A 54932-nucleotide genomic window follows, 5' to 3' on the forward strand; every position below is an offset into this window, starting at 1 on the left:
CTCGACCGCCGCGCCGGACTCGCCGGTGGCCTCCTGGACGATCCGCGATCCCCTGAACGTCAACGGCGCCCGGCCCGGGCACCCCCGGCTGCCGTCCCAGCGGGGGGCCGGTCGGCACCGCCGCAGCACGCCTCCGACACAATCGAGAGCGACCCACAACATCGAGAGCGACGGATCATGACCAACAGCGCGGAGCGCGACGACACCTCCCGCCGCTGGCCGCGCAGCGTCTACGGGGCCGGCAGCGAGCCCGATCCACGGTTCACGTTCGCCAACGAGCGGACGTTCCTGGCCTGGATCCGCACCGCCCTCGCGCTGCTGGCGGCCGGCATCGCGCTGGAGGCACTGGAGATCCCCGACCACACCGCGCTGCGGCTGGTCCTCGTCGTGGCGCTGTCGCTGCTCGGCGCCACCTGCAGCGTCCTGGCGTTCTTCCGGTGGGCCCGGGCGGAGCGGGCGCTGCGCGAGGCGCGGCCGCTGCCGTCGCCCGCGCTGGCGCCGGTGCTGGCGTTCGGGCTGGCCGTCGCGGCCATCGTCATCGTCGTCGTGCTGATCGCGCCCTGACCGATGACCGAGCGGACCTACGACCATGGTGCACAGAACGAACGGACGGCGCTGGCGTGGACCCGCACCGCGCTCGCGCTGCTGGTCGGCGTCGTCCTCGCCAGCCGGCTGGCGGCCGAGCCGCTCGGCCCGGCGGCGATGGTCTTCGGCCTGGCGGTGGCGCCGGTCGCCCTGCTGATCCTGGTGCTGGCCCGGCGGCGCTACCGGCGCTCGAACGAGGCGCTGCACGCTGACCGCGCGCTGCCCGACGGCAAGCTGCCGGCGCTGGTCGCGCTGGTCACGCTGCTACTGGCGGCTCTGGAGATCGCCTACGCCCTGGCCTGACCCGGTGTGAGGGCGGCCCGGACGTAGCCGCCGGCGGCGGCCAGCCGGCGGCGCGCCTCGCCCACGTCGACGCCGGCCAGCAGCATGACCGTCGCCGTCTTCGTCTCGTCCCCGCTGGCGGCCAGCGCCGCCTCGACCGCCGCGCCGGACTCGCCGGTGGCCTCCTGGACGATCCGCTGGGCCCGGCGGCGCAGCTTGTCGTTGGTGGCCCGCACGTCGATCATCAGGTCGCCGTGGGTGTGGCCGAGCTGCACCATGACCAGCGTCGAGATGGTGTTGAGCACCAGCTTGGCCGCGGTGCCGGCCTTGAGCCTGGTCGAGCCCGCCACCACCTCAGGTCCGGTGAGCGCCTCGACGGCGACGTCGGAGGCGGCGGCGATCGGCGAGCCGGCGTTGTTCACGACGGCGACGGTGTAGGCGCCGGCCTCGCGCGCGGCGGCCAGCGCGCCGAGCACGTACGGCGTCCGCCCCGAGGCGCTCACCGCGACCACGACGTCGTCGGGCCCCGGCTCCAGCTCCGAGAGGTCGGACCGGCCGCCGTCGTAGTCGTCCTCGTCGTGCTCGGCCGCCGAGCGCACCGCGCCGAATCCGCCGGCCATGACGGCGACGACCTGGCGTTCGTCGACGCCGAAGGTGGGCCCGCATTCGGCAGCGTCGAGGACGGCGAGCCGCCCGGGCGTGCCGGCGCCCAGCTCGATCAGCCGGCCGCCGCGGCGCAGCCGGGCCACCGTCGCGTCGATCGCCTCGACCAGGCGGTCGCGGGTCGCGGCGACGGCGTCGACGGCCACCCGGTCCTGCTCGGCCATCAGGTCGACCTGCTCACCGGTGGTGCGCAGGTCGAGGTCGGCGGCGGCCGGCAACCGGCCCTCGGTCGCGAGCAGGTCCAACTCGGAGTTCGTCACTCGGCCGTCCTCGCCGGCCTGCGGGCCGGCTGCAACTCGACACGGAACTGGTAGCGGTCGCCACGGTAGACGGAGCGGACGAACTCGACCACCCGGCCGGCGGTGTCGCGGGAGATGCGCTCGAACAGGAACGCCGGCGAGTGCAGCGGCACGCCGAGCAGCTCGGACTCCGTCTCGTCGGTGACGGTCGCCTCGATGGTCTGCACGCCGCCGGCCAGCTCCAGCCCGTACACCTCGTGCAGTAGCTCATAGAAGGAGCCGTCGGCGAGCATCGTGCCGTCCAGTCCCGGGGCGATGCTGCGCGGCACGTGCAGGGTCTCGACCGCCATCGGCGCGTCGTCGGCCAGCCGCAGCCGGGTCACGCGGACGACGTTCTCGCCCGGCGAGATCTCCAGCCGGCGGCCCAGGGGCGCGCCGGCCAGCACGTCGTCGACGGCCAGCGTGCGGCTGGACGGAACGGAGCCGCGCTGGCGCATGTCCTCGGAGAACGACGTGACCGCCAGGCCCTGCGCGATCTTCGGCCCCGCGACGAACGTGCCGGCGCCCTGACGGCGGACGAGGCGGCCCTCGCGGACCAGCTCCTCGACGGCCCGCCGCAGCGTCATCCGCGAGACGCCGAACCGCGGCGCGAGCGTCCGCTCGGCCGGCAGCGCGTCGCCGACGGTCAGCTCCGCGACCAGGTCGAGGATCTCGTCCCGGATCGAGTGGTACTTGGCCACGCCCGCACCCCCTGTAGACGTATCGGGCAAAGTCTTCCAGACTTGGCGCCCATATTGGTCTAGTCCATCGAGGAGGACCAGCGTGAGCCGACGTCGTCGCACGCTTCCCGTCATCGTCGCACTCGTCCTGGCCGTCGCCGCGGCGCCCCCGGCCGCGGCCGAGCCGGATCCCGTACCGGAGCAGTGGCGCAGCTACTGGGTCGACGCCTTCAACGAGGGCATTTACACCCCCGCGCAGGTCGAGGAGCTGGTCGGCGAGGCACTGGAGGTCAACGCGAACGCGCTGATCGTCCAGGTCGCCCGCCGCTACGACTGCTTCTGCAACCGGGCCGACTACCCGCGCACCGACGCCGCCATCGCGTCGGCACCGTACGACCCGCTGGACGAGGTGATCGAGCAGGCCCACGCGGCCGGGCTCGAGGTGCACGCGTGGGTCAACTTCGGCACGCTGTGGAACTCCGCGACGCCGCCGCGCTCCCCCGACCACGCCTTCAACGCGCACGGCCCGAGCGCCACCGGCGCCGACCGCTGGCTGAACAAGCGCGTCGACGGCACCGAGAGGGTCGGCAACAACAGCTTCATCGACCCCGCCAATCCGGCCGCCCGCGACTACGTCGTCGGCGCGATCCAGAGCATCGTCCGCGAGTACGACGTCGACGGCATCAACCTCGACTACATCCGCTACCCCGACCACAACTCCACCACCACGCACAGCGACTGGGGCTACAGCGAGACGTCGATCGCCCGGTTCCAGGCCACCACCGGCCGCACCGACGTGCCGGCGCCGTCGGACGCGGAGTTCACCGAGTGGCGGCGCGAGCAGATCACCAGCCTGGTACGCCGCATCTACCTCGGCATCTTCGAGGTGGACCCGACGGTGCGGCTGAGCAACGACGGCATCACGTACGGCTTCGGCCCGCAGAGCGTCGGCGGCTGGGAGAAGACCCGCACCTACGCCGAGGTCCTGCAGGACTGGAAGGGCTGGCTGGACGAGGGGATCATCGACACCGTCGTCGCGATGAACTACAAGCGCGAGTGGATGCCCGACCAGGCGCGGATGTTCGCCGAGTGGAACGAGGTACTGGCCGACTGGCAGGGCGACCGGCAGACGGTGTCCGGCCCGGCGCTGTACCTCAACGAGGTCGACGACAGCGTCCTGCAGGTCCGCGACCTCCTCACCCCGACGACGGCCGGCAACACCGTCGCCGGCTGGAGCGGCTACTCCTACGCGAACCCGTCGCTCACCGCGGCCGCCGGGTCACCGGCGGTGAAGGACGCCGAGCGGGCCGCGCTGGCCGCCGCGCTCACCATCGGACCGGACGCCCCGTTCGCCGAGGACGCCGCTGTCCCGTCGATGCCGTGGAAGGAGGACCCGACGACGGGCAACGTGGCGGGCACGCTGCGGCTGCGCACGGGGGCGCCGCTCGACGGCGTCACCGTCACCCTGCAGCCGGTGGCCGGCGACCGCGAGACCCGCACGCAGGTCAGCGACGGCTCCGGCTGGTTCGGCTTCGTCGACGTGCCGCCCGGCGTCTACCTCGCCCGCTACGACCTGCCCGACCGCGTCACCGGCGCGCCGTTCAGCGTGGTCCGGGTCCAGGCCGGTGAGTTGTCCGCCGCGCAGCCCCAGCCGTTCATCGAGCTGCCGTAGCCTCGGATTATGAGCGGCTTCGGCGCCGTCGGCGCGCGGCTTTACTCCTGGTTCAACCGCCACCCGGAGACGAACCGGGCGGTGGTCGACCTCGCGGAGCTGCGCGCCGGCGAGGCGGTGCTGGAGGTCGGCTGCGGGCCGGGTCTCGCGCTCGAGCTGGCCGCCCGGAAGGCCGGCGCGGAGCACGTCGCCGCTGTCGACCCGTCCGAGACGTTCGTCGCGATGGCCCGCAAGCGGGTGCCGGGGGCTGACGTCCGAGTGGCCGGCGCCGAGGACGTCCCGTTCGCCGACAGCTCGTTCGCGGCCATCTACACGCTCGCCTCGATGCACCACTGGGACGACCGCGACGCCGGTCTGGCCACGCTGACGGCGAAGCTGCTTCCAGGAGGGCGGCTGCTGCTGGCCGAGCGGCTGCTCGACCGGCCGGGCCACGGCATCACACCGACTCAGCTCGGCGAGGTCTCGGCCCGGCTGGCCGACTTCGGGCAGACCGGCGTGCGCACCGTCCAGCGGCAGGTCGGCCGCCGCACGCTGGCCGTCATCGTCTCGGAGCGACCACTCGCGGCTTGACATGGAATGCCGTTGCACGTTCCAGTCTGACCATGACGACCCCGGAATGGCCGGTCCTGCGCCGGTACGACGCGGACCACTCGCTGCGCATCGCCCTCCCGCTCGGTGGCATCGGTACGGGGACGGTGTCCCTCGGCGGCCGCGGCGACCTGCGCGACTGGGAGATCCGCAACCAGCCGGCGAAGGGCTTCGCACCGCGCGACAGCTTCTTCGCCGTCCGCGCGGGTGACGCCGTCCGTGCGCTGGAGGGGCCGATCGACCCAGTGCTGTACGAGGGCTGGGAGGGCGCCGCGGTGCCCAACCACAGCCTGCCGCGGTTCGCCCGCTCGGAGTTTCTGGGCGCCTACCCGCTCGGCCAGGTGCTGCTCGACGACCCGGACATGCCGGTGACGGTGCGGCTGCAGGCGTTCAACCCGCTGGTCCCGTCCGACGTCGAGGCCAGCTCGCTGCCGGTCGCGGTGCTGCGGTACGCCGTCACGAACACCGACGGCGAGCCGCTGGACGTCACCGTCGCCGGCAGCGTGCGCAACCCCGGCAAGCGGCCGCGCAACGAGCGCCGCGGCGACGGTGTCCTGCTCCGGTCCGGCGGCGACGAGCTCGTCGAGCGCTGGGGCTCGCTGGCCCTGGCCGTCCTGGACGAGGACGACGTCACCGTGCGCACCGCCTGGGCCGGGTCCAGCTGGGGCGGCCCGCTGCTGGACTTCTGGGACGACCTCTCCGCCGACGGGCGGCTGGACGAGCGGCCTGCGGACGGCGAGCCGGTGGCGTCCGTGGCCGCGCTGCGCACGCTGGAGCCGGGCGAGACGCACGCCTTCACGTTCCTACTGACCTGGCACTTCCCGAACCGGCGGGACTGGCGCGGTGAGAACGTCATCGGCAACCACTACGCGGTCGCGTACGGCGACGCCTGGGACGTCATCGACACCGTCGCCCCGAAGCTCGCCGAGCTCGAAGATCGCACCGTCGCCTTCGTCGGCGCCTTGACCGGCAGCGACCTGCCCGCCGCGATCGTCGAGGCGGCGCTGAGCAACGTCAGCACGCTGCGCTCGCCGACCTGCTTCCGCACCCCGGACGGCCGGTTCTACGGCTGGGAGGGCTGCCACGACGACAGCGGCAGCTGCTACGGCAACTGCACCCACGTGTGGAACTACGAGCACACGACGCCGTACCTGTTCGGCGAGCTGGCCCGGTCGATGCGCGAGCTGGAGTTCCGGTACGCCACGGCCGACGACGGGCACATGAGCTTCCGGCTCGAACTGCCGCTGGACCGCGCCCGTTCGCACGGCGTCGCCGCCGCGGACGGGCAGATGGGCTGCCTGGTGAAGCTGCACCGCGAGTGGCGGCTCAGCGGCGACGACGACCTGCTGCGCGAGCTGTGGCCGGCCGCCCGCCGGGCCCTGGAGTTCGCCTGGGTCCCCGGCGGCTGGGACGCCGACCGCGACGGCGTCATGGAGGGCTCCCAGCACAACACCATGGACGTCGAGTACTTCGGCCCGAACCCACAGGTCGGGACGTGGTACCTGGCGGCGCTGCGGGCCGCCGAGGAGATGGCCTGGCACCTCGGCGACGACGAATTCGCCGCCACCTGCGCCGACCTGTTCGCCCGCGGCAGCGCCTGGATCGACGCGAACCTGTTCAACGGCGAGTACTACCGGCACGAGATCCGCCCGCCGGGCAGCGAGGACGCCATCGCGCCCGGCCTGCGGCTGCCCGGCATCGGCGCCCGCGACCTCACCGAGCCGGAGCTGCAGATCGGCGACGGCTGCCTCACCGACCAGCTCGTCGGCCAGCACGTCGCCCGGCTCACGGGGCTCGGCGACCTGCTCGACACCGGCCATGTGCGCACCACGTTGCGCAGCATCCTGCGGCACAACGACCGCACCGCGCCCGGTGCCCCGTTCAACCCCAAGCGCAGCTACGCGCTGGCCGGCGAGCCGGGCCTGCAGGTCGCGTCGTACCCGCACGGCGACCGCCCGGCGCGGCCGTTCCCGTACTTCGCCGAGGTGTGGACCGGCCTCGAGTACACGGCGGCGATCGGCCTGCTCCAGGCCAGCCTGACCGACGAGGCGATCCAGGTCGTCGAGGCGGTCCGCAGCCGGTTCGACGGCCGCCGGCGCAACCCGTTCGACGAGGCCGAGTGCGGCCACCACTACGTGCGCGCGATGGCCGCCTGGGGCACCATCCCGGCGCTCACCGGCTTCGGGTACGACGGCGTGAACGGCGCGCTCCGCTTCGCGTCCGCCGACCTCACCGGTGGCCCCGTCACGTGGTTCTGGGCCGGCGGCGACGCCTGGGGCACGGTGACCCAGGCGCCGTGCGACGACGGCGTGCGGGTCGGCGTGGCGGTGCGCGGCGGCCGGCTCCGGCTGACAGTCCTCACCATCGACGGGATCGGCACGGCCGAGCTACCCGGCCGCGTCCTCTCGGCCGGTGCGACCGCGGATGCGACCGTCGGCTGAGGGGCCCGTCACTGGGCGGGACGCGGCTCCGGGTCGGCCGGGGCGGCCGCGGTCTCGGTAGCGGACTGGGCCGCGGTGGCCTGGGCGGTGGTCGCCTGCGGCTGCTCGGCCGGCGCCGGGGTGACGATGACGGCGTTGGATGCGTCGCTGTCGGCCGGCTTCCCCATCTCGGTCTTGAAGATCTTCAGCGACTGGCCGATGCCGCGGGCCATCTCCGGCATCCGCTTCGCACCGAAGAGCAGGAAGATGACGATGAGGCCGATGATCAGCTCAGGCGTACCGATGTTGGGCATAAGGTCACTTCTTCCCTGACAGGTACCGGTCCGCACCATCGTACGCCGCCGGGGTAGCGGGTATGGTTGGCGCGGTTCGAGGGACGGCGCGCGAGACGCCGTCGAGAGCCGAGTCAGGAGGTCGGACAGTGCCGGGTCGCCGCTCCGGGGACCACGCGGGCAGCCGCGTGCTCCGGAAGTTGTGGGCGCTTCCCGCCATCCTGCTCTCCGGCGCCCTGATGCTCATCTCGTCCGGGCCGCCCGCGGCCGCGGCGCCGTCCGGACAGCACCGCGGCTCGTCCGTGACCGCTGCGCCGGAGCTCGGGTCGTCGGCGCCGTCCATCGCCGACGCCGGCGACGTCCTCGACCTCGCCGTCGTCGCGGCCGCCGTCACCGTCAAGCTCGGCTACGCGCCGCCCGCGGCCGGGGGCACCGTCGTCGGGCCGCTCGACCGGTACCTCCTGGAGGCCGGTCCCGCACCGGCCGACCGCGTCCCGGCCGACGCCGCGTGGACGCCCACCGACCCACAGCGCGGGCCGCCCGCGATCCGGCAGTAGACGTCCCTCAGCTCTTCCGCCCGACGGTGCGCCGGCTCGTGCCCGCGCCGCTGGGCACGTCCCTTGGAGATCTCCTGTGGATCGCATGACCGCGCTCTACCTCGTCGGTGGCGCGACCGCCGTCATCCTGGCGACGTACGCCTTGTTCCGGCGGCGCGCCCGGAAACGCAGCACCGGCTCGTCCGACGGTGGCCGCGTGGCCCGGGCAGTCGCCGCCACGCTGGTGCTCGCCGGCTCCGCCTTCGTCACGCTCACGTCGAGCCCGAACCTCGGCCTCGACCTCGAGGGCGGTGCGCAGATCGTCCTGGAGACGCAGGACACCGACACTGTCCAAGCCAACGCCGAGTCGACCGACCGCGCCCTCGAGGTGCTCCGCCGCCGCGTCGACGCGCTCGGTGTCTCCGAGCCGTCGCTGAGCCGGTCCGGCGACCGCCGCATCATCGTGGAGCTGCCCGGGGTCTCCGACCCGCGCGAGGCCGCCGACGCGCTCGGCCGGACCGCGCAGCTGACGGTGCACCCCGTCCTCGGCTACGACACCTCCGGCCTGCCGACGGAGACGCCCACCGAGACCCCGCCGGCCACGCCGCCTGCCGAGACGCCGCCCGCCACGCCACCGGCCACCGAGGGCTCCGTCGGCGGCGCCATCGAACCCGAGGCACCCGCCGGCGACACCGGTATCGACGTCGTCGCCGGCTCGACGCCGGCGCCCACTCCCGCGCCCACCGAGACCCCAGCGCCGACGGAGACGCCGGCCCCGGACGCGGACGGCCAGCTGGTGCTGCCCGACGAGTCCGGCCAGCCGCTGATCCTCGCGCCCACCGCGATGACCGGTGAGGAGATCGACGGCGCCGACGCCATCTACGACGTGCAGCGCGGCGGCTGGCTCGTCACGCTCGACTTCAGCGGCAGCGGCGGCGGCACGTGGGCACAGCTCACCAGCGACGCCGCCTGCCAGCCGGACGGCGACCCACGCCGACGCATCGCCATCGTCCTCGACGACACCGTCATCTCCTCGCCGAACGTGACGACCAGCGTCCAGTGCGGCGTCGGCATCCGCGGCGGCCAGACCGAGATCACCGGCGACTTCAGCGAGGAGGAGGCCAAGGACCTCGCGGCGCTGGTCGAGGGCGGCGCCCTCCCGGTCGACGTCACCACCGTGGAGCAGCGGGTCGTCGGCCCGACGCTCGGCGACGAGGCCATCGAGGCCAGCGCCTGGGCGGCGATCATCGGTATGGCCGCCACCGCGATCTTCATCGGCATCGCGTACCGCCTGGTCGGCCTGATGGCGGTCCTGGCGCTGATCGGCTACGCCGGCATCGCCTACGCCGCTCTGAGCGCGTTGGGCGCCACGCTGACCCTGCCCGGTCTGGCCGGTTTCGTGCTGGCCATCGGCATGGCCGTCGACGCCAACGTGCTGATCTTCGAACGGGCCCGCGAGGAGTACGTCGACGGCACGACGAAGAGCCTGCGCGGCGCGGTCCAGAGCGGGTTCAAGAACGCACTGTCGGCGATCGCGGACTCCAACGTGACGACGCTGCTGGCCGCCGGGCTGCTGTTCTTCCTCGCCTCCGGCCCGGTCCGCGGCTTCGGCGTCACGCTGACCATCGGTGTACTCGCCTCGCTGCTGTCGGCGCTGGTGCTGAGCCGGGTGCTGGTCGAGTGGCTGGCCGACCGGCGCTGGCTGCGCAACCACCCCGACGCCAGCGGCCTGGCCCACCACGGCCGGGTCCGGCTCTGGCTGCGCCAGCGCAACCCGCAGCTCATGACCAGGCCGCTGCGCTGGCTGCTGATCTCGGCGGTCGCCGTCGTGCTGGCCCTGGGCGGCATCCTCGCGCGCGGCCTGGAGTTCGGCATCGAGTTCACCGGCGGCCGGCTGGTGGAGGTGTCCACCACCGAGCCCGTCGACGTCGACGACGCCCGCGCCGCGGTGGCCGACGCCGGCTTCCCGACGGCCATCGTCCAGGAGTCCGGCGACGACGACATCACCGTCCGGGCCAGCGACATGTCCGACGACCAGGCCGCCACTGTCATCGAGGCGATCGGCGACCTCGGCGGCGGGTCCGAACTGATCCGTGACGAGCTGATCGGCCCCAGCCTCGGCGACGAGCTCCAGCGCAACGCGCTCATCGCGCTGGGGGTCGCGCTTGCGGCGCAGCTGGCGTACCTCGCGATCCGGTTCCGATGGACGTTCGGCACCGGCGCCGTCGTGGCCCTGTTCCAGAACGTGATCGTCACCATCGGCATCTTCGCCTGGATCGGCAAACCGCTGGACGGCATATTCCTCGCCGCGCTGCTGACGATCATCGGTTACAGCGTCAACGACGCCGTCGTCGTGTTCGACCGCATCCGCGAGACGTGGACCCGCAGGGGCGAGGAGAGGTTCGCCGACGTGTCCAACACCGCCATCCTCAACACCCTGCCGCGGTCGGTGAACACCGGTGCGAGCACGCTGTTCATCCTCGTCGCCCTGCTCGTCCTCGGCGGTGACTCGCTGTCGGACTTCGCGCTCGCGCTGGTCCTGGGCATCCTGATCGGTACGTACTCGTCGAACTTCACGGCGGTGCCGCTCACGATCCTGCTCGAGGACAAGAAGCCGGCTCCTCCGCCGGCGCCGAAGAAGGTCGACAAGCGCAGCCGGGAAGACCCCAACTACGGCGCCGTCGTCTGACGGCCCGCGTCACCCGACGCAGTGGAGGGGACGGTGCCCGCTCGGGTACCGTTTCCTCTTCTGCCCGAATAGCTCAGCTGGTCAGAGCAACCGCCTTGTAAGCGGTAGGTCGTCGGTTCGAATCCGACTTCGGGCTCCGAGAAAGTGGCCCCTTGGAAGGCGTCCTCACACTTCACTAGGGCATGCATGCCCTGTAGAGCGGTAAGAGCCCTACTCAACGTGATCATTTGTGGCTCGTCGACCCGTTCCGTGCCGCGTTGGCCTGTGGTTGGGGCGTGGGCCGGCACGGGTGTCCACGTGGTGAGATTTCCCGGTGATTCGGAGGCCATCACGAGGTTTTCTGGAACGTCACTATGCCTGCAATCGTGTTGAGGCTCGGGTAATCCTGGTGATGTGAGCGATCCCGTCCCCCTGACAACTGCCCGTTCTTCGCCGCGGGCGTGCGGGTCGAGCGGTCGTCGCCGTCGGACGCCGGCGCCAGGTGGTGCTCGGCACTGGACACGTAGACGCGCGCGAGCCCGTCCGCGTCGTCGGGCAGTCGCGCTTCCCGGATCCGAATCTCCATGGCGCCATCCTGCCCACCCGTGGCAGCATCCCCGCCATGGCGGAGCGGCAGTTGCGCACGATCTTCGACGAGGACGCCGCGCTCTACGCCGAGGCCCGGCCGGGTTATCCCGACGCGATCTTCGCGAGCCTCGGTGAGCTGGCGGAGCTGGGCCCGGGCGCGCGGGTCGTGGAGATCGGGCCCGGGACCGGCCAGGCGACGCTGGCCCTGGTCGCCCGCGGTGCGCACGTCGTCGCCGTCGAGCTGGGGGCGAACCTCGCGGCGGTGCTGCGCGAGCGGACCGCCGGGCAGCCGGTCGAAGTGGTGGAGTCGGCGTTCGAGCACTGGGCCGCGCCGCCCGCCTCCGCCGACCTGGTGACGTCGTTCACCGCCTGGCACTGGCTCGACCCCGCGGTGCGGGCGGACCGGGTGGCCGCCGTGCTGCGACCCGGCGGCGCCCTCGCCACGGTGACGACCGAGCACGTGCTCGGTGGCACGGCGGATTTCTTCGCCGACGTGCAGGAGTGCTACGAGCGCTGGGACCCGGCCACCCCGCCCGGCCTGCGCCTCCAGCCGGCCGACGCGATCCCGCCGGTCACCGACGAGATCGATGACTCGCCGCTGTTCCAGCCCGCCGTCCGCCGCCGCTACCGCGCCGACGTCACGTACGACGCGCGCGGCTACCTCGACCTGCTGTCGACGTACTCCGGCCACCGGGCGCTCCGCCCCGACCTGCGCCGCGGTCTGTTCGACTGCATCGGCGGCCTGATCGAGAACCGGTACGGCGGCACCATCACCAAGGCCTATCTCTACGAACTCCGCGTCGCCCGCACCTGGCCGAAAAACACCCCGTGACCGGTGGCCGCCTTTCACGGCCGCTCGCGCCGGCGACGACGACGCTCGGCGATGACGTCGCGGATGGGTGGGACGACGACGCCGCTCTCGGCCATGCGACGGCGGGCCAGCCGCCGCGAGCGCAGGATGCCGGCCAGCCCGATCGCCCACATGACGTACTGCACGCACATCGCCACGCGGAAGTCGCCCAGGTCGTACTGCGACGACGACGCGCCGCCGCTGCGGGCGTCGAGGACCAGGCCGATGGCGAGGACGGTCAGCAGCGAGGCGAGGAAGCCGCCCACGTTGACGATGCCCGTCGCCGTGCCCAGGCGGTTCGGCGGGTTGAACGTGCGGGCGAAGTCGAAGCCGATCATCGAGCCGGGGCCGCTGAGGGCCATGGACAGCACCAGCAGCACCAGCAGCCAGCCGGGCGCCCGCCCAGGCATTAGCAGGACGGCGGTCCAGGCGGCCGCGTTCGCGAACACGATCCCCAGCACCAGCCAGGACCGCCGCAACGGGTGCCGCTGCACCATGACGCCGATGACCGGGCCGGCGACCACGCCCGCGATGACGGTGAGCGTCAGCAACGCGCCCGCCGCCGCCTGCGAGACGCCCTCGCCGGAGACCAGGAACGGGAACCCCCACATCAGCGCGAACACCGTGCCGGAGAACTGGGTCGTGAAGTGCGTCCACAGCCCCAACCGGGTGCCCGGGTGCCGCCACGCGGTGACGAGGTCGGCGCCGAGGTGGCGCATCGAGCCGTCCGCCAGCGGCTGCGCCCGCGCCGACGGGGTGTCGCGCAGCGCCGCGGCGGCCAGCACGCACACCAGCACGCCGGTCGCGGCCGCCGAGGCGAACGCCGGGCTCCAGCCGTAGGTATGCAGTACGGCGACGAACGGCACCGCGGACAGTACCTGGCCCGCCTGCCCAACCAGCCCGGTGAGCTGCGTCATCACCGGGACCCGGCCGGGCGGGAACCAGGCGGAGACGATGCGCAGCACGCTCACGAAAGTCAGCGCGTCGCCCATGCCGACGAGCACGCGGCCCGCCGCGGCCGGCGGCACCGACCCGGCGATCGCCAGGACAGCCTGCCCGGCGGCCATGAGCAGCGCGCCTGCGACGACCAGCCGCCGTCCGCCGACGCGGTCGAGCAGCAGCCCGATCGGGATCTGCAGGCCGGCGTAGACCACCAGCTGCAGCACGACGAACGAGGCCAGCACGCTGGCCGACACGTCGAAACGGCCGGCCGCGTCCAGCCCCGCCACCCCGAACGTGGTGCGGTGCATGACCGCCACGATGTACGCGGATACGCCGACCGCCCAGATGGTCCAGGCACGGCGGGGAGTCGACATCAGGGTTCCATTGTCCACGGCCGCGCTCCGGCGCGATCGCGAAGGACCCGGCACCCCAGGAGGGAGCACCGGGCCCTCCGACTTCGGTCACGAGGGCATGTGACCATTCCGACTGCGGGTTTGATTTCAGGCGGTCCCCACAATCGGAAGTGGCGGCTCGAAAACCACCACGTCCGAGAATGCGCGGCTGCTCACAACGCATGACAATCTCGCGCAAAATTCGACCGGGCAAAGACTTTCAGAGATCGACTTGGCGTGCAGGTCGACGCGCCCGGACCTGGGAACACGCTGACCGATTTGCCGGTAAACGTGAGGAAAGATCGGCCGATCGGTGGAGGGCCGCATGGGTCCGATGACGGCGACCCCGGCACAGCGCCGGAGTGCGCCGTCAGGTGGCGGCGGTGCGGATGTAGGACGAAAGGGAGTCGCGCTCGACCTCGAGCTCGGTGATGCGGATCTTCACGACGTCGCCGATGCTGACGATGCCGTCGAGCCCGCCGTCGTCGGTGACCACCGGCATGTGCCGGAACCGGCCCAGCGTCATGGCGGCGGCCAGCTCGTCGACGTGCTGGCGCGGATCGCACGTCTGGACCTCGGCCGTCATGATCGCGGAGACGGGCTCGGAGAGGACGGCGGCACCGCGGGCGGCGAGCGCCCGGACGATGTCGCGCTCGGAGACGATGCCCTCGATCGCCCTGCCGTCGGCGGACACCACCACCGCGCCGATGCGGTTCTCGGCCAGAACGGTGAGCAGGGAGCGGACGTCTGTGTCTGGGGGCACCGTCACGACGGCCTTGCCCTTGGTCCGGATGATGTCGGAGATGCGCATCGGGGGCCTCCTCGCCGGCTCGGAGTACTCCTGGTGCCATTGAACCGTACGGTGTTCGCGACGATCGGGAAAGGCTTCTGGACAGTCGGTCGTGGTTTACCCCGGATTGTCCGCCCCAAGCCAGGCCGCGCCGGTCGATCCGCGCACCACCAGCTCCGGCGTGAACAACAGTTCCGAGCGGTCCGCGGGCACACCGGCGATCTGCTCCAGCAGCGCCTGGACGGCGGCCGCCGCCATCGCGGGGACCGCCTGCCGGACGGTGGTCAGCGGCGGGTCGGTGAACGGGATGAGCGGGGAGTCGTCGTAGCCGATGACCGACACGTCGCCGGGCACCGTCAGCCCGCGCTGCCGGACCGCCCGGACGGCGCCGAGCGCCATCAGGTCCGAGCCGCAGACGATGGCCGTGCAGCCGGCGTCGAGCAGCTGCTCCGCACACGCCCGGCCGCCCTCGACGGTGAAGAACGACGTCGCGACCATGCCGTCCGGGTCGGGCGCGCCGGGAACAGTGCGCAGCGCCCTGGCGAACCCCTCGATCTTCCGGGCCGCCGGGACGAACCGGCGCGGTCCGATGGCCAGGCCGATGCGGCGGTGGCCGAGCGACGCCAGGTGCTGCACCGCCAGCTCGGCCGCGGCGACGTCGTCGGTCGACACGAACGGCACGCCCAGCCCTGGGACGAACCCGTTGACCAGGACGATCGGCAGCGCCAGCTCGCGCAGCCGGTGGTACCGCGCCGGGCTCGCCGTGCTGTCGGCGTGCAGCCCGGAGACGAACAGGATCCCGGCGACCCCGCGGTCGATCAGCATCTCGACGTACTCGTCCTCGGTGACCCCGCCGGGCGTCTGGGTGCACAGCAGTGGCGTGTACTCGCGCTGCGCCAGGATGGTCTCGATGACTTGCACGAACGCCGGGAAGACGGGGTTCTCCAGCTCGGGCACGATCAACCCGATGAGCCCGGCGCTGGTCGAGCGCAGGCGGCTAGGCCGCTCGTAGCCGAGGACGTCGAGCGCCGCCAGCACCGCCTGCCGGGTCTGCGCGGCCACGCCCGGCTTGGCGTTGAGCACCCGGCTGACCGTCGCCTCGCTGACCCCGGCATGCGAGGCGACGTCGCTGAGCCGCACCGTCATGGACGGACGGTACCGCGCGTGCCGCCCCGGCCAGTGACCACGAGCGCGCCGGCGTGACCTACGTCACCCCCGGGTGACGGATCGAGTGTCGCCATATAGTGTCTCGTAACACCCGCAACCTGGCAGTAACCCGCGGGACAACTTCATACCCCGTCCACTTCACTACGGATCGTCCGGCACGTACCTGCCGGTGAAGGGAAGCAACGATGGCTACGGTCACGTTCGACAAGGCCACCCGGATCTATCCGGGAACCGACAAGCCGGCGGTCGACGCTCTCGATCTCGCCATCGAGGACGGGGAGTTCCTCGTTCTCGTCGGCCCCTCCGGTTGCGGCAAGTCCACCAGCCTCCGCATGCTGGCCGGCCTCGAAGAGGTCGACGGCGGCGCCATCCGCATCGGCGACCGCGACGTCACCCACATGCCGCCCAAGGACCGCGACATCGCGATGGTCTTCCAGAACTACGCGCTGTACCCGCACATGTCCGTGGCCGACAACATGGGCTTCGCCCTGAAGATCGCCGGCACTCCGAAGGACGAGATCCGCCGCCGGGTCGCCGACGCCGCGAAGCTGCTCGACCTCTCCGAGTACCTCGACCGCAAGCCCAAGGCGCTCTCCGGTGGTCAGCGCCAGCGTGTCGCCATGGGCCGGGCCATCGTGCGTGAGCCGCAGGTGTTCCTCATGGACGAGCCGCTGTCGAACCTCGACGCCAAGCTGCGCGTCTCGACCCGCACGCAGATCGCCTCGCTGCAGCGCCGGCTGGGCATCACCACGGTCTACGTCACGCACGACCAGGTCGAGGCCATGACCATGGGCGACCGCGTCGCGGTGCTCAACGCGGGTCTGCTGCAGCAGGTCGACAGCCCGCTGGGCCTGTACGACAAGCCGGCCAACGTGTTCGTCGCCGGGTTCATCGGCTCGCCGGCCATGAACATCGCGACGTTCGACATCAAGGACGGCCGCGCCGTGCTGGGTGACGCCGACGTCGCCATTCCGGCCTCCATCTCCTCCAAGGTCGCGGCCGAGGGCTCCAACACCGTCGTCCTGGGCTTCCGGCCCGAGGCGCTCCTCCCCGCGTCCGCCGAGGAGCAGGGCGGCATCCCCGTGCTCGTCGACGTCGTCGAGGAGCTCGGCTCCGACGCGTACGTCTACGGACGTCCGGCCGGCCCGGCCGCAGAGGAGCAGGCCGACCGCCTGCGCAGCGACCAGGTCATCGCCCGGGTCGAGCCGCGCAACGCGCCGCAGAAGGGCGACAAGATCAACTTCGCCATCCGTCCGGGCAGCGAGCACTTCTTCTCGGTCAAGACCGGCGAGCGGCTCGAGCCCTGAGCCACCGCCTGATCACCAGCTGAACGCAACGGCGAGGATCCGGCGCTCCGTACGGGACAATGAGCCCATGGAGCTACGGATCCTCGCCGCACCGCGCGAGCAGCAGGCGCTCCTCGACCTGCCCTGGGACATGCCCTTGGAGCAGTGGCCGGAGTGGTACCTGGTCGCGCTCCCCCGTGGTATCTCGCGGCACGTCGTCCGCTTCACCCGGCTCGGCCGCAACGTCTACGCGCTGAAAGAGATCGTCAAGCCGTTCGCCGACCGCGAGTACCAGATGCTGCGCGACCTCGCCCGGCTGGACGTTCCGGCGGTCCAGGCCGTCGGCGTCGTCAGCGGCCGCGAGGCTCCCGACGGCAGCACGCTCGACTCCGTGCTCGTCACCCGGCATCTGCAGTTCTCCCTGCCGTACCGCGCGCTGTTCGCCCGCATGATGCGCCGCGACACCGTCGACCGCCTCATCGACGCGCTCGTCGTGCTCATCGCCCGGCTGCACCTCACCGGCTTCTACTGGGGCGACTGCTCGCTCTCCAACACGTTGTTCCGCCGCGACGCCGGCGCGTTCGCCGCGTACCTCGTCGACGCCGAGACCGGCGAGCTGCACAACGCGCTCAGCGACGGCCAGCGCGCGCACGACCTCGACACCGCCCGCACGAACATCGCCGGCGAGATGATGGACCTCCTCGCCGCCGGCCAGCTCGACGAGAGCGTCGACCCGATCGCCGTCAGCGACCAGGTGGTCGAGCGGTATGAGGCGCTGTGGATTGAGCTGACCGAGTGGGAGGCGTTCGACGTCAACGAGCGCTGGCGCATCGCCCGCCGGGTCGACCGCCTCAACGAGCTGGGCTTCGACGTCGACGAGCTGGACATCGTCACCGACATCGGCGGCCGCACCATCCGGGTCCAGCCCAAGGTCGTCGACCCCGGGCACCACTCGCGCCGGCTGCTGCGCCTCACCGGCATCGACGCGCAGGAGAACCAGGCCCGCCGGTTGCTCAACGACCTCGACACCTACGCCGCCGTCACCGAGCAGCAGGGCGAGGACGAGGAGATCGTGGCCAACGCCTGGGTGCTGGACAGCTACGAGCCGGTGCTGCGGGCGATCCCGCGCGACCTGCGTGGCAAGCTCGAGGGGCCGGAGATCTTCCACGAGGTGCTCGAGCACCGCTGGTACCTCTCCGAGAACCTCGGCCACGACGTCGGGCTCGAGGAGGCCGCGCGCGACTACGTCGACACCGTGCTGCGGCACAAGCCCGACGAGCTGGCCATCCTGGGCGGGACCAGCGCCGAGGCCGACACCACGCAGCCGTTCCGCATCACCTGGAACGACCTCCAGTAACCGTGATCCGGGGCACGTCACGAGGCCTTCTGCAGCATCACCAGGCCTGCGATCGTGTTGATGCTCCAGAAATCTTGATGATGCGGGCGATCGTCGAAGATCACGTCGCGCCGTTCCGGCCCAGTCAGATGCGGTACGGCGCGTCGCCGCGGACGGCGTCGGTGACCGCCTCGTTCACGGGGCGGATCTCGACCGCCCCGCCGACGCCGCACGGGATGCGCGCCGCGATGGCCGCCGCCTCCTCGGGCGTCTCGCAGTCGACCAGGTAGTAGCCGGCCAGCAGCTCCTTGGCCTCGAGGAACGGGCCGTCCGTGACGGCGGGCGCGCCGCCGCGCCCGTGCGTGCGCACCGTCTGCACGCCGGCGCCGCCGAGCGCGGCCGAGCTGAGCACCGTCCCGGCCTCGTTGAGCTCCTTGAACAACGTCACGTGGCCTTGCAAGCGCGCCTCGGGGTCGGGGTCGGCGGCCGAGTTGTTGTAGATGAGCAGCAGGTACTTCACGGGGTCTACCTTCTCACGAACTTGATGTGACCCAGGTCACACGAAGATGTTCACGGGCCGATGTCGAAATCCGTTCCGCGACCGCGACGTACCGGGTGACAGCGCGATCGAGAAGGACCTGAGAGAGGGATCACCGTGACGACCATCGACACCTCGGCTCCCGTGGAGCGAGCCAGCAAGCGCGAGTGGATCGGCCTGGCCGTGCTCGCCCTGCCCACCCTGCTGCTGGCACTCGACATGAGCGTGCTCTACCTGGCCCTGCCGCACCTGGCGGCCGACCTGCAGCCGAGCAGCACCCAGCTGCTGTGGATCACCGACATCTACGGCTTCATGGTGGCCGGCTTCCTCGTCACCATGGGGACGCTGGGCGACCGGATCGGCCGCCGGAAGCTGCTGATGACCGGCGCGGTGGCGTTCGCCGCGGCCTCGGTGCTGGCGGCCTACTCCACCAGTGCCGAGATGCTCATCGCGACCCGGACGGTGCTGGGCATCGCGGGCGCGACGCTGATGCCGTCGACGCTGGGCCTGATCAGCAACATGTTCAAGGACCCGAAGCAGCGCGGCGTCGCGATCGCGGTCTGGATGAGCTGCTTCATGGGCGGGACGGCGCTCGGCCCAGCCATCGGCGGGGTGCTGCTGGAGGCGTTCTGGTGGGGTTCGGTGTTCCTCCTGGGCGTGCCGGTCATGGCACTGCTGCTGGCGACCGGTCCGGTCCTCCTGCCCGAGCACCGCAACCCGCAGCCCGGCCGGATCGACCTGGCCAGCGTGGCCCTGTCGCTCGGCACCATCCTGCCGGCCATCTACGGCCTCAAGGAGCTGGCCAAGGACGGTGTGACCACCACGGCCGTGGGCGCCCTGATCGTCGGCGCCGTCGTGGGCGTCGCGTTCGTCCGGCGGCAGCTGCGGCTGGCCGACCCCCTCGTGGACCTGCGGCTGTTCCGCAACCGGCGGTTCAGCTCCGCGCTGGGCCTCTTCTCCGTCGGCGGGTTCGCGATGGGCGGGATATTCCTCTTCGTCAGCCAGTACCTGCAGCTGGTCGAGGGCCTGTCGCCGCTGCAGGCCGGCCTGTGGCTGGTCCCGCCGTCGGTCGCGATGATCGGTGGCACGATGTTCGGCCCGGCGCTGAGCCAGCGCCTGGGGACCGGCTGGGTCATCGGCGGCGGCATGGGCCTGGCAGCGGTCGGCTTGGCGCTGATGACGCAGGTCGCCGCGACCGGCGGGCTCGGTCTGATCGTGGCCGGCCTCATGGTCGCGACCGTGGGCCTCGGCCCGGGTGCCGCCCTGGGCGTCGACATCGTCGTCGGCTCCGCCCCGCCGGAGCGCGCCAGCTCGGCGGCGTCGGTCGCGGAGACCAGCGGCGAGTTCGGCATCGCGCTCGGCATCGCCACGCTGGGCAGCCTGGGCACCGCCATCTACCGTTCCGATCTCACCGTCCCCGAGGGCACGCCGGCCGAGCTCGCGACCGCCGCGCAGGACTCGCTGTCCGGCGCCGCCGTGGCCGCCGCGCACCTGCCGGGCGACGTGGCCGGCCCGCTGATCGAGGCCGCTCGCGAGGCGTTCATGACCGGCCTCAACACGGTCGCCGGCATCGGCGCCGCCGCGATGTTCGTCTTCGCGGTCGTCGGTGTGACCCTGTTCCGCCGGTTCCAGCCGCCCGCGCCGGCGCCGGAGACGCCCGACGTGACCGACGCCGAGCCGGAGCCCGTCGCGGCCTGACCCTCGAGCGCTGTCCCGCGAGCCGGGGCCGGTCCACCCGACCGGCCCCGGCTCTCGTGCGTTCAGCGACGGCGATCGGGCGGCACACTCCATCACGGTGGTCCTGCGCCACGCCCTTTCGTTGATCTTGGAGTTGTTCGGCCATCTATCGGACATACCGCCCCACAATGGCCGAACAACTCCAAGATCAACGGGGAGGGCCTGCCGGTGGTTGGCGCTGGGGACGACGTAGGGATCATCACGAACGCTGGCGAAGCGCCTCGTAGAGGACGACAGCGCCGGCGGCCGCCCGGACGCCATCAGCTCGGCGGCCCACGCCGAGGGCCGCGGCCGGCCGACGAACAGCAGCGAGACGAACGGCACCCCGGCCGCGGCGGCCAGCGAGATGGGCCGCACGCCCTGGACCAGCAGCTCGCCGCTGGACTGGCGCTTGGACCGGTTGGTCAGCAGCGCCTGCCACTGCTGGAACGTGGCGTTGCGCCGTTCGACCGCCCTCACCCGGACGACCGGAGCTCGCGCGAGATGACCAGGCGCTGGATCTGGTTGGTGCCCTCGAAGATCTGCATCACCTTGGCCTCGCGGAAGTACCGCTCGACCGGGTGGTCACGGGTGTAGCCGGCGCCGCCGAGCACCTGGACGGCGTCGGTCGCCACCTGCATCGCGTTGTCGGTGGCCACCAGCTTCGCCACGCTGGCCTGGTGCCGGAACGGCTGCGACGCGTCGTGGCGGCGGGCCGCGACGACGTAGAGGGCGCGGGCGCTCTCGACCGCCGCCGCCATGTCGGCCAGCAGGAACCCGAGGCCCTGGTGGTCGATGATCGGCTGGCCGAACTGCTCGCGCTCGCGCGCGTAGGCGACCGCCGCGCGCAGCGCGGCCTCCGCCAGCCCGGTCGCGATGGCGGCGACACCGAGCCGGCCGGAGTTCAGTGCCCCGAGCGCGATGCCGAAGCCGTCGCCCTCGCGGCCGATGCGCCGCTCGACCGGCACCCGGACGCCGTCGAGGTTGACGATGGTGGTGGGCGAGGCGGACAGACCCATCTTCTTCTCGGGCGCGCCGAACGAGAGCCCGGGCGTGTCGGCGGGCACCAAGAAGCACGAGATGCCCCGCGTGCCGTCATCGGAGGTGCGGGCGAAGATCGTGTAGAAGTCGGCGATGCCGCCGTGGGTGATCCACGCCTTGGCGCCGGTGAGCACGTAGGCGTCGCCGTCGAGCACCGCCCGGGTGGTCAGTGCGGCGGCGTCGGAGCCCGCGTGCGGCTCGGAGAGGCAGTACGCGCCGAGCAGATCGCCGCCGATGAGGTTGGGCAGCCAGCGCTTGCGCTGCTCGAGCGTGCCGTGCGTGGCCAGCGGCCAGCACGACAGCGTGTGGACGCTGACGGTCAGCGCCACGGTGGCCCAGCGCTCCGCCAGCTCCTCCACGACCTGGAGGTAGACCTCGTAGGGCTGAGCGCCGCCACCATACGTCTCCTCGTACGGCAGCCCGAGCAGGCCGATGCGCCCCAGCATGCGGATGAGGTCGCGGGGGTACTCGCCCGCCTCCTCCGCAGCCGCGGCGCGCGGGCGCAACTCGCGCTCGGCGATGTCGCGAACCAGGCCGATCAGGTCTACGGCCTCGGGCGTGGGCAGCATGCGCTCCACGGACACGTCCGGTACCTCCGCGGTTCGGCGCCGTGTCCGAGGATCGCCCGGGCGACGGCGTCAGTGATCGGGCGTAGCCTACCTCGACTCGGTGACGTTCCTGGCCCGGGTGACCTCGTAGAGTGCGACCCCGGCCGCGACACCCGCGTTGAGCGACTCGACGCTGCTCACGATGGGGATCCGCACGACCAGGTCGCAGGTCTCGGTGACGATGCGGGACATGCCGGCGCCCTCGGATCCGACCACCAGACACAGCGGCTGGTCCAGGGCGCGGGCGGCCGCGATGTCGGTGTCGCCGGCGCCGTCGAGCCCGATGACGAACAGTCCGGCCTCCTGGTACGCGCGCAGGGCCCTGGCCAGGTTGGTCGCCTTGGCGACGGGCAGGCGGGCGGCCGCGCCCGCGGAGGTCTTCCAGGCGCCGGCCGTCATGCCGGCGCTGCGCCGCTCGGGCACGACGACGCCGTGGGCGCCGAACGCGGCGGCCGAGCGGACGACGGCGCCCAGGTTGCGCGGGTCGGTGACGCCGTCGAGCGCGACGATCAGCGGCACCTCGCCGGCCTCGAACGCCGCGGCGACGAGGTCGGCCGGATCGGCGTACTCGTACGGCGGCAGCGTCAGCGCCAGCCCCTGGTGCACCGCGCCGCCGGTGATGCGGTCCAGCTCCGAGCGGGGCGCCTCGAGCAGCGGCAGGCTCCGCTCAGCGGCGATCTTCAGGACGTCGCGGACGCGGTCGTCACTGTCGATGCGTTCGGCCACGTAGAGCGCCTTGACCGGGACCTCGGCCCGCAACGCCTCGACGACGGCGTTGCGCCCGGCGACGGTCTCGGCGGCGCCCGGCCGCCCGGTGGCGCCGACACGGCGAGCCTCGGCGGCCTTCTCGGCCGCCTTGCGGGCCGCAGCCGCCTTGCGCGACGCCGGGTGCCCCGTACGCTCCTCGGCCTTCGGGGTGGGGCCCTTGCCCTTGAGCGCCTTGCGGCGCTGCCCGCCGGACCCGACGACCATGCCCTTCTTCGTACCGGTCTTGCGCATGGCGCCGCGGCGCTGGGAGTTGCCGGCCATCAGTGACTGCCTCCATGATCGCCGGGCTCGTCGGCCAGCTGCCAGCGGGTCCCGTCTGGGTTGTCCTCGACGACGATGCCGGCCGCCTTGAGGCGGTCGCGCAGAGCGTCGGCCGTGGCGAAGTCGCGGCTCTCACGGGCCAGCTGACGCTGTTCGAGCACCGTCTGGACCAGGACGTCGACGGCGCCGCGCAGGCGGTCGCCGCCGCTGCCGATCGTCCCCAGGCCCAGCCACGGCTCGGACAGCGGGTCGAGGCCCAGCACCCCGAGCATGGCCCGCACCGACGCGAGGTTGGCCCGCAGCTCGACCCGCTCGCCGGACGTCAGCAGCGTGTTGCCCTCGCGGACGGTGTCGAACAGCACCGCCAGCGCCTGCGGCACCGAGAGGTCGTCGTCCATGGCCGCCCGGAACGCCGCGGGGACGTCTGCGGCAGGCTGGACGTCGGTCGTCACCTCGTCCGCCCGGACCACGTAGCCCTCGATGCGCCGGAACGCCGCGGCCGCCTCGGCCAGCGACTCCTCGGAGAACTCGACGTGGCTGCGGTAGTGCGGCGCGGCGAGGTAGTAGCGCAGCTCGATCGGCCGGATGCGCTGCACGACGTCGGCGACCAGCAGCGAGTTGCCCAGCGACTTGCTCATCTTCTCGCCGGCGGTGGTGACCCAGCCGTTGTGCATCCACGTGCGGACGAAGGGGCGCCCGGCCGCGCGCGACTGGGCGAGCTCGTTCTCGTGGTGCGGGAACCGCAGGTCGATGCCGCCGCCGTGGATGTCGAACTCGTCGCCGAGGTACTTGCCGGCCATCGCCGAGCACTCCAGGTGCCAGCCGGGCCGACCGCGGCCGAACGGAGTGGGCCACGACGCGGTGTCCGGCTCGCCGGGCTTGTGGCCCTTCCATAGCGCGAAGTCGCGGGGGTCGCGCTTGCCGCGCGGGTCGGCGTCGGCGGCCGCCTCCATCTCGTCGACCTTCTGGCCGGACAGCTCGCCGTACGACGGCCACGACCGCACGTCGAAGTAGACGTCGCCGGAGCCGTCCTCGGCCACGTAGGCGTGCCCGCGGTCGATGAGCTGCTGCATCAGGTCGACCATCTCGGGGATGTGCCCGGTGGCCCGTGGCTGGTAGGTGGCCGGCAGGCAGCCGAGCACCTCGTAGGCGGCGTCGAGCGCGCGCTCGTTCTCGTACGCCCACGCCCACCACGGGCGGCCCGACTCGGCCGACTTGGTGAGGATCTTGTCGTCGATGTCGGTGACGTTGGCCACGATGGTGACCTCGTAGCCGTTGTGCTCGAACCAGCGCCGCAGCACGTCGAAGACGACTTCCTTGCGGATGTGGCCGATGTGGGGCGGTCCCTGCACGGTCAGCCCACAGTGGTAGATCCCGACCTTGCCCGGGACGACCGGGACGAAGTCGTGGATCTCACTGCTGGCAGTGTCGTACAGGCGAAGACTCACCGGACAAGGGTAGCCACTCCGGAGCCGTCGCACGGCCGCCCGGGCACGTCGCCGTTCCCATATCGCCGGTCCGATGGGGAACAATGAACAGTGACCATGGTGACCGACGACGTACCGACCCGAGTGTCCGCCCGGCGTGAGTGGCCGTGGTGGGCTCCATCGGTGTCCGCCGGTCTGGTCTGCGCCGCGGCGCTGGGCCTGATGACCTGGCAGGTCCTCGAGCGCGGCTGGTTCGTCGCGTGGGACTGGGACTTCCACGTCTACGTCGACGCCCGCCAGCCCGACGGGATCACGAAGGGGCTGCTCGACGCTCTGGCCAGCCTCGGCGGCCAGCGGCTCTACACGTTGCCGATCATCGCGGCGGTCGGCCTGTTCGTGGCCTACAAGCAGCGCAGCATCCGGGTGCTCGTCGCCATCGCGTCCGGGCTGGCGACGGTGCTGTTCATCGGGTACTGGATCAAGTTCGGGCTCAGCCGCACGCCGCCGGCCAGCGGCCAGGACGTGCTGCACGGCGTCGGCCAGGCCTTCCCGTCCGGGCACACCGCCAATGCCACGCTCACCTGGTTCCTGCTGGTCGTGGTGCTGTTCGGGGCGAACGGACTGAAACCCGATCCGGTGCGGCTCCGCCTCTACCTGTGGGTGGCCGGCGCCGGGGTGCTGGTCACCGGGTTCCTCATGACTGCCCTCGACTACCACTGGCTCAGCGACATCCCCGGCGGCGTGGCGCTGGGGCTGCTGGCCTTGATGATCTCCGTGACGGTGCTCAAGGCGCCGCCGCTGCGCTGGCCCCGCCGGCGGGGATGAGCCCGCGCTTCTCCAGGGCCGCCCAGAGCTCGGGTGCGACGGGGCTGCTCAGCCAGGCGGCGTTCCGGCGGACCTCGTCCGGGCTGCGCATGCCGACGACGGCGGACCGTACCAGCGGGTGCCGCAGCGGGAACTGCAGTGCGGCCTGCGGCAGGACGGCGCCGTGCTCGGCGCAGACGGCGGCGAGGGCGCGCGCACGGGCCAGCACGGCCGGCGGCACCGCGCCGTACTCGTAGGTGCTGCCCGGATCAGGGTCCTGCGCGGCGAGCAGCCCTGAGTTGAACACCCCGGCGGCGACGACGTCCGTACCAGCGGCGGCACAGGCGGGGAACAGGTCGTCCAGCGCGGGCTGCTCCAGCAGTGTGTAGCGGCCGGCGACCATGACGACGTCGAGGCCGCCGGTGCGGACCAGCCGGGCCAGCGCAGCAGCGTCCTTCGATCCGGCGCCGACGGCCCGCACGGCGCCCTCGCTGCGCAGTTCCGCCAGGGCCGGTAGCGCCGTCGCCAGCGCCTCGTCCAGCCGTTCCTCCGGGTCGTGCAGGTACAGGACGTCGATCCGGTCCAGGCCGAGTCTGGCCAGGCTGTCGTCGAAACTGCGACGGATGCCATCGCGGCTGAGATCCCACACCCGGCGGTGCGTGGCCGGGACGGCGAAGCTCGCCTCGTCGTCGGTGCCGCCGCCGTCGTCGGGGACCAGCAGCCGGCCCGCCTTCGTCGAGACGACGTACGCGTCGCGGTCGCGCCCGGTCAGCGCGGCGCCGAGCCGGCGCTCGGACACCCCGAGCCCGTAGTGCGGTGCGGTGTCGAAGTAGCGGATCCCGGCGTCCCATGCCGCGTCGACGGCGGCGGCCGCGGTGTCCGGGTCGACGGCGGTGTAGAGCCCGGCGATCGGGGCGGCGCCGAAGCCCAGCCGGCTCAGCGTCAGCGCCACACGTCACCGTCCGGGAACCGGTAGGCGACCAGCGACGGGACCAGGATCTCGGTGCCGGCGCCGGGCCGCTCCGGCGCGCGGTAGCGGCCGTTCTCGATGCGGACCGGGTCGGCGAAGTGCTCGTGCAGATGGTCGACGTACTCGATGACGCGGTTCTCGGTGCTGCCGCTGACCGCGACGTAGTCGACCATGGCCAGGTGCTGCACGGCCTCGCACAGCCCGACCCCGCCGGCGTGCGGGCAGACCGGGACGCCGAACTTGGCCGCGAGCAGCAGGATCGCCAGGTTCTCGTTGACACCGGCGACGCGGGTGGCGTCGATCTGCACGAACTGCGTCGCCCCCGCCTGCAGCAGCTGCTTGAACACCACCCGGTTGGCGACGTGCTCTCCGGTGGCGACGCGGACCGGCGCGATCCGCTCTGCGATGGCGGCGTGGCCGAGGACGTCGTCGGGACTGGTCGGTTCCTCGACCCACCACGGATCGAACGGCGCCAGCTCCTTCACCCAGCGCACCGCCTCGTCGACGTCCCAGCGCTGGTTGGCGTCGATGGCGATGCGGAGCTCCGGGCCGCAGATCTCCCGGGCGATGCCGAGCCGGCGGACGTCGTCCTCGAGGTTGCCGCCGACCTTCAGCTTGATCTGGGTGAAGCCGGCGTCGATGGCCTCGCGGGTCAGCCGGGCCAGCTTGGCGTCGTCGTACCCGAGCCACCCCGGCGTCGTGGTGTAGGCGGGGTAACCGCGGGCGACGAGGTCGGCGGCCCGCTCGGCCCGGCCCGGCTCGGCGGCCTGCAGCAGGTGCAGCGCCTCGGCCGGGTCGAGCACGTCGGTGAGGTATCGGAAGTCGACGAGGTCAACGATGCGCTCCGGCGAGAGGCCGGACAGCAGCCGCCACAGCGGGACGCCGGCGCGCTTGGCCGCGAGGTCCCATAGCGCGTTCACCACGGCGCCGATGGCCATGTGCATGACGCCCTTCTCCGGGCCGAGCCAGCGCAGCTGGGAGTCGTGCACCAGACGCCGCCAGGCGCTCCCCATGTCCGCCAGCAGCGCGTCGACGTCGGCCCCGACCAGCAGCGGCCGGAGCGCGTCGATCGCCGCGACCTGCACGTCGTTGCCGCGGCCGATGGTGAACACGAACCCGTGACCGTCGGGGCCGGCGTCGTCCGTGCGCACGATCACGTACGCCGCGGAGTAGTCCGGGTCGGGGTTCATCGCGTCGGACCCGTCCAACATCCGCGACGTCGGAAAGCGCAGGTCGAACGTGTCGAGTGCGGTGATCTGGCTCATGGCGGCCCTTCTGGTCCGTGGACGGCGCTCATACATCGGATGTCTGTGCGCACCAGTCTGCCACGGCGTTCGGTCTGCCCGGTGGTCTGACCACAATGACATAGGATGTCTCGCGCGATCGAACAGCAGCGACGAGTCAGGGAGCGGACCATGGGTGAACTGGACGGTCTGACCGCGGTGGTGACCGGCGGCGCGTCGGGCATCGGACTGGCCACGGCGCGGCGACTGGCCGCCGCCGGCGCGTCGGTCGGCGTGCTGGACCGCGCCATCGACGGCGCCCCATCCGACCTCTACGCCGTCCAATGCGACGTCACCGACTCCAACGGTGTCGCCGCCGCGGTGACCGCCGTCGCGGAGCGGTTCGGCGGCCTCGACATCGTCGTCAACAACGCCGGCATCGGCGCCGCCGGCACCGTCGAGGACAACCCCGATGACGAATGGCACCGCGTCTACGACGTCAACGTCGTCGGCATGGTCCGGGTCACCCGCGCCGCCCTCCCCTACCTCCGGAAGTCGGAGCACGCGGCCATCGTCAACGTCTGCTCCGTCGCCGCCACCGCCGGACTTCCGCAGCGTGCCCTCTACTCCGCCACCAAGGGCGCCGTCCTCTCCCTCACCCAGGCCATGGCCGCCGATCACCTCCCCGACGGCATCCGCGTCAATGCCGTCAACCCCGGCACCGCCGACACCCCCTGGGTCACCCGCCTCCTTGACGCCGCCCCCGACCCCGCCGCCGAACGCGCCGCCCTGGAGGCCCGCCAGCCCACCGGCCGGCTCGTCCCGCCCGAGGACGTCGCCGCCGCCATCGTCTATCTCGCCGGCCCCGCCGCCGGCTCCGTCACCGGCACCACCATCGCCGTCGACGGCGGCATGCAGGCCCTACGCCTGCGCAAGTAGCCCGACGGTGAAATGAAATGAGGCTCTTCTGCTGCTTCCGTGGGTGGGTGAGCGCCTCAGGTCCGATCGCGGAACGGGTGCCGTGGCTGGTACCCGCGATACCGGTGGATGCCCGCGAAACCGGCGGACACGGCGGGGATCGGCCCGGCATCCGTCGGCGGGGTGGGCATTCGCCGGTTTGCCGGGCATCAGCCGGTGTCCTCACTTGCCGGGCGGACACCTCACCCGTCTGATGGCCTCCTGGCGTGCCGACGGGTCCCCGTTGCGGCTCTCACGCGGGTGAGGTGTCATCCGGGTGCGTGATCGGGAGGGAGTTTCCCGCGCCACAGCAGGCAGAGCTCCCTCCGGACACTCCCGCGTTGATCTTGGAGTTGTTCGGCAATTGGAGGGTGAAATGTCCGATAGATGACCGAACAACTCCAAGATCAACGCTGGCCGGGTGGCGTTCCTCGTTGGCTTGGGCCCAGGTCACACCGACTCCTCACCGGGAAACGCACCAACGAAAGCAGCAGAAGACCCTGAAATGATCACGTTGAGTAGGGGTGCACCCGCTTCACCAGGCATGCATCCCTGGTGAACCGTGAATACGCCTCGTCCTACGGCCCTCGCCGAGCCGGCGTCGGGTCAGCTGTCCGCGGGCTTGAGCAGCAGCGCGGTGGCGACGGCAGCGAGACCCTCGCCGCGACCGGTGAGGCCCAGCCCGTCCGTCGTGGTGCCGCTGACGCTCACCGGGGCGCCGATCGCCTCGGACAGAACCGCCTGGGCCTCGTCGCGGCGGGAGCCGATGCGCGGGCGGATGCCGACGACCTGGACCGAGGCGTTGCCGATCGCGAACGACGCCGCGCGGACCAGCCGCGCGGTCTCGCCGAGCAGCGCGACACCGGAGGCGCCGGCCCATTCGGGGCGGTCGGTACCGAAGACGGAGCCGAGGTCGCCGAGGCCGGCGGCGGAGAGCAGGGCGTCACAGACGGCGTGGGCGGCGACGTCGCCGTCGGAGTGGCCAACGGGGCCGGCCGGCTCGTCCGGCCAGTGCAAGCCGGCCACCCAGCACGGGCGGCCGGGCTCCAGCCGGTGGACGTCGACGCCGAGGCCGACCCGAGGAGCCGGGGCGGTCATACGGCGGCCGCCCGCCGGGCCAGCACGGTCTCGGCGAGCAGCAGATCCTGCGGCCGCGTCACCTTGAAGGCGTCCGAGTGGCCGGCGACGACGTGGACGGGCAGCCCGATGCGCTCGACCAGCGCGGCGTCGTCGGGTGCGTCGGTGTCGCCGCGCTCGACGGCGGCCGCATGCGCCCGCTCGAGGACCGTGCGGCGGAAGCCCTGCGGGGTCTGGACGGCGCGCAGCTCGGTGCGGTCGGGGGTGGCCGTGACCCGGCCGGCGCCGTCGACCACCTTCAGGGTGTCGACGACGGGCAGCCCCGGGATGACGGCGTCGTGCCCGGCCAGGACGCCGGCCGCCACGGCGTCGAACAGCTGGGACGGCGCCAGGCAGCGGGCGGCGTCGTGCACGAGCACGACCTCGGTGTCGCCGGGCAGCGCGGCCAGCCCGTTCGCGACCGAGTGCTGCCGGGTGGCGCCGCCGGGCACGACGGCGACCGCGCCGCCCAGAGCGGGGTCGCCCTCGAAACCGTCCGGCGCCACCACGACCACGTGTGTGACCCGGGCGGCGCCGGAGGCGGCCCGCAGAGCATGCCAGACCAGGGGACGCCCGCCGACCTCGACGAACGCCTTCGGGCGACCTTCGCCCAGCCGCTCACCACGACCGGCGGCGACCACGATGCACGCGACGTTCACGACGGGATCATGCCCCGTTCGACGCGCGCCTGTCAGCCCGCGAGAACCTCGTCGAGCAGAGTCTCGGCCTTGTCCTCGTTCGTGTTCTCGGCCAGGGCCAGCTCGGAGACGAGCACCTGACGGGCCTTGGCCAGCATGCGCTTCTCGCCCGCGGACAGCCCGCGGTCGCGCTCGCGCCGCCAGAGGTCGCGGACGACCTCGGCCACCTTGATGACATCACCCGACGCGAGCTTCTCGAGGTTCGCCTTGTACCGGCGCGACCAGTTGGTGGGCTCTTCGGTGTGCGGCATGCGCAGCACCTCGAAGACGCGATCGAGCCCTTCCTGGTTGACGACGTCGCGCACGCCGACGAGGTCGACGTTGTCAGCCGGGACGCGAACGGTCAGGTCACCTTGCGTGACCTTCAGGACGAGGTACTGACGTTCCTCTCCTTTGATGACCCGGGACTCGATCGCCTCGATGAGCGCAGCCCCGTGATGGGGGTAGACAACCGTTTCGCCGACCTTGAAAGTCATGTGTTCCTGTCCCCTTTCCCCCACCGATGATAGCACGATTTTCACGACTCGGATGAGCGTTTGTGCTGGTCAGCGCCAGTGATGGGGGTTGACAAATGGCCATTCGGCGTGCTGCGGTCGCTCGTCATACGCCTTCGGCGGCCGCTCCGGAGTGTCCGATTCACCCCATTCCAAGGTCATCGATCTTGCTGTCCCACCAGGTAGGAGCGGGTGCCGGTGACCGAGCGCCGGGACGGCGCCGGTACGCTGGTCCGCGGTCTGTCCACTGTGAGCGCGCTTTCGAGGAGCACGTGGTGAAGGTTGCTGTCCGGCGTCTGGTTCTCGTCGCCGCCCCGGTCCTGGTGCTGGGCGTGGCCGGCTGCAGCATCCACGAGCAGACCCAGCGGTGGTACTCCGCCGACAACGGCGTGAACGCCGAGGCCGGCGACATCGGCCTGCGCAACGTCCAGGTGGTGTCCGACGGCGACGGCACGGCCACCGTCATCGCCACGCTGACGAACCGCGGAAACAGCGACGACGAACTGGTCGAGGTCGTCATCGGCGACGTCACCGCCGACCTCGCCGACGGTCCGGTCGAGCTGCCCGTCAGCGGCATCGCCGATATCGGGCCCGACGCCGACCGCGTCGACGGCTTCGACGTCGAGGCCGATCCGGGGCACACGGTCACCGTCGAGTTCCGCTTCGACCGCGCGCCGCGCACCACCGTCCACGCGCTCGTGCGGCCCGCGGAGGGTCCCTACGCCGAGGCGCTGCCGGCCGAGCCGGCTGAGACCCCGGCGGACGAGCCCACCGCCGAGGCGACCGAGGCACCCACCGGCGAGCCGACCGGCCAGCCTGCTGAGGAGCCGACCGGCACGGAGACACCGACGGAGTGACCGGCCTCAGGCGAACCTGAGGCCCAGCCCGGGCGCCGTCGCCGCCGTCAGCCGAGCGTCCGCGATGACGACGCCGCTCGGCTCGGCGAGGCAGCCCAGCGCGGCGAACGAGGCGTCCTCGACGTCCTCGACAATCGTGGGCTCGGGCAGCGTCAGCGCCAGCTGGCCGGACAGCTCCGGCAGCAGGTGCGGCGCGACGCTCACCCCGTAGCTCCTGGCCAGCGCGACGATGCGCAGGAACGGCGTGATGCCGCCGACCCGCACGACGTTGGGCTGCACGACGTCGCAGGCACCGGCGTCGAGCAGGTCGCGGAAGCGGTGGATCGTGTGCGCGTTCTCGCCGAGCGCGATCGGAACGCCGGTCGCGCGACGCAGCTCCGCGTACGCCCACGTCGCGTCGGCCAGCAGCGGCTCCTCGACCCAATACAGGTCGTACGGCGCCAGTGCGGCGATCGCACGGCGGGCCGTCGGCAGGTCCCAGCGCTGGTTCGCGTCGACCATCAATCGGCGCCGGGGCCCGAGAACCTCCCGCACGGCCGCCACCCGTTCGACGTCCTCGTCCAGCGACGGCCGGCCGACCTTCATCTTGACCGCGCCGTGCCCCGTGTCGACCCACCGCTCGGCCTGGGCGACCAGTTCGTCCAGCGAGTAGTGCAGGTTGACGCCGCTGCCGTACACCTCGGCAGAGTCGTGCCGCCGGCCGAGCAGGTCGGTGAGGCCCAGCCCGGCCCGCCGGCCGCGCAGGTCCCAAAGCGCGAGGTCGACGCCGGCCAGCGCGATGGTCGTGACGCCGCCGCTGCCGGCCTCGTGGAGGTGCCGCCACAGCCCGTCCCAGACGACCTCCGGCTCGGCCGGCCGGCCCACGAGCCACTCGGCGATGTCCTGCGTGAGCAGCGCGTGCACCGCGCCGGCGCCGATGGTCGGCGTCCAGCTGAACCCGCGGCCATCCGCGCCGTCCGACGTCGTCAGCACGACCTCGATGACGTGCACCCGCGGCACGTCCGGACCCCACGGCCGGCGCAGCGGCAGCCGCAGCACCCGCGCGGACAGTCCGGCGACGGTGCTCACCGCAGCTCCGTGCGCCAGCTGCGTTCGGGTTTCCAGCCGAGCAGGCGTTCGGCGTTGGCGTTGCTGAACGCCGACCCGGTCCCGGCCAGGACGTCGGCGATGCCGGTGGTGCCGGGGTGGTAGCGCGGCAGCAGCTCGGCCAGCGGCTCGCGGGCCAGCGCATCGGCGGCCCCGACGAAGAACGTCTCCCCGTTGGGCACGTCCTCCGCGCGGCGCAGCAGCACCTCGACGAAGTCCGCGGCGTCGCGGGCGTCGACGTAGTTGAACAGCGACCCCGCCGCCAGCGCCGGGTCGTCCAGCCGCTCCCGCACGGTGTGTCCCTGCTGGGTCGGCGCGCCGGCCCACTCGTCCTCGGCGATCACGTAGCAGGGCCGGATCGCGGCCAGCCGCATCCGGTCACCGGCCTGCGCGGTGAACATCCGCATCACATGCTCGGCCATCAGTTTGGACAGCCCGTAGGCGTTCCACGGCCGCACCGGGTGCGTCTCGTCGATCGGCAGATAGGACGGCGCCCACCCGGTCGGCGCGCCGTACCCGACCACGGTCGGGCTCGAGGCCACCACGACGGTGCCGGCGCCGGCATCCAGCGCGGACCGGCACACGTTGTAGGCCAGCGCGGTGTTGGTGCGCAGGATCTCCCGCTCCGGCCGGCTGAACGGGACCGCGATCGCGGCCAGGTGCACCACCGCATCGGGCCGCACCCGCGCCAGCGCCCAGCTCGCCTCGTCCACCACCGTCAGGTCCGCGGCGAACCAGTGCTCACGATGCCGCGTCGGCGCGCGCAGGTCGACGCTGACGACGTCGTGGCCGGCCTGCAGCAGCCCCTGGACGACGCTCTCGCCCAGCCGCCCGGACCCGCCGGTGACCAGGATTCTCACGGCGCACTCGCCGGGCGCAGCTCGTCTGCACGCAGCGGCAGGCCGAGGCTCGCCACCGGCACCGGCCGTCCGGTGACCAGCGACTCGTTACCGGCCAGCCCGACCGCGACGCTGCGGAAGCCGTCCGCGGCGCCGGCGGGCCGGCCGAGCGGGTCGTCGCCGGGGCCGCGGAACACGTCGTCGAGAAGGAGTCGATCCCCACCGCCGTGTCCATGAGGCCCGTGAGCACCGTGCGGGCTGTCCGGCACCGGCACCTCGACGGCCGGCTCCCAGTGCCGCTGCAACACGATCCGGGTGCCCTTGCGGCGGACCCGCTCGACGTCGGCACCGGCGTCGCGGGCCTTGTGCGCCGATTCGACCACCTCGATCTCGAGGCGCCCGGCAGTGCCGTTGAACGCGACCCGGTACCCCTCCCACGGCGAATGTGCGTTCAGCGTGTAGCTGAGGCTGGCGCCGCGCTCGTACCCGACCAGGACGTTCAGGTTGTCCTCGATGGTGATGCCCTCGCCGAACACGTCCTGGTCGCGGATGTAGCCGTCGTCGCCCTCGGCCTCCAGGTACAGCCGGCGCAGGGTGTCGTCGGCGGCGAGGTCGAGGGCGAACGGGTCGGCGGCCCGGCCGGCGTCATCGCGGCTACGCACCGGCCGCGGGCCGAGACCGCGGGCCTTGGCGTTCTCGGCGCCGTAGAAGCGCAGCCCGCCGAGCGCGAAGACCGTCGCGGGCACGTCGTCGAGCCACCAGTTCACCAGGTCGAAGTGGTGCGTGGCCTTGTGCACCAGCAGTCCGCCCGAGCGGTCCTTCTCGCGGTGCCAGCGACGGAAGTAGTCCGCGCCGTGCGAGGTGTCGAGCACCCACTCGAAGTGCACCGACGTGACGTCGCCGATGGCACCGTCGAGGATCAGCTGCTTCACCGTCGAGTTGCGCGGGGAGTAGCGGTAGTTGAACGTCATGACCAGATCCGCCGACGACTCGCGGGCCGCCGCCGCGATGGCCTTGGCCTTGTCGACGCTGGTGGTCAGCGGCTTCTCGACCACGACGTCGCTGCCGTGCTCGAGCGCCGCGACCACATAGCGGTGGTGGGTCCAGTCCGGCGAGGTCACGATGACGGCGTCGGGCCGCACGTCCTCGAGCAGGGCGTCGAAGTCGTCGGGACGGTACCGGCCCGGCAGCGGCGCGTCGGGACCGTACGCGGCACGCACGCGCTCGTCGTAGTACGACATCCGGGTCGCGTTGACGTCGCACCAGGCGACCGGCGTTCCGACGTCGGCATGGGTGGTGAGCAGGGCGTCGACGTACATCTGCGCCCTGCTGCCGGTGCCGACGACGGCGTAGCGCCGCGGGCCGGGGATGGTTGCGTTCACTGGTCTCCTTTACCTTGTGGAGCTCACCGGCGTCTTGGACCTCGCGGTCGGCCTGCAATCCCGCGCTCCATCTGCTGGTGGATCACGGCGACGAGGACGGGACACCGTCAGCCGGTGGCCGCCTCGACCTCGCTGATGAACTGCTCGGCCGCCTCGTCGGGGCCGAGCCGGTCGAAGAGGACCTCGACGTTGATCCGCTTGATGATGTCGACGACCTCGCCGGCGCCCACCGGCGGCGCGGGCGGGGAGTCCACGACGTCGTCCTGGATCTCCGCCAGGAACTCGGCCTCGGCGACCTGGTGCTCGGTGAGATCGCCGAGGATCCGTTCCCGCTGTTCGAGGTTGACCGGCAGGCCGCGGTCGGAGCCGATGGCGTCCACGGCGGCCGGGTCGTTGAGCAGGAAGTCCAGGAACACGGCGGCTTCCTCGGGGTGCTCGGTGTCGGCCGAGATCGAGTAATGCTGGGCCGGCTTCAGGTAGCTGCCGGTGCGCTCGCCCTCGCTCTCACCGGGCGGCCGGAGCAGCACCAGCTCGCGCCCGGCCGCGGTCGACAGCGCGGCCAAGGTGTTGCTCCAGTACCACGCCATGGCCGCCCTGTTGGTGCCGATCAGGGTTTCCTCCGGGCTGCCCAGCTCTTGCACCTCGGCCGACAGGGCCGCCTGCGGCGCCCCGCCGCCGTCGCGCAACCGGAGGGAGTACTCCCACCACAGCGCGAGCGTCTCAGGAGAGAACGCGAGCGCACCGTCCTTGTCATACAACTCCTCGCCGTGCTGCCGGGCGAGGATCTTGAAGCCGGCCTCGTTGGCGCCGTAGTCCTGGGTACCGAAGACCGCGCCGCCGGTGTTCGCTGAGATGGTGTTGGCGATCTCGATGTAGTCGTCCCAGGTCCAGGTGGTGTCGTCGGGCAGCTCCACCCCCGCTTCGGCGAACGCCTGCGGGTCGGCGTAGACGACGTAGGCGTTGACTCCCGTGGGGATGCCGTACAGGCCGCCGTCGACCTCGCCGCCGTTGATGACGAGGGGATCCAGCTGCGAAGTGTCGATGACGTCGTCGTACTCGGACAGATCCAGCAGAGCGCCCCTGCTGGCGTACTCACGAAGGAACCGCTCCTCCTGGGAGATGATGTCCGGTGCGTCGCCGGCCGCGACCTGCGTCGCCAGCCGATCCCAGTACTGGCTCCACTCGATGAACTCCCCCTCGATGTCGATCTCCGGGTGCTGGTCCTCGAACGCGGCGATGGCGTTCTCGGTGAGTTCCCGCCGATCGTCGTTGCCCCACCAGGCGAACCGGAGCGTGACCGGGTCGTCCGCGCTCGCCGCGGAGCCCTCGGCACCGTCATCGCCGTCGTCGCCACAGGCGCTCACCAAGAGCGCCATCGCCAGCACGCCGGCCATCGAGGCCCACGTCCTCCTGTGCCTACCGCTCATCTCCACACCGCTCCTTCGGGGTCTGGTCGTCCCTGGTTTCGCGTCAAGGAGCGGGGACGAGGCCTTCGACCTCGACCGTCCACCGCCCGTCGTCCGGGAATCCCGGCGCCGGTCCACCGGCGCCGTCCCAGCCGGCGGCCATCAGCGCGACGGCCGCCAGTACTCCCCCGTTGCCCGGCAGGTACAGCGGCAGCGATGACGTCTGCCGGTTGTGACCGTTCGGGAGGAACTCGTTCTTGCCCACCGGCATGGTCAGCGCCGCGACCGCCAGCTCCGGCTCGCCGACGCGCGCCGCCGTCATCGCGAGGACCGGGTAGTCCCAGCCCCACGTGCTGTCCCAGTCCCAGTCCCCCAGCACGTCGCGCAGGGTGGCTCGCATGATCGACGGGTCGATCAGCGGCGTCTCCGGCAGCACGCCCAGGGCGCAGAGCATCGACGGATGGTCGGTGCGGATGGTGTACGGCTCGACGTCGATGGCGGCGTAGACGCCGTCGCGGACGTGCGGCCGTGCGAGCCCGGCCGCCACCGTGCTCCATCGCTCGTTCGGCGGCAGCCCGGCCCGGGCCCGCCAGGTCTGCGCGGTCTCCAGCGCCCAGTGCCAGTACGCGAGCTCGAAGCTCGGGTTGGTCGCCCGGGCCCGAATGGACCCGTACGACTCCTGCGCCGGGATGACCGGCGGACCCAGCTGGAAGCCGCGCTCCGTCGGCACCGGGAAGTCGGCCAAGAACTCGGCGGTCTCGAAGACGATGCCGGCGAACTCGTCGATCACCTCGCGGCTCGGCGCGGCCCGGTACAGCAGCTCGGCCAGGTGGATCGGGTGCGGCTGCTGCCAGATGAGGAACGCCCCGATCGGGCTGGGGCTCTCGCGTGCGTCGGGCCCGACCTGCTTGGGCCAGCGCGCGCCGGCGTATCCCTGCAGCTTCGCCGTCGCCCGGGCCGCGTCCAGCGCCGAGTGGTACCAGCGGAGGCTGCGGGCCAGCAGCTCGGGCCGGCCCCACAGCGCGAAGTGCGCCGCGTGCCACCAGTGCATCTCGAGGTGGAATCGGCCGCGCCAGGAGTTGCAGACGAGCCCGGTCTCCTGCGGCGGCAGCGAACCGGCGCAGTTCACCGCGGTGAGGTACTGCGACAGGACGGTGCGCCGCTCGATCTCCGCGGCCCGCTCGTCGGTGCTGCCGGCCAGCTCGACGGCCCCGCCGCCGGACCAGAACTGCGGCCAGTGCCTCGCCGCGGCGGCCCGCACCTCCTCGAAGGTCTGGGACGGCGGCAGCGCGGCGGCCGACGGCGCGAAGCCGGCCACGAGGTCGAGCGTGGCAGTGTCGGCGGTGGCCCGGAGCAGGTGCGCGCCGGTCTGTGTCACCGTCAGGCCCGCGGTGCCGGCGACGGCGACGGCGTACCCGTCGGCGTCCAGTTCGCGGCCCACCCGCCAGCCGCCGCCCGTGCGTTCCAGAGTCGTGCGGTGCGCCTCCGGCCGCGTCCAGTCGGCGGCGTCGTGCCAGCTCTGCGATCCGTACGGGAACGCCAGCCGCACCGCGAGCCGGCCGGCCCGGATCGCCTCCGAGACGATCCGGACCGCCAGCACGTCGGCGTCGGGATGGCACACCGTCAGAAGCCGGACCGGCTCGCCGCGCAGGGCGAACGTGCTGTCGATGACGCCGTGCCAGAGGTCGAGCACCTGGCGCACGCCGGAGAGGTCGTCCGGCGTGACCGGCACCGCCCGGCCGTCGTCGTCGAGCAGCTCCAGGCCGATGCGGCCGAGGTCGAGGCGGTGCGGGTTGGCCCGCAGCCACAGCTCGGCCGGCGAGTCGGTGCGGTCGCCGCCGGCGCCGATGCTGCCGGTCATGTCGGCGTACGGCACCGGTCCGCGCGGGGTGTCGTACGTGATCAGCGTGTCCTCGAGCCGGAAGCCGGCGCCGTCGTCGCCGGCCGGGACGGAGTGCCAGCCCCACTGCGCCTGGGTGCCCAGCAGCGTGCCGTCGGGGCTGCCGTCGCGCGACCCGACCGGGTAGTGGTCCGGGAAGGTCTGCAGCCCCGTGAGGTCGACGGTGAAGCAGAACTCGCCGTTGCCGACCGACAGTGGGGACCGCCCGTCCAGCTCAGTCACCTCGACGTGATGCCGAGACACCAGGGCACGCCGATCGATGCTCATCGGTCCAGCGCCGTCCCGATCTCGGCGACGGCCTGCTCGGCGGCGTCCTGCGGCGTCATGCGGTCGAACAGCACCTCGCTGTTGAGCCGGGTGACGATGCCAGCGGTCTCGGTGGACCCCACCGGCGCCGGCGGCACCGGCTCGCCGACGACCTCCTGGAGCCGGTCGAGGTACTCGGCCTCGGCCTGCTGCACCGGGGAGAGCTGGGGCACGATGGCCTCGCGCACCTCGCTGTTGACCGGCAGGCCGCGGTCGGTGAGGAACGACTCCGCCGCGGCGGGCTCGTTGAGCATGTAGTCGACCAGCCGCGCGGCCTCCTCCGGGTGCTCGGTCCGGGCCGAGATCGTGTAGTACATCGACGGCCCGAGCCAGGAGCCCGGCTCGCCGCCGTCCACGCCCGGCGGGATGAGCAGCTGGAGCTGCTCGCCCGAGGCGGTGCTGAGCGCCTCGAGCACGTTCGACCAGACCAGCGCCATACCGCCCGTGTTGGTGCCGATGAGCGTCTGCTCCGGCGCGCTCTGGCTGGCCAGTTCCTCGGTCCGGGTGGCCGGCGGCGTGCAGCCGGAGTCGCGCAGTTGCAGCGAGAAGTCCCACCACTCGGTGAGGGTGTCCGCGGAGACGCCGAGCTCGCCGTCCTCGGTGTAGAGCTGCTCACCGTGCTGTCGCGCCCACAGCGCCAGCGTGTTGTGGTTGGTGAGGTCTTGTGAGCCGTAACCTGTGTCGCCGAGGGCCGCGCCGATCTGCGTGCACAGCTGCGCGAAGTCGTCCCACGTCCAGCTGGTGTCGTCGGGCAGCTCCAGCCCGGCGGCCGCGAACACGGCCGGGTTGGCCACCATGGCGTAGCCGTTGACGCCGGTCGGGATCGCGTACAGCGAGCCGTCGATGGTGCCGTGGGCCAGGATGTCTTCGGCGATGTCGTCGGTGCGGAGGACGTCGTCGACCTCGCCCAGGTCGAGCAGCGCGCCGCGGCCGGCGTACTCGCTGTGGTACGCCCCGCCCATCGTCATGATGTCCGGCGCGTCGCCCGCCGCCACTGAGGTGGCAAGCTTGTCGAAGTAGGCGCCGAAGTCCGCGTAGTCGATCTCGACCCGGATGTCCGGGTTGTCGGCCTCGAACTTGTCGATCATGTCCTGCGTCATCTGCGCCCGGTCGTCGCTGCCCCAGAAGGCATAGCGCAGCTCGACGACCTCGCCTTCACCGCCGCCAGTGGTGTCGTCGCCACCGCAGGCGGCGAGCAACACGGCGACGGGTATCGCGGCGGCCAGGGCACGGAGGGTTCGCATGAGTCAGGTTCCTTCCGAGAGGGGTCACTTGATGCCGGTCGTGGCGATGCCACGCATGAGGTAGCGCTGCCCGGCGAGGAAGAAGCCGAAGATCGGCCCCAGCGCGACCAGCGACATCGCGAACAACGGCCCCCAGGCGGACTCGCCCTGGGAGTCGACGAACGTGCGCAGCGCGACGGGCACGGTGTAGAGGTCGGGGTCCGTGACGAAGATCAGCTGGCTGTAGAAGTCGTTCCACACCGAGATGAAGGTGAAGATCGCCGTCGTCGCCAGCGCCGGCAGGCACAGCGGCATGATGATCCGCCAGAAGATCCGGAAGTGGCCGCAGCCGTCGATACGCGCGGCGTCGTCCAGCTCACGGGGCAGCCCGCGGATGAACTGCACCATGAGGAAGATGAAGAACGCGTCGGTGGCCAGGAACTTCGGGACGATCAGCGGGTAGTACGTGTTGATCCAGTCCAGCTCCGAGAACAGGATGTACTGCGGCACGATGACCACGTGGATCGGCAGCATGATGGTGCCGAGCATCGCGGCGAAGAACAGCCGCCGGCCGCGGAACTGCAGCCGGGCGAACGCGTAGGCGGCCATCGCGCAACTGAGCAGGTTGCCCACCACCGAGAAGCCGACGATGATCGCCGAGTTGATCAGGTAGTGGTGGAACGGGCGGGCCAGGGCGTTCCAGCCCTCGGTGTAGTTGCCGAAGTCGAACTCGCTCGGGATGATCGACGCGTCGCGGAAGATCAGGTCCGACGGCTTGAACGAGCTCGACACCATCCACAGCAGCGGATAGAGCATCGCGAAGCCGAACACGATGAGCACGACGTGCTTGAGCAGCCGGCGCCTGCGGCCGTCGCGGCGACGCCGGGCGGCCAGGGCCGCGGGATCCGGCGCGGCGATCGATTCGAGGTCAGTCGCCATAGTGCACCCACCGCTTCGCCGCGAGGAAGTTGATCGCCGTGAAGCCGGCGATGATGACCAGCAGGACCCAGGCCAGCGCCGACGCGTAGCCCATCTCGAACGAGCCGAAGCCGCGCTGGTACGTGTAGAGCGTGTAGAAGAGCGTGGAGTCGGCCGGTCCTCCGGTGCCGCCGCTGACGATGAACGCCTGCGTGAAGGTCTGGAACGACCCGATGATCTGCAGCACGAGGTTGAAGAAGATGATCGGCGTGAGCAGCGGGATGGTGATGCGCCAGAACCTGGTGAACCCGCCGGCACCGTCGACCTCGGCCGCCTCGTAGTACATGGTCGGGATCTGCCGCAGCCCGGCCAGGAAGATCACCATCGGCGCGCCGAACGTCCACACGTTCAGCACGATCAGCGTGGACAGCGCGTGGTCGGGATGGGAGACCCAGCCCTCGCCCTCGATCCCGACCATGCCGAGCAGCTGGTTGATCAGGCCCTCGGTGCCGAAGATCTGCCGCCAGAGGATGGCGATCGCCACGCTGCCGCCGAGCAGCGACGGCAGGTAGTAGATCGACCGGTAAAGCGCCAGGCCGCGCACGCCGCGGTCAAGGAAGAACGCCAGCGCGAGCGCCAGCGCCAGCTGCAGCGGCACCGACACGAACACGTAGGTGAACGTCACGCGCAGCGCGGTGTGCAGCCGCTCGTCGTCGAGCATGCGCCGGTAGTTCTCCAGGCCCAGCCACTCCGGCGGCTGCAGCAGGCTGTACTCGGTGAACGAGAGGTACAGCGAGCCCAGGATCGGGCCGATGGTGATGACCACCATCCCGATGAACCAGGGCGCGAGGAACAGATAGGCCACGCGGCCCTCGCGTTTGGCGAGCGGACTGCGCCGGTTCCGGCGCGGCTCGGGCGGACCGACCGCCGCCTGCGGTGGTGGCTCGCCGGGCGCCCGCCCGCGCGAGAACGTCGGGACGGTGGTCATCGGTGACCTCCTCGCGGTCTCTGTGATCGACGGGCACGGTCGCGGCCAGGAACAAGCGGAGGAAAGCGCTGTCCGTCGAGATACCGATTTCTAGCAAGCGTACGGGCGGGTGTCAATTGTGAGCAAGAGCCCGCGGCGATCGGCTGCGAATCCGCAGCTAGTGACTGTACGCTACGCTGAGATACCGGTTACTAGATCGACGCCCGCCTCGGAGGTGCCCATGACCCGCCGCCCGGCTCCCGCACGTGTCGTGCTCGCCGGCGCCTACGGCTACGGGGCCATCTACCTGCGGCGGCTGGCCGGACTCGCCGCCTCGGGCACCGCCGAGCTGGCCGGCATCTGCGATCCGCGGCCGCCGTCGCCGGACCTCGACGGCGTACCGGCCGGCACGCCGTGGACCGACGGCCTGCCCGAGCTGCTCGACAAGGTGAACGCTGACGTCGTCATCGTCGCCGCGCCCATCCACCGGCATCTCGACCTCGCGGAGGCGGCGCTGGCCGCCGGCGCCGACGTACTGCTGGAGAAGCCACCCACGCCCACGCTGGCCGGGTTCGACGCTCTGACGCATCAGCTGGCCCGCACCGGCCGACGCTGCCAGGTCGGATTCCAGAGCTTCGGCACCGACGCCATAGAGCACGTCCAGCAGCTGGTCGCCGACGGCGTCATCGGCGAGGTCCGCGGGGTGGGAGCGGCCGGCGCCTGGGTCCGCACCCGGGCCTACTGGGAACGGTCGGCCTGGGCCGGCCGGCGCGAGCTCGACGGCCACCCGGTGGTCGACGGCGTTGTCACCAACCCGCTCGCTCACGCGCTGTCCACGGCGCTGCGCCTGGACGGCAGCGACCGGCGCGGCGACCTCGCCGACGTGCGCACCGAGCTGTTCCGCGCCAACGACATCGAGGCCGACGACACCTCGTGCGTACGCGTCACGACGACGGGCGGCAGCATCGTCGTCGCGGCCCTGACGCTGTGCGCGCGGGAGTCGCGCGAGCCGTACGTCGTGGTCGTGGGCAGCCGCGGCCGTGCGGTGCTCTGGTACAAGACCGGCCGGGTCGACCTGACGACCCCGGAGGCCACGACCACGCGCGAGTTCCCCTTCACCGACCTGCTCGAGAACCTGCTGGCGCACCGGCGCGACCCGTCGGTGCCGCTCATCTCGCCGCTGGAGCGATCGGGGGCGTTCACGGAGGTGCTCGAGGCCGTCCGCACGTCATCGCCACCGACGCGCATCACCGAACCGCACCGTGTGCTCGTCGGCGACGGCCCCGGCCGGCACCCCGTGGTGAGCGGCGTCGACGACGCCGTCGACCGCGCCGCGACGACGCTGCGCACCTTCCGGGAGCAGGGTCTGCCGTGGGCCGTGACGGTGGCCTCGTGAGCGATACGATCAGTGCCTCGTCCGTGTCGACGGGCACGCCGGGGAGGGGGACCATGACGGCGGAGACCGACGACGACACCCGGCCGGCCACGATCAGCCGGGTGGCCGAACTGGCCGGGGTCTCCCGGGCGACGGTGTCGCGCGTCATGAACGGCAGCTCCACCGTGGCGCCACATCTGGCCGAGCGGGTCAGGGAGGCCGCCTCGGCGCTCAACTACCAGCCCAGCGTGCTCGCCCGCAGCCTCGCGGTCGGCCGCACCACCACCATCGCATTGGTCGTGCCCGACCTCGCCAACCCGATGTTCCAGGACGTGCTGCGCAGCCTCAGCCACGCCGCCGCCACCCAAGGTCACCGCCTACTGGTCGCCGACTCCGAGGAGAACGTCGCCGAGGAGGGCCTGATCGCCCTCGAGGCTCGCCGGCGCTGCGACGGCCTCGTGCTCTGCGCACCGCGCATGCCCGACGGCGAGCTGGCCGCGCTGGCGCCCAAGCTGGCCCCGTTCGTCCTGGTCAACCGCGACGCCGTGGGGTTCTCGGTGCCATCGGTGAACGTCGACTACGCGGCCGGCATCCGCGATCTCGTCTCCCACCTGCAGGGGCTGGGGCACCACCGGCTCGCCTACCTCGCCGGCCCGCCCACCAGCTCGTCCAACCAGCAACGACTCAGCACGCTGCGCGGGTTCGCCGCGGCCGGACGCGTCGAGCTGGTCGAGCACGAGTGCGGCGCCACGTTCAGTGACGGCCACGCAGTCGCCGGCCGGCTGCTCGACGACGGCTGCACGGCCGTCATCGCCTACAACGACCTGGTGGCCTTCGGCGCGCTGTCGGGCCTGCACGAACTGGGCGTCTCGGTGCCCAGGCAGATCTCCGTGGCCGGCTTCGACGACATCCCGTTCGCCCGGTACACGACGCCGCCGCTCACCACCGCCGCGGTACCGCCGACCGAGCTGGGTGAGCGGGCCTGGCAGCGTCTGTGGGCACTGCTGAACGGCGAGCCGCCGCCGGCCGACGCCCGGTTCCGGCCGCGCCTGGTCGTCCGCGGGAGCACCGGCCCGGCGGCGTCGGTCGCCAACGGCGCCTGACCGCCGGGCCGGCTCCTCGCGGCGTCGATCACGCCGTCAGTGGCTCGCTCGCCAGTTGAGGTACTCCTCGAGATCGGTGTAGCCGTCGCCGTCGCCGTCGGCGTTGTTGCCGGGCACCTCGGGGTCGAGGTCGCGCAGGCGCTCCCACCAGTCCGGCATGCCGTCGCGGTCGGTGTCGCGCGGGGCGTCCCCGCCGCGGACCGGCCCCGGCCCGTTGATCGGCGGCGCGTTCTCGTCGCTGATGATCGCGCCCTTGCGGCCCAGCGAGGTGACCTCACCGACCAGCAGACCGTCGACGCGGTCGCGGTTCAGCGAGGCGCCGGCATGCTCTACGACGTACTCGTAGGCGTCGTCCGGGTCCATCAGGTCGGCGACCGGCGGATACGGGTACGGCTTCTCCATCCAGGTGACCGTTGTGTACTCCTCGCGCGGCACCTCGTACCCGTCGAGGGCTCCGTCGCGGTCGGCGTCGTGGTAGTTGTCCTCGGCGAACAGGTGGAAGTTCTCGTTGCCACGGGTGAACGGCCCGGTCTCGGTGCTGGGGCCGGCGATGAAATAGTTGTTCTGGACGTTGGCCTCCGACGTCCACTGCGAGCCTCCCAGGATGTAGGCCTCGCGCCGCCAGTTGTAGACGACGTTGTTGACGTACTGGTTGACGCCCTTGACCTTGGGGTTGCGGATGTCGTTGTCGAGGTAGAGGTTGCGTAACAGGCTGACGCCGCCGGCCGTCTCGATCAGGCCGCCGGCGGAGTGGGTGTCCAGACCCTGGCCCAGGATCGAGTTCTGGATGGTGACGTTGTGCGCGCCGTCGGCCGGGTCGCCGTTGCTGACCGAGAACACCTCGTCGCGGCCCCAGGTGACGGAGAGGTGGTCGAAGATCATCGTGTCGCCGGTGACCACCGTGATCGCGTCGGTGCCGGAGTCGCCGCCGATCCCCTGCCGTACCCGGAAGTGCCGCGCGATGGTGCCGTTCGCGTCGGTGAACGACAGCCCGTTGCCGTAGATCGTGATGCCCTCGCCCGGCGCGGTCTGTCCGGCGATGGTGATGTTCGGCGCCACCCGGATGCGCTCGCCGATGGTGATGACGCCACCGACCTCGAACACGATCGTACGGTTCGGCTCGCTCACCGCGTCGCGGAACGAGCCGGGACCGCTGTCGTCGAGGTTCGTCACGTGGTAGACGGTGCCACCGCGGCCGCCGGTGGCGTACCGGCCGAAACCCTCGGCGCCGGGGAAGGCGAGGAGCGGCTCGGTCTGTGCGCCGGCAGCCGGCCCGGTCGCCGCGGGTTCGGCCTGCGCTCCGGTCGCCGCCGCGGTCGCCACCGTGCACAGGGTGGTGGCGAGCGCGACGGCAACGACCCGCCGGGTGCGGACGACGCGGGGTCGCGATCGGATCATGGGGTCTCCTCTCGATGGTGTGGTCCCCCCGATGCGATCTCCCCCTTCGACGCGGGCCGTGGCCCGCGCCGCGTCACTGTGCGATGGCGGCGCTCACCTCGTCGACGAGCGACGTCGCGGCGTCGTCGACCGATATCCGGTCGAAGAGCACCTCGTCGTTCAGCCGGATGACGATGTTCCGGGTCTCGGTCGAGCCGGCCGGGCCGATGACGAGGTCGGGGTTCACGTCCTCGCTGATCTCCGCGATGAACTCCGCCTGCGCCGTCGTGTGCTCGTCCAGCTGCGGCGTGATGGCCTCCAGGACCTCGGCGTTGGCCGGCAGCCCGCGGTCGGCGAGGATGAACGACGCCGCCTCCTCGCTGTTGACGAGAAAGTCGATGAGCATTGCCGCCTCTTCGGGGTGTTCGCTGGTCGACGAGACGGCGTACGACTGCGACGCCTGCAGCCACATGCCGGGCGCGACGCCGTCCGACTCCCCCGGTGCGCGCAGCAGCTCCAGTGGCGCGCCGGACGCGGTGCGCAGCGCGGTCAGCTGGTTGCTCCAGTCCAGTTGCATGCCGGCCAGGCCGCGGCCCATCAGGGTCTGCTCGGGCGATGGCTGGCCGCCCAGCTCGGCCGTGAGCGTGGCCGGCGGGGTGGCGCCGGACTGGCTCATCGCCTTCGTCATGGTCCACCACTCCGCTGCGGTGGCGGGCTCGACCGCGACGCCGCCGTCTTCGGTGTACAGGCCCGAGCCGGTTCGCTGGCGCGCGAAGAGGTCGAGGGTGTCGGCGCTGGTCGGGTCGGCCGCACCGTAGGTACCCTCCGGCGAGGCGTCGGAGATCCGCTGGGCGATGGCGACGAAGTCGTCCCACGTCCAGGTGGTGTCGTCGGGCAGCGGCACGCCGGCGGCGGCGAAGACCTCCGGGTTGACCACGACGCAATACGTGTTGACGCCGGTGGGGATGCTGTACTGCACACCGCTGAAGAACCCGTTGCTCAGGGCCGCCTCGTCGATGTCGTCGGTGGGCAGCTGCTCCGCCACGGTCGACAGATCCAGCAGCGCGCCGCGGTCGCCGTACTCACGTGGGTAGGCACCCCCCAGCGTGATGACGTCCGGAGCGTCGCGCGCGGCGACGCTGGTGGCGAGGCGGTCGAAGTAGCCCTCGAAGTCCAGCGGCTCGGCCTCGACGGTGATGTCCGGGTGCTCCGCCTCGAACGCGTCGATGGCCTGCTGGGTGATCCGGGCCCGCTCGTCATTGCCCCACCAGGCGAAGCGCAGCGTCACCTCACCGGAGTCGCTGGACTCCGCGCTGCCACCGCCGCATGCCGAGACGGCCAGCAACGCGGCCGCCGTGACCCCGATCGCCGCGCGGCGCCGCATCGCGCCGCGTCCCATCAGGTGCCCCATCGTGCTCGTCCTCTCTCCGAAGCAGTGCCGGCGAGTTACCGGTTTCCCAGTGGAACGTGCCGAATTGAATCGGTTCTACTCGCGTGTTTCGACATGGTTGCATGGCCCCATACCATCTGGCTAGCCTTCTCAGGAACCGGTTTCTAGATTGTTCTCGAGGGGGCTACATGTCGCTGCCATGGATCCGGTTCGACGGCACCCGGCTCACCGACGACCAGGGCCGGCCGGTACGGCTGCGCGGCGTCGGTCTGGGCGGCTGGATGAACATGGAGAACTTCATCACCGGCTATGCCGGGACGGAGTCGCAGCACCGCGCCGCGCTGCGGGTGGCGCTCGGCCCCGAGGGCTACAAGCGGTTCTTCGACCGGTTCCTCGACGACTTCTTCGCCGACGCCGACGCCTCGTTCCTCACCGGCCTGGGCGTCAACGCCGTCCGAGTGCCGTTCGGCTACCGGCACTTCGAGGACGACGACCGCTCGTTCGAGCTGAAGGAGTCCGGTTTCCGCCGGCTGGACCAGGCGGTGCGGGCGTGCGCCCGGCACGGCCTCTACGCGATTCTCGACCTGCACGCCGCGCCCGGCTACCAGAACCAGAACTGGCACAGCGACAACCCCACCCACCAGGCGTTCTTCTGGCAGCACCGGCACTTCCAGGACCGCGTCGTGCACCTGTGGGAGGCGCTGGCCGACCGCTACCGCGACGAGCCCGCCGTCGCCGGCTACAACCCGCTCAACGAGCCCGGCGATCCCAGCGGGGAGGCGATCGGACCGTTCTACGAGCGCCTGGAGGCGGCCATCCGCGCCGTCGACCCGCGGCACGTGCTGTTCCTCGACGGCAACCGCTACTCGACCGACTTCTCGATGTTCGCCGAGCCTTTCCCCGCCACCGTCTACACCGCGCACGACTACGCGCTGCCCGGCATCGCCCGCGACGGCGCCTACCCGGGCGTGACCCGCGGCGAGTGGTTCGACCGCGACGTGCTGGAGCAGACCTTCCTGCGCCGGACGGAGTTCATGCGTCGCACCGGCACCCCGATCTGGATCGGCGAGTTCGGCCCCATCTACACCGGCGACCGCGAGCGGGACGAGGCCTGCCTGCGCCTGCTGGCCGACCAGTTGGCGATCTACGACGAGCACGGCGCCAGCTGGTCGCTGTGGACGTACAAGGACGTCGGGCTGCAGGGGCTGGTGCACGCCCGCGCCGACTCGCCGTACCTGCGGCGAATCGCACCGGAGCTGGAGCGGAAGAACCGCCTCGGCACCGATTCATGGGGCGGCACCGACCGCAACGTCCGCGCTGTCATGCAGCCGATCGAGGAGCTGTTCGACCGGGAGTTCCCCGGCTTCGCGCCGTACCCGTGGGGCCGGCGCGCCTGGCTCGGCCTGCTGGTGCGCAACATCCTGCTGGCCGAGCCGCTGGCCGAGCGGTTCGGCGCCTGCTTCGAAGGCGTCACCCCGGACGAGGCCGGCGAGCTGGCCGCGTCGTTCGCGTTCGACGCCTGCGTCGTCCGCGACGAGCTGGCCGCCGTCCTCCGCGCGAACCTGGCCTCACATCCGGCGCCTTGAATGATCAGACCATCCACGATCGCGTACATCACCACGATTTCTGGCGCGTCAATACGCCTGCAAGCGTGTTGACGCAGCAGAAAACCTCATGATGGCACCCGCGCCCGGCGGCAGTCGTGCGCGAACCTGGCTCAGGCCTCCAGCTTGTAGCCCAGGCCGCGGACGGTGAGCAGGTAGGTCGGCGCCGCGGGGTCGGGCTCGATCTTCGCCCGCAGCCGCTTCACGTGCACGTCCAGAGTCTTGGTGTCGCCCACGTAGTCGGCGCCCCAGATGCGGTCGATCAGCTGGGCGCGGGTCAGCACCCGACCGGCGTTGCGCAGCAACAGCTCGAGCAGCTCGAACTCCTTCAGCGGCAGCCGGACGGTGTCGCCGTTGACGGTGACCACGTGGCGGTCGACGTCCATGCGGACCGGGCCGGCGCCCAGCACGGCTTGGCTGGCCTCAGTGGGCTCGGTCCCGCGTCGCAGCACCGCCCGGATGCGGGCGACCAGCTCGCGCGAGGAGAACGGCTTGGTGACGTAGTCGTCGGCGCCCAGCTCCAGTCCGACGACCTTGTCGACCTCGGAGTCCTTGGCGGTCAGCATGATGACCGGGACGTTGGAGCGCTGCCGCAGCTGACGGCAGACCTCGGTCCCGGACAGGCCCGGCAGCATGAGGTCGAGCAGTACGAGGTCCGCCCCGCCCCGGTCGAACTCGTCGAGGGCGTCGTCGCCGGTCACGGAGACGGCGACCTCGAAGCCCTCCTTCCGGAGCATGTACGACAGGGCGTCGCTGAACGAATCCTCATCCTCGACGACGAGCACGCGGGTCACGGCGTCTCCTTACCAACTGGCGTCTCGAACGCGGACGGTTGCCCGGTTCGCTGCGGGTGCAGCGGCAGTCGCAGGGTGAAGGTGGATCCTGCTCCCTGCACGCTCCACACGCCTACCTCGCCGCCGTGGCTGGCGGCGATGTGCTTGACGATGGACAGTCCCAGGCCGGTGCCACCGGTGGCCCGGGAACGGGCCGGATCGACCCGGTAGAACCGCTCGAAGATGCGGTCCAGCTCGCTCTCGGCGATGCCGAAGCCCTGGTCGGTGACGCTGATCTCGACGAGGTCGTCACGACGGCGTACTCCGACGGCGACGCGGGTATTGGGAGGGCTGTAGTTCACGGCGTTCTCGACGAGGTTGCCCAGCGCGATGACCAGCTGCTCGACGTTGCCCAGCACCTGCAGTCCGGGCGTGCCGCCGGCGGTGAGCCGGATCTTGTGCTTCTCGGCCTCCACGCGGCTGCGGTCGAGTGCGGCCTCGACGACGCTGTCGACGTCGACGGACTCCGGCGACGCGACGGGGTCGTCGTACTGCAGCCGGGACAGGTCGATGATCTCCTGGACCAGCCGGGTGAGCCGGGCACCCTCGCGCTGCATGCGCTCGGCGAAGCGCTGCACCGCCTCGGGGTCGTCCTTGGCGTCCTCCACCGCCTCGGCGAGCAGCAGCAGCGCACCCACCGGGGTCTTCAGCTCGTGCGACACGTTGGCGACGAAGTCGCGGCGGACCTCGTCGACGCGGATCTCGTGGGTGCGATCCTCGACCAACGCCAGCAGCAGCTTGCTGTTGAGCGGAGCGACCCGGGCCGACACGTACAGCGTCTGGGTGGTGTCGCGCGACCGCGGGATCTCCAGCTGGACCTCGCGGATCTGGCCGTCGCGGCGGACCCGCTCGGTCAGCTCGACCAGCTCGGGCACCGCGACGCGGTCGTGCCGGACCAGGCCGAACGCGTACGCCGACGGGCTGGCCTTGACGACGTCGAGGGCGCTGTCGAGGACGATGGCGCTGGACCGCAGCACCGACAGGACCTCGTCGACGCCCTCGGGGACGCGCGACGTCCGTGGCGGCTCCGGCGGATGCTGGGCACGCTCACTGACTTTGAACGCCAGACCCGCCGCGAGGCCGACCGCTGCGCCGACACACGCGGCCAGCGCTCCGGCTGTCACGGCATCCACATCTACCGATGGTATGTGCCGCAGCCGGGTTCATCTCCACTTCAAGACACTTCACGCCGCGAATTCGGCCGCATGTTCACCGAGACTTCGCGGCCCATTCACCTTGCGGCGCTGCCCGTCCATCAATTGCACCTACGCTGATCAGACGGGAAGCAACGTGCCCACCCCGAGGACGACAGGATGACGAAGCCAATGCGCGAGGCGTATCACGAGCAGCTCGACGAGGTCAACGGCCGGCTGATCGGGATGATCCGCAAGACCGGTGAGCTGATGGGGCTGGCCACCAAGGCGTTGCTCGAGGCCGACCTCGACGCCGCCGAGCAGGCCATGGCGTCCGACTCCAGCATCAACCGCGACCAGCTCGAGATCGACGAGCAGGTGCTCGAGCTGATGGCCACTCAGGGCCCGGTCGCCTCGGAGCTGCGCATCGTCACGTCCGCCCTGCGCACCACGTCCGACGCCGAGCGCATGGGCGACCTCGCCGTCCACGTCGCCAAGGTCGCGCGGATGCGCTACCCCGACCACGCCGTGCCCGAGGAGCTGCGCGACACCTTCGCCGCCATGGGCCGCGCCGCCTGCGACATGTCGAGCAAAGCCGTTGAGGTACTGCGCACCCGCGACCTCGACGCCGCCGCGGCGCTGGCGCGCGACGACAACGAGATGGACAGCCTGCACCGGTCGCTGTTCGCCGTACTGCTCGACGACGAGTGGGACCGCGGCGTCGAGGCGGCCGTCGACATCGCGCTGCTGGGCCGCTACTACGAGCGATTCGCCGACCACGCCGTGCACATCGCCACCAACGTGCGCTACCTGGTGACCGGCGAGATCGAATGGGCCGACAGCACCGCCGGCCACTGACCTCTACCCCTCTCCCTAGTGGTACTCGCCGCCTGGGACCTCGCGGCCGGCCTTGGGCCAACCGTCTTCGGCGACGTCCTCCGCGGGGGTGAGCGCCTCGCGCAGCCACTGCTCGACGCCGGCCACGTGCACCGTCGCCCATGAGCGGGCGATGTCGGGCTGCCGCGCCCGGATCGCCGCGACGATGGACCGGTGCTCGCTCAGCGTCCGGGCCGTAGCCGCCTCCTGGGTCAGGCCGCGCCAGACCCGGGCCCGGTGCGTGGGCCCCGACAGGCTCTCGACCAGCGAGCAGAGCACCGGGTTGCCGGAGCCCTCGGCGATCAGCCGGTGGAACTCCAGGTCGCTGGCGACCAGCTCCTCGACGCCGGTGTCCGGGCCCAGCGGCGCCATGATCTCGTCGAGCTTCGCGATGGCGTCGTCGCTCATCCGCACGGCCGCCATGGCCGCGGCGGCCGGCTCGATGATGCGGCGCACCTCGAGGAAGTGCAGGACGGTGTCGTCGCGGTGGAAGTCGACGACGAACGCCATCGCGTCGAGCAGCAGGTGCGGCGACAGGCTGGTGACGTAGGTCCCGTCGCCCTGCCGCACGTCGAGCACGTGGATCAGCGACAGCGCCCGCACCGCCTCGCGCAGCGAGCTGCGCGACAGCCCCAAGCGCTCGGCGAGGTCAGCCTCGCGCGGCAGCCGATCGCCGGGACTCAGCTCCCCGCTGACGATCATCTGCTTGATCTTCTCGATGGCGATGTCGGTCACTGCCATGCGTCGTTCCCCCTTGCGGCCGACGCGGCCCGGGCTAGCGGCCCTGGTTCTTGACTGCTTCGATGGCCGCTGCGGCGGCCTCGGGGTCGAGGTACTCGCCACCCCTCGTGACCGGGCGCAGCGACTCGTCCAGCTCGTAGAGCAGCGGCACGCCGGTGGGGATGTTCAGGCCGGCGATGGCGTCGTCGGAGATGTCGTCGAGATGCTTGACCAGCGCCCGCAGCGAGTTGCCGTGCGCGACGACGGCGACCGTCTGGCCGCGGCGCAGGTCGGGCACGATGGCGTCGTACCAGTACGGCAGGAACCGGCCGAGCACGTCCTTCAGGCACTCGGTGGCCGGCAGCAGCTCGGGCGGAAGGTCGGCGTAGCGCGGGTCGCCGGTCTGCGCGAACTCGTCGCCGGGGTCGATCGGCGGCGGAGGGGTGTCGTACGAGCGGCGCCAGAGCATGAACTGCTCTTCGCCGAACTCGGCCAGCGTCTGCTTCTTGTCCTTGCCCTGCAGCGCACCGTAGTGGCGCTCGTTGAGCCGCCACGACCGCTTGACCGGCACCCAGTGGCGGTCGGCGACGTCGAGGGTGATGTTGGCGGTGCGGATGGCCCTGCGCAGCACGCTGGTGTGCAGGACGTCGGGCAGCACGCCGCGCGACGTCATCAGCTCGCCGCCGCGCCGGGCCTCGGCCTCGCCGGCCGCGGTGAGGTCGACGTCGACCCAGCCGGTGAACAGGTTCTTCGCGTTCCACTCGCTCTCACCGTGACGGAGCAGCACCAGGCGATAGGTCATGGCCCTCAGCTTACGGGGCGGGGCGGAGGTGCTCGAAGGCGGCCAGGTTGCGGGTGGACTCGCCGCGGGCGAGGCGCCATTCCCACTCGCGCCGGATGGATGAGGCGAACCCGAGCTCCAGGACGGTGTTGAACGAAGAGTCGGCGGTGTCGAGCACGACGCCGAGCAGGCGGTCGATTTCGGCGGCGGTGACGGCGTGCAGCGGCAGCCGCCCGACGAGGTAGATGTCGCCGGCCTGGTCGACGGCGAACGCGATGCCGGACAGCCGGGCGTTGCGCTCGAGCAGCCAGCGGTAGACGGCCTCGTGGTTCTCGTCGGGCTTGCGGGCGACGAACGCGTTGACGACCAGGCTGTGGTCGCGGACGGCCAGGCTGCAGGATGTCTTCAGCTTCCGCTCGCCGGGCAGCTCGACGGCGAACTCACCGGGGGCGGGCTCGTTCCACGGCTGGCCGGAGTCGCCGAGGTAGGCACGGACGACCGCCGCGGGACCGTCGTCGGTCGTCATGCTGTCATCACCTGCCGGTGCCGCAACGCTGTCGTGTAGACGTCGAGCATACGGGCCGCGGTGGCGTCCCAGCCGAACTCCGCCGCGTGCGCCACAGCGCCGGTGCCGAGCCGGCGCAGCCGGTCCGGGTCGCCGATCAGCCCGGCGACGGCGTCAGCCCAGTCGGCCGGGTCGTGGCCCTCGACCAGCAGGCCGGACACGTCGTGGGCCACGGCGGTGCGCAGCCCGCCCACCGCGGCCGCGACGACCGGCGTGCCGCAGGCCTGCGACTCCAGCGCCACGAGCCCGAACGACTCGCTGTAGGACGGGACTGCAGTGAGGTCGGCGGCGCGGTACCAGTCGGCCAGCTCCCGCTGGTCCACCGGCGGTTCGAACCGGACGACGTCGGCGACATCGAGCGTATGCGCCAGCCGCGTCAGCGCGTGGGGCTCGGCCAGACCGCTGCCCGACGGACCGCCCACGACGGCGACGACCAACCGCTCGCGCAGCGCCGGGTCCCGCGTCACGAGCAGCGACGCGGCCCGCACCAGCACGTCGGGCGCCTTGAGCGGCTGGATGCGCCCGGCGAACAGCAGCACGACGGCGTCGGCCGGCAGCCCCAGCCGGGCCCGGGCGGCGGCCGCCGGGCCGGGCGCGAACACGTCGAGGTCGACTCCCGGTGGGATCGTCGCCACCTGTGCGGGGTCGGCGCCATACAGCCCGACCAGCTGGGCGGCCTCGTCGTCGGTGCTGGCCACCAGCAGGTCGGCAGCCGCGACGACCTGCTCCTCACCCAGCTCCCGTTCGCGCGGCTCCGGCAGTTCGCCGTCTGCCAGCGACAGGTTCTTCACCTTGGACATGGTGTGCATGGAGTGCACCAGCGGGACGCCCCAGCGGCTGGTCGCCAGCCAGCCGACGTGGCCGGAGAGCCAGTAGTGCGAGTGCACGAGGTCGTACCAGCCGGGCAGGCGCTTCGCCTCGGCGCGCAGCACGCCTGACGTGAACGCGCACAGCTGCGCCGGCACCTCGGCGACGGGGAGCAGCTCGTAGGGGCCGGCGGCGATGTGCCGGACCAGGACGCCCGGCGCGGTCTGGACGACCGGCGGCTGCCCGGACGCCGTGGCCCGGGTGAACACCTCGACCTCGACGCCGAGCGCGGCCAGCCGGCGAGCCAGCTCGACGACGTAGACGTTCATGCCGCCGGCGTTGCCGCCACCGGGCTGGTCGAGCGGCGAGGTGTGGACGCTCAGCATCATCACCCGGCGCGGTCCGCGCGTGCCCGACATCACAGTTCGCACAACCGGCTGCGGCGGCGGCCGATTCCCTGGCACAGTGAGCGCCCGCGCTCGATTACTACCGATTCAGCTCGATAAACACGAAATGTCCGAGACTTCCGTGACGCCGATACCGAGTCGTGATGGAGATTGCGGCGTCATTGCGGCAACCTGGTCCAGGATTTATGAGTCTTTGAGGGTGGGAGCGGCGTCGAGGGGACGCCGTCAGGAGGGGAAGGAACCATCGTGACGCGTGGCAGGAAGGCCGGCGTGGGCGCACTCATCGCCGTGCTCGCCGTCGCCGTGGTGTCGGCCGTGCTGATCGGCCTGAACCAGTTCGGCCGCGACGAGCCGGCGTCGGCCAGCCCGCAGGACTCCGGTCAGTCCGCAACGCTGCCGTCCGAACCGCCATCGGACACCCCGACCCCGACGGCGACGCC

50 protein-coding genes, 1 tRNA gene and 2 pseudogenes are annotated in these 54932 nt (G+C 71.8%); 20 read left to right on the forward strand and 33 right to left on the reverse strand.

Annotation, left to right across the window (positions count from 1 at the left end; translation table 11 throughout):
• Positions 1–177: 177 nt before the first annotated feature.
• Entirely contained in the window at positions 178–564 is a 387-nt protein-coding gene (locus E1262_RS23030; RefSeq protein ID WP_132106024.1) for a YidH family protein, read from the forward strand.
• Positions 565–567: 3 nt separating this feature from the next.
• A complete protein-coding gene (locus E1262_RS23035; protein WP_132106026.1) occupies positions 568–888 on the forward strand; it encodes a DUF202 domain-containing protein in 321 nt (106 codons plus the stop codon).
• On the opposite strand, the gene E1262_RS23040 is transcribed toward E1262_RS23035, so the two are convergent.
• Both E1262_RS23040 and E1262_RS23045 read right to left on the reverse strand, forming a co-directional pair.
• Positions 873–1790: an N-acetylmuramic acid 6-phosphate etherase gene (locus E1262_RS23040; RefSeq protein ID WP_132106028.1), complete on the reverse strand. Its 918-nt coding sequence runs from the start codon at positions 1788–1790 to the stop codon at positions 873–875. The genes E1262_RS23035 and E1262_RS23040 overlap by 16 nt on opposite strands.
• Positions 1787–2509 carry a GntR family transcriptional regulator gene (locus E1262_RS23045; protein WP_203454255.1) on the reverse strand — a complete coding sequence of 241 codons (723 nt, stop codon included), beginning with the start codon at positions 2507–2509 and terminating at the stop codon, positions 1787–1789. The genes E1262_RS23040 and E1262_RS23045 overlap by 4 nt, the downstream gene beginning before the upstream one ends.
• Before the next feature lie 82 nt (positions 2510–2591).
• Between E1262_RS23045 and E1262_RS23050 the strand changes: the two genes are divergently transcribed.
• From E1262_RS23050 to E1262_RS23060, 3 genes are read left to right on the forward strand one after another with little or no spacing between them, the layout of a single operon-like run.
• Positions 2592–4160, forward strand: coding sequence for a family 10 glycosylhydrolase (locus E1262_RS23050; protein WP_132106032.1), 1569 nt, complete (start codon positions 2592–2594; stop codon positions 4158–4160).
• Between the two features lie 9 nt (positions 4161–4169).
• Complete coding sequence (locus E1262_RS23055; RefSeq protein ID WP_132106034.1) at positions 4170–4730, forward strand: class I SAM-dependent methyltransferase; 561 nt, start codon at positions 4170–4172, stop codon at positions 4728–4730.
• 32 nt (positions 4731–4762) lie between these two features.
• Positions 4763–7189: a GH116 family glycosyl-hydrolase gene (locus tag E1262_RS23060; RefSeq protein WP_132106036.1), complete on the forward strand. Its 2427-nt coding sequence runs from the start codon at positions 4763–4765 to the stop codon at positions 7187–7189.
• Positions 7190–7197: 8 nt separating this feature from the next.
• Here E1262_RS23060 and E1262_RS23065 read toward each other — a convergent pair whose 3' ends face one another.
• Positions 7198–7482: a twin-arginine translocase TatA/TatE family subunit gene (locus E1262_RS23065; protein WP_132106038.1), complete on the reverse strand. Its 285-nt coding sequence runs from the start codon at positions 7480–7482 to the stop codon at positions 7198–7200.
• 167 nt (positions 7483–7649) lie between these two features.
• Between E1262_RS23065 and E1262_RS23070 the strand changes: the two genes are divergently transcribed.
• The 3 genes from E1262_RS23070 (at position 7650) to E1262_RS23080 (ending at position 10822) form a co-directional block, all read left to right on the forward strand.
• Positions 7650–8018 (forward strand): hypothetical protein, encoded by a 369-nt coding sequence (locus E1262_RS23070; protein ID WP_132106040.1) that lies wholly within the window; start codon positions 7650–7652, stop codon positions 8016–8018.
• Between the two features lie 85 nt (positions 8019–8103).
• Positions 8104–10686 (forward strand): protein translocase subunit SecD, encoded by a 2583-nt coding sequence (gene secD / locus E1262_RS23075; RefSeq protein ID WP_132106042.1) that lies wholly within the window; start codon positions 8104–8106, stop codon positions 10684–10686.
• Between the two features lie 62 nt (positions 10687–10748).
• Positions 10749–10822 (forward strand) — tRNA-Thr (locus tag E1262_RS23080).
• Positions 10823–11014: 192 nt separating this feature from the next.
• Here E1262_RS23080 and E1262_RS23085 read toward each other — a convergent pair.
• Positions 11015–11251, reverse strand: a complete 237-nt coding sequence (locus E1262_RS23085) for a hypothetical protein (protein ID WP_132106044.1) — start codon at positions 11249–11251, stop codon at positions 11015–11017.
• Between the two features lie 36 nt (positions 11252–11287).
• Between E1262_RS23085 and E1262_RS23090 the strand changes: the two genes are divergently transcribed.
• Complete coding sequence (locus E1262_RS23090; RefSeq protein ID WP_132106046.1) at positions 11288–12085, forward strand: class I SAM-dependent methyltransferase; 798 nt, start codon at positions 11288–11290, stop codon at positions 12083–12085.
• Positions 12086–12099: 14 nt separating this feature from the next.
• Here the strand turns inward: E1262_RS23090 and E1262_RS23095 are convergent, their stop codons facing one another.
• The 3 genes from E1262_RS23095 to E1262_RS23105 all read right to left on the reverse strand — a co-directional run bounded on the left by E1262_RS23095 (position 12100) and on the right by E1262_RS23105 (position 15373).
• Positions 12100–13419 (reverse strand): MFS transporter, encoded by a 1320-nt coding sequence (locus E1262_RS23095; RefSeq protein ID WP_132106048.1) that lies wholly within the window; start codon positions 13417–13419, stop codon positions 12100–12102.
• A 388-nt stretch (positions 13420–13807) separates the two neighbouring features.
• Positions 13808–14248 carry a CBS domain-containing protein gene (locus tag E1262_RS23100; RefSeq protein ID WP_132106050.1) on the reverse strand — a complete coding sequence of 147 codons (441 nt, stop codon included), beginning with the start codon at positions 14246–14248 and terminating at the stop codon, positions 13808–13810.
• Positions 14249–14344: 96 nt separating this feature from the next.
• Positions 14345–15373, reverse strand: a complete 1029-nt coding sequence (locus E1262_RS23105; RefSeq protein ID WP_132106052.1) for a LacI family DNA-binding transcriptional regulator — start codon at positions 15371–15373, stop codon at positions 14345–14347.
• 206 nt (positions 15374–15579) lie between these two features.
• Between E1262_RS23105 and E1262_RS23110 the strand changes: the two genes are divergently transcribed.
• Both E1262_RS23110 and E1262_RS23115 read left to right on the forward strand, forming a co-directional pair.
• A complete protein-coding gene (locus tag E1262_RS23110; protein ID WP_132106054.1) occupies positions 15580–16701 on the forward strand; it encodes an ABC transporter ATP-binding protein in 1122 nt (373 codons plus the stop codon).
• A gap of 67 nt (positions 16702–16768) precedes the next feature.
• A complete protein-coding gene (locus tag E1262_RS23115) occupies positions 16769–18037 on the forward strand; it encodes a DUF4032 domain-containing protein (RefSeq protein ID WP_132106056.1) in 1269 nt (422 codons plus the stop codon).
• 124 nt (positions 18038–18161) lie between these two features.
• On the opposite strand, the gene E1262_RS23120 is transcribed toward E1262_RS23115, so the two are convergent.
• Positions 18162–18536, reverse strand: a complete 375-nt coding sequence (locus tag E1262_RS23120) for a YciI family protein (protein WP_132106058.1) — start codon at positions 18534–18536, stop codon at positions 18162–18164.
• Positions 18537–18665: 129 nt separating this feature from the next.
• Between E1262_RS23120 and E1262_RS23125 the strand changes: the two genes are divergently transcribed.
• Complete coding sequence (locus E1262_RS23125; protein ID WP_420810555.1) at positions 18666–20252, forward strand: MFS transporter; 1587 nt, start codon at positions 18666–18668, stop codon at positions 20250–20252.
• Between the two features lie 348 nt (positions 20253–20600).
• Here E1262_RS23125 and E1262_RS32190 read toward each other — a convergent pair.
• The 4 genes and pseudogenes from E1262_RS32190 to cysS form a co-directional block, all read right to left on the reverse strand.
• A pseudogene (locus tag E1262_RS32190) lies at positions 20601–20750 on the reverse strand (rRNA methyltransferase); the annotation flags it as partial.
• A complete protein-coding gene (locus E1262_RS23135) occupies positions 20747–21895 on the reverse strand; it encodes an acyl-CoA dehydrogenase family protein (protein WP_238993023.1) in 1149 nt (382 codons plus the stop codon). The gene E1262_RS23135 and the pseudogene E1262_RS32190, both read right to left, overlap by 4 nt.
• Before the next feature lie 72 nt (positions 21896–21967).
• A complete protein-coding gene (rlmB, locus tag E1262_RS23140) occupies positions 21968–22948 on the reverse strand; it encodes a 23S rRNA (guanosine(2251)-2'-O)-methyltransferase RlmB (protein WP_132106060.1) in 981 nt (326 codons plus the stop codon).
• On the reverse strand, positions 22948–24396 hold the full coding sequence (gene cysS, locus E1262_RS23145; RefSeq protein WP_132106062.1) for a cysteine--tRNA ligase: 1449 nt from the start codon (positions 24394–24396) through the stop codon (positions 22948–22950). The genes rlmB and cysS overlap by 1 nt, the downstream gene beginning before the upstream one ends.
• A gap of 162 nt (positions 24397–24558) precedes the next feature.
• Here cysS and E1262_RS23150 point away from each other — a divergent pair, with 162 nt between their 5' ends.
• Positions 24559–25200 carry a phosphatase PAP2 family protein gene (locus tag E1262_RS23150; RefSeq protein WP_162606039.1) on the forward strand — a complete coding sequence of 214 codons (642 nt, stop codon included), beginning with the start codon at positions 24559–24561 and terminating at the stop codon, positions 25198–25200.
• Here E1262_RS23150 and E1262_RS23155 read toward each other — a convergent pair.
• Positions 25160–26131, reverse strand: a complete 972-nt coding sequence (locus tag E1262_RS23155; RefSeq protein WP_132106065.1) for an aldo/keto reductase — start codon at positions 26129–26131, stop codon at positions 25160–25162. The two genes, E1262_RS23150 and E1262_RS23155, sit on opposite strands and share 41 nt — an antisense overlap.
• A complete protein-coding gene (locus E1262_RS23160; protein ID WP_132106067.1) occupies positions 26122–27414 on the reverse strand; it encodes an L-fuconate dehydratase in 1293 nt (430 codons plus the stop codon). The genes E1262_RS23155 and E1262_RS23160 overlap by 10 nt, the downstream gene beginning before the upstream one ends.
• Positions 27415–27564: 150 nt before the next feature.
• Between E1262_RS23160 and E1262_RS23165 the strand changes: the two genes are divergently transcribed.
• Entirely contained in the window at positions 27565–28311 is a 747-nt protein-coding gene (locus E1262_RS23165; protein ID WP_132106069.1) for an SDR family NAD(P)-dependent oxidoreductase, read from the forward strand.
• Between the two features lie 624 nt (positions 28312–28935).
• Here E1262_RS23165 and ispF read toward each other — a convergent pair.
• From ispF to E1262_RS23180, 3 genes are read right to left on the reverse strand one after another with little or no spacing between them, the layout of a single operon-like run.
• Positions 28936–29427 carry a 2-C-methyl-D-erythritol 2,4-cyclodiphosphate synthase gene (ispF, locus tag E1262_RS23170; protein ID WP_132106071.1) on the reverse strand — a complete coding sequence of 164 codons (492 nt, stop codon included), beginning with the start codon at positions 29425–29427 and terminating at the stop codon, positions 28936–28938.
• A complete protein-coding gene (ispD, locus tag E1262_RS23175) occupies positions 29424–30104 on the reverse strand; it encodes a 2-C-methyl-D-erythritol 4-phosphate cytidylyltransferase (RefSeq protein WP_203454257.1) in 681 nt (226 codons plus the stop codon). The genes ispF and ispD overlap by 4 nt, the downstream gene beginning before the upstream one ends.
• 32 nt (positions 30105–30136) lie before the next feature.
• Complete coding sequence (locus E1262_RS23180; RefSeq protein WP_026877634.1) at positions 30137–30619, reverse strand: CarD family transcriptional regulator; 483 nt, start codon at positions 30617–30619, stop codon at positions 30137–30139.
• A gap of 293 nt (positions 30620–30912) precedes the next feature.
• Here E1262_RS23180 and E1262_RS23185 point away from each other — a divergent pair, with 293 nt between their 5' ends.
• Entirely contained in the window at positions 30913–31494 is a 582-nt protein-coding gene (locus E1262_RS23185) for a PT domain-containing protein (RefSeq protein ID WP_132106075.1), read from the forward strand.
• A 6-nt stretch (positions 31495–31500) separates the two neighbouring features.
• Here E1262_RS23185 and E1262_RS23190 read toward each other — a convergent pair whose 3' ends face one another.
• The 8 genes from E1262_RS23190 to E1262_RS23225 all read right to left on the reverse strand — a co-directional run bounded on the left by E1262_RS23190 (position 31501) and on the right by E1262_RS23225 (position 41542).
• Positions 31501–32562, reverse strand: a complete 1062-nt coding sequence (locus E1262_RS23190; protein ID WP_203454259.1) for a mandelate racemase/muconate lactonizing enzyme family protein — start codon at positions 32560–32562, stop codon at positions 31501–31503.
• Positions 32559–33440, reverse strand: a complete 882-nt coding sequence (locus E1262_RS23195) for an NAD-dependent epimerase/dehydratase family protein (protein WP_132106077.1) — start codon at positions 33438–33440, stop codon at positions 32559–32561. The genes E1262_RS23190 and E1262_RS23195 overlap by 4 nt, the downstream gene beginning before the upstream one ends.
• A complete protein-coding gene (locus tag E1262_RS23200; protein WP_203454261.1) occupies positions 33437–34801 on the reverse strand; it encodes a Gfo/Idh/MocA family oxidoreductase in 1365 nt (454 codons plus the stop codon). Before E1262_RS23200 ends, E1262_RS23195 begins: the two co-directional genes overlap by 4 nt.
• 107 nt (positions 34802–34908) lie before the next feature.
• Positions 34909–36228: an ABC transporter substrate-binding protein gene (locus E1262_RS23205; protein WP_132106079.1), complete on the reverse strand. Its 1320-nt coding sequence runs from the start codon at positions 36226–36228 to the stop codon at positions 34909–34911.
• Between the two features lie 43 nt (positions 36229–36271).
• A complete protein-coding gene (locus E1262_RS23210) occupies positions 36272–38374 on the reverse strand; it encodes a hypothetical protein (RefSeq protein WP_132106081.1) in 2103 nt (700 codons plus the stop codon).
• Positions 38371–39657, reverse strand: coding sequence for an ABC transporter substrate-binding protein (locus E1262_RS23215; protein ID WP_132106083.1), 1287 nt, complete (start codon positions 39655–39657; stop codon positions 38371–38373). Before E1262_RS23215 ends, E1262_RS23210 begins: the two co-directional genes overlap by 4 nt.
• A gap of 24 nt (positions 39658–39681) precedes the next feature.
• Positions 39682–40452, reverse strand: a complete 771-nt coding sequence (locus E1262_RS23220; RefSeq protein ID WP_420810556.1) for a carbohydrate ABC transporter permease — start codon at positions 40450–40452, stop codon at positions 39682–39684.
• Between the two features lie 112 nt (positions 40453–40564).
• A complete protein-coding gene (locus E1262_RS23225) occupies positions 40565–41542 on the reverse strand; it encodes a carbohydrate ABC transporter permease (protein WP_132106088.1) in 978 nt (325 codons plus the stop codon).
• A gap of 220 nt (positions 41543–41762) precedes the next feature.
• On the opposite strand from E1262_RS23225, the gene E1262_RS23230 reads away from it, so the two are divergent.
• Both E1262_RS23230 and E1262_RS23235 read left to right on the forward strand, forming a co-directional pair.
• On the forward strand, positions 41763–42917 hold the full coding sequence (locus tag E1262_RS23230; protein WP_132106090.1) for a Gfo/Idh/MocA family protein: 1155 nt from the start codon (positions 41763–41765) through the stop codon (positions 42915–42917).
• A gap of 53 nt (positions 42918–42970) precedes the next feature.
• Complete coding sequence (locus E1262_RS23235; protein WP_132106092.1) at positions 42971–43999, forward strand: LacI family DNA-binding transcriptional regulator; 1029 nt, start codon at positions 42971–42973, stop codon at positions 43997–43999.
• Between the two features lie 36 nt (positions 44000–44035).
• Here E1262_RS23235 and E1262_RS23240 read toward each other — a convergent pair whose 3' ends face one another.
• Positions 44036–45397, reverse strand: coding sequence for a pectate lyase family protein (locus tag E1262_RS23240; RefSeq protein WP_203454265.1), 1362 nt, complete (start codon positions 45395–45397; stop codon positions 44036–44038).
• A gap of 73 nt (positions 45398–45470) precedes the next feature.
• Positions 45471–46787 carry an ABC transporter substrate-binding protein gene (locus tag E1262_RS23245; protein ID WP_132106094.1) on the reverse strand — a complete coding sequence of 439 codons (1317 nt, stop codon included), beginning with the start codon at positions 46785–46787 and terminating at the stop codon, positions 45471–45473.
• A 167-nt stretch (positions 46788–46954) separates the two neighbouring features.
• On the opposite strand from E1262_RS23245, the gene E1262_RS23250 reads away from it, so the two are divergent.
• Entirely contained in the window at positions 46955–48352 is a 1398-nt protein-coding gene (locus E1262_RS23250) for a glycoside hydrolase family 5 protein (RefSeq protein WP_132106096.1), read from the forward strand.
• Between the two features lie 131 nt (positions 48353–48483).
• Here E1262_RS23250 and E1262_RS23255 read toward each other — a convergent pair whose 3' ends face one another.
• Together E1262_RS23255 and E1262_RS23260 are read right to left on the reverse strand one after the other, a co-directional pair.
• Positions 48484–49164, reverse strand: a complete 681-nt coding sequence (locus tag E1262_RS23255; protein WP_131987962.1) for a response regulator transcription factor — start codon at positions 49162–49164, stop codon at positions 48484–48486.
• The gene (locus tag E1262_RS23260; protein ID WP_238993024.1) at positions 49161–50336 is read right to left on the reverse strand and encodes a sensor histidine kinase; all 1176 of its coding nucleotides are present in this window, start codon (positions 50334–50336) and stop codon (positions 49161–49163) included. Before E1262_RS23260 ends, E1262_RS23255 begins: the two co-directional genes overlap by 4 nt.
• A 180-nt stretch (positions 50337–50516) precedes the next feature.
• Between E1262_RS23260 and phoU the strand changes: the two genes are divergently transcribed.
• On the forward strand, positions 50517–51194 hold the full coding sequence (gene phoU, locus E1262_RS23265; RefSeq protein WP_238993025.1) for a phosphate signaling complex protein PhoU: 678 nt from the start codon (positions 50517–50519) through the stop codon (positions 51192–51194).
• Between the two features lie 15 nt (positions 51195–51209).
• Here phoU and E1262_RS23270 read toward each other — a convergent pair whose 3' ends face one another.
• The 4 genes from E1262_RS23270 to mshA are packed head-to-tail and all read right to left on the reverse strand — an operon-like array spanning position 51210 to position 54504.
• On the reverse strand, positions 51210–51953 hold the full coding sequence (locus tag E1262_RS23270; protein WP_132106100.1) for a FadR/GntR family transcriptional regulator: 744 nt from the start codon (positions 51951–51953) through the stop codon (positions 51210–51212).
• A gap of 34 nt (positions 51954–51987) precedes the next feature.
• A complete protein-coding gene (locus E1262_RS23275) occupies positions 51988–52734 on the reverse strand; it encodes a phosphoglyceromutase (RefSeq protein WP_132106102.1) in 747 nt (248 codons plus the stop codon).
• 10 nt (positions 52735–52744) lie between these two features.
• Positions 52745–53239: a type III secretion system chaperone family protein gene (locus E1262_RS23280; protein WP_132106104.1), complete on the reverse strand. Its 495-nt coding sequence runs from the start codon at positions 53237–53239 to the stop codon at positions 52745–52747.
• Positions 53236–54504, reverse strand: coding sequence for a D-inositol-3-phosphate glycosyltransferase (gene mshA, locus E1262_RS23285; RefSeq protein ID WP_132106106.1), 1269 nt, complete (start codon positions 54502–54504; stop codon positions 53236–53238). Before mshA ends, E1262_RS23280 begins: the two co-directional genes overlap by 4 nt.
• 234 nt (positions 54505–54738) lie before the next feature.
• On the opposite strand from mshA, the pseudogene E1262_RS23290 reads away from it, so the two are divergent.
• A pseudogene (locus E1262_RS23290) lies at positions 54739–54932 on the forward strand (hypothetical protein); the annotation flags it as partial.

Origin of the sequence: Jiangella aurantiaca (genome assembly GCF_004349105.1) — a bacterium.
Lineage (GTDB): Bacteria > Actinomycetota > Actinomycetes > Jiangellales > Jiangellaceae > Jiangella > Jiangella aurantiaca.

Bases quoted from the DNA above. Each gene is read 5' to 3' on its own strand.
- E1262_RS23230 (WP_132106090.1), top strand. From the start codon at position 41,763: ATGACCCGCCGCCCGGCTCCCGCACGTGTCGTGCTCGCCGGCGCCTAC.
- E1262_RS23055 (WP_132106034.1), top strand. From the start codon at position 4,170: ATGAGCGGCTTCGGCGCCGTCGGCGCGCGGCTTTACTCCTGGTTCAAC.
- E1262_RS23180 (WP_026877634.1), bottom strand. From the start codon at position 30,619: ATGACTTTCAAGGTCGGCGAAACGGTTGTCTACCCCCATCACGGGGCT.
- E1262_RS23215 (WP_132106083.1), bottom strand. From the start codon at position 39,657: ATGCGAACCCTCCGTGCCCTGGCCGCCGCGATACCCGTCGCCGTGTTG.
- secD (WP_132106042.1), top strand. From the start codon at position 8,104: ATGACCGCGCTCTACCTCGTCGGTGGCGCGACCGCCGTCATCCTGGCG.
- E1262_RS23160 (WP_132106067.1), bottom strand. From the start codon at position 27,414: ATGAGCCAGATCACCGCACTCGACACGTTCGACCTGCGCTTTCCGACG.
- rlmB (WP_132106060.1), bottom strand. From the start codon at position 22,948: ATGGCCGGCAACTCCCAGCGCCGCGGCGCCATGCGCAAGACCGGTACG.
- E1262_RS23035 (WP_132106026.1), top strand. From the start codon at position 568: ATGACCGAGCGGACCTACGACCATGGTGCACAGAACGAACGGACGGCG.
- E1262_RS23095 (WP_132106048.1), bottom strand. From the start codon at position 13,419: ATGTCGACTCCCCGCCGTGCCTGGACCATCTGGGCGGTCGGCGTATCC.
- E1262_RS23030 (WP_132106024.1), top strand. From the start codon at position 178: ATGACCAACAGCGCGGAGCGCGACGACACCTCCCGCCGCTGGCCGCGC.
- mshA (WP_132106106.1), bottom strand. From the start codon at position 54,504: ATGTCGGGCACGCGCGGACCGCGCCGGGTGATGATGCTGAGCGTCCAC.
- E1262_RS23270 (WP_132106100.1), bottom strand. From the start codon at position 51,953: ATGGCAGTGACCGACATCGCCATCGAGAAGATCAAGCAGATGATCGTC.
- E1262_RS23205 (WP_132106079.1), bottom strand. From the start codon at position 36,228: ATGAGCGGTAGGCACAGGAGGACGTGGGCCTCGATGGCCGGCGTGCTG.
- E1262_RS23225 (WP_132106088.1), bottom strand. From the start codon at position 41,542: ATGACCACCGTCCCGACGTTCTCGCGCGGGCGGGCGCCCGGCGAGCCA.
- E1262_RS23250 (WP_132106096.1), top strand. From the start codon at position 46,955: ATGTCGCTGCCATGGATCCGGTTCGACGGCACCCGGCTCACCGACGAC.
- E1262_RS23165 (WP_132106069.1), top strand. From the start codon at position 27,565: ATGGGTGAACTGGACGGTCTGACCGCGGTGGTGACCGGCGGCGCGTCG.
- E1262_RS23240 (WP_203454265.1), bottom strand. From the start codon at position 45,397: ATGATCCGATCGCGACCCCGCGTCGTCCGCACCCGGCGGGTCGTTGCC.
- E1262_RS23115 (WP_132106056.1), top strand. From the start codon at position 16,769: ATGGAGCTACGGATCCTCGCCGCACCGCGCGAGCAGCAGGCGCTCCTC.
- E1262_RS23275 (WP_132106102.1), bottom strand. From the start codon at position 52,734: ATGACCTATCGCCTGGTGCTGCTCCGTCACGGTGAGAGCGAGTGGAAC.
- E1262_RS23245 (WP_132106094.1), bottom strand. From the start codon at position 46,787: ATGGGGCACCTGATGGGACGCGGCGCGATGCGGCGCCGCGCGGCGATC.
- E1262_RS23220 (WP_420810556.1), bottom strand. From the start codon at position 40,452: ATGCTCTATCCGCTGCTGTGGATGGTGTCGAGCTCGTTCAAGCCGTCG.
- E1262_RS23065 (WP_132106038.1), bottom strand. From the start codon at position 7,482: ATGCCCAACATCGGTACGCCTGAGCTGATCATCGGCCTCATCGTCATC.
- phoU (WP_238993025.1), top strand. From the start codon at position 50,517: ATGACGAAGCCAATGCGCGAGGCGTATCACGAGCAGCTCGACGAGGTC.
- E1262_RS23110 (WP_132106054.1), top strand. From the start codon at position 15,580: ATGGCTACGGTCACGTTCGACAAGGCCACCCGGATCTATCCGGGAACC.
- E1262_RS23100 (WP_132106050.1), bottom strand. From the start codon at position 14,248: ATGCGCATCTCCGACATCATCCGGACCAAGGGCAAGGCCGTCGTGACG.
- E1262_RS23105 (WP_132106052.1), bottom strand. From the start codon at position 15,373: ATGACGGTGCGGCTCAGCGACGTCGCCTCGCATGCCGGGGTCAGCGAG.
- E1262_RS23060 (WP_132106036.1), top strand. From the start codon at position 4,763: ATGACGACCCCGGAATGGCCGGTCCTGCGCCGGTACGACGCGGACCAC.
- E1262_RS23210 (WP_132106081.1), bottom strand. From the start codon at position 38,374: ATGAGCATCGATCGGCGTGCCCTGGTGTCTCGGCATCACGTCGAGGTG.
- E1262_RS23280 (WP_132106104.1), bottom strand. From the start codon at position 53,239: ATGACGACCGACGACGGTCCCGCGGCGGTCGTCCGTGCCTACCTCGGC.
- E1262_RS23090 (WP_132106046.1), top strand. From the start codon at position 11,288: ATGGCGGAGCGGCAGTTGCGCACGATCTTCGACGAGGACGCCGCGCTC.
- ispF (WP_132106071.1), bottom strand. From the start codon at position 29,427: ATGACCGCCCCGGCTCCTCGGGTCGGCCTCGGCGTCGACGTCCACCGG.
- E1262_RS23235 (WP_132106092.1), top strand. From the start codon at position 42,971: ATGACGGCGGAGACCGACGACGACACCCGGCCGGCCACGATCAGCCGG.
- E1262_RS23085 (WP_132106044.1), bottom strand. From the start codon at position 11,251: ATGGAGATTCGGATCCGGGAAGCGCGACTGCCCGACGACGCGGACGGG.